Below are 54,123 nucleotides of genomic sequence, written 5' to 3' on the forward strand. Positions count from 1 at the left end.
GGTTCCGCCACCAATACCCAAGCCGACGCCGACGCCGGTCGTGCCACCGATATTGGCGCCGAGGCCGGCGGTGACGCCGCCAGTGCCACCGACATTAGCGCCCAGCCCGGCGGTGACGCCGCCCGTGCCGCCAACATTGGCGTTTGCGCCGGCATTGATGCCGCTACCGCCGCCGACGGAAGCACCAAGCCCGGCACTGACGCCGTTGGATCCGCCGACATTGGCACCGGCTCCGGCGTTGATGCCACCGCCGCCACCGACAGAAGCGCCGACGCCGGCATTGACGCCACCGCCGCCGCCCACCGAGGCGCCGACGCCGAGCCCAGCCGCGCTGGCCGGCATGGAAAGAACGAGGACCATTGCACTACCCGCCAACACATTGGCGACTGTTCTGATGGTGAAAGCCATAACACTCTCCTGTTGTCGTTGCGCTAAGGCAGTCGGCGTACAACCGATTGCAAGTTCAGCTACGCGGCAGGTGAGCTTCAGTTTCAGTCTCGCGCACAATTACGCAAATGATGGTATTTATTGCAAAAAAACGGATGATATAAGAGGAGTAAAACTGTATTACAAATGCAAAAAATATTCTTGGCTTGGAAAAGACTTCATCGACATAATTCATTGGGCGTGGCGAAAAACGATTCTATCGGAATCGTCATTGTTGCCGGTAGGAGCCTCACCAAACCTAGGGAGGAAACGCGTCAGCGCTTCTGTGAAATGGGTGAGCCGCCCCAGGAAGCGCCGTCACCCAGGTCAAACTGGATTGGCCGCCTCTTCAACCGACGACCTTGCCCTCAGAATAGGCGGTAGAACAGCCTGTAGCGCACACGTTCCATGTAGGCGCGATACTCCGGCTCAGCGGCCAGAAGGGCTTCCTCGCGCAGGATACGATAGAGCTGCATGTAGGTGATGACCGCATAGACCGCGAGATTGTGGAAGGAAAACGCCGACAGCAGATAGAGCACATGGCCGGCAAGGTAGCCGGCATAGATCGGGTGCCGAACAATCCGGTAGGCGCCACCAGTCATCACGCCGCGATTGGCAGGCAGGATGGCGAAGGAACGGCCAAGCGATATCTTGCCCCAGATGACAAACAACAGCGCAACGAACTGCAGCGGCGCGGCGAAATAGACGGGAACAAGCGCTATGCCCGGCTGGAGGCTGATCAACGCAACCCCGAAACTCGCGGTCACGGAGACGATGACCGTAAGCGGATTCCAGTCACGGGTGACCGGGCGTCGCGACAGAAGCAGCCAGGTGAAAGTGAGTATCTCGGAAATCGCCACCAGCGCGGCGTTGATCCGGGTCGGGTCCTCCATGACCTGGGACACGCCGCGATAGACGAACAGCCCCGCGCAGGCCAGGGCACAGAGGCGAAAGAAGCCTTCGCGCAGGTCGACCAGTATGTCACGCCTGCGCGCGGCGGAGAAAAATCCGCCCTCATTATTATGCGAAAACGCTTCACTTTTTGACGTGAGCAACGCAAGCACCCCGATGATCCCTCGAAGGGACCATTGCACGCAACCATTGCCGGGCGGTTAACCGGCAAGATCGGAACGATGCCAATGGAATTTGAGTAGAGCATGCATGTTTCGACACCGCTGCAAGCGGCGCTACAATTTATGCTTGCATTTTTGGAACAAATAAGGAACGATATACGGATTAACCGCTGAGGCGGACCAGGTTTTTTGGGGGGAGGTCCAGCATATGGCGAGCTGGAAACGTGCGGGATTGCCCGCCGCCGCGATTGGATTGCCGATGAAGCTTTCGCCCGGCCGGCTGTTGGCTGGGCTTGCGGTCATTCTTGCGCTGAACGTATCGGCGCTCGCGGCAGAGAAGGATCATGCCACCTGCATGGGCAAGGACATCGAGCCGGACAGGCGCATCGCCGCCTGCACGCCGATTGCCGAGGACACCACGGAGATGACGCTCGTCCGTGTCATGGCCCACTTCTATCGAGGCGTCGCCTGGGACGACAGGCGGGATCAAGATCGGGCGATCGCGGACTACAGTGAGGCGATTGCGCTCGATCCCAAACAGGCCTCGCCATACTTCAACCGCGGAGCCGATTGGTACGACAAGGGAGACGACGACCGGGCCATCGCGGATTTCAATGTCGCCATCAGGCTGGAACCATCGTCCAGCGATGCTTATTCCAGCCGAGGCGCCGCCTTCCTGCGCAAAGGCAAGACCGACGCGGCCATTCTCGATTTTCAGCAGGCGATCGAGGCCGATCCCCGCAACGGCAAGGCGCATGCCGGCCTCGGGATAGCCTGGGACAGGAAGAACGACCTGGTGCGCGCAATCGCCGAATACGACGAGGCGATCCGCATCGATCCGCAGGACGCGATCGTCTATCTCAACCGCGGCATTGCCCGCGCCGCCAAGGGCGAATTCGATCCCGCCATCGCCGATTATGACATGGCGCTGGGCCTCGATCCCAAAAACGCCGATGCCTATGCCAACCGCGGTGCCGCCTGGCTGGGCAAGAACGATTGGATTCGCGCGATTTCCGATGCCAGCAAGGCAATCGAACTCGATGCCGCAGGTATCGACGGTTACTATTACCGAGCCGTAGCGTGGGCAAGCAAGGGCAACGACGATCGCGCCATAGCCGATTTCGACAGAGCGATCGCGCTTGATGCAAACTATGCCGGGGCCTATTTCGGCCGCTCCCTGGTGCGCACCCGCAGCGGCGACACCACCGGCGCGGCCGCCGATTGCCGAAAGGCCGTCGAGCTCGATCCGAAAAAGGCAGGTGGCTGCGACGCAGGGCCGGTGGGCGCGAAGGCGCCGGCTGTGCCACAGACACCCAAGCCTGCCGCGTCCCCGGTGTACGAACCGCTGCAACTATACCCCAAGGAGGATCACTCCGAACTCGTTGCCTGGAATCTCAAACGGGGGCTGGAGCAGCAGATGCAAGGCGACGTCGGAGGCGCGATAGATTCATTCAGCTTCGCGATCCAGCTGGATCCTTACAACGCCGAGGCTTTTTACGATCGGGCGCTTGCCGAGGCATCCCAGGGAAATTACGCCACTGCCGCCACCGACTGCCGGCGCGCCATCGAACTCGACCGGAAGCGCGCAGGCTCTTGCAGCGAACACGCCCCGGGCGAAACAGCTCCGTCGGTAGCCACGGGGAAAGACCCGGCGGCCGCAAGAATCCTGCTCGAGCGCGCCGAGGCGCGGCTCGCAAAATATGGCGTCGAAGGCGCAATTCTCGATCTCGACAAGGTGATCAGCCTGGGTCCCGAGAGCGCCGAAGCCTATTTGAGGCGAGCCGTCGCCAGGACACTGAAAGGCGATACGGTCGGTGCGGCGGCGGATTGCCGTCGCGCCGCCGAACTCGATCCAAAATGGGCGGGAGGCTGCGGTGAACAGGTTGTGGGTAACCACAGCAAACCGCCACCATTGCCGGACACACGACAGCCGACGCCGTCAGCCGTCGTTCCCGATGTAACGGCCACGCAAGACACGCTGGCCGCGAAGGCCCTGGAGGCTACCGACCCGCAGGCCCTGGAAGCGATCCTGGGCGGCGATGCCTTCCTGGACATGGGCAAGTACGACCAGGCGATCGGCGCCTACAACCACGCGATCGCGCTCGACCCGAACAACCGGTTCGCCTATTTCGGCCGCGGCAAGGCCTGGGCCGCCAAACGCGCCTACCAGCAGGCGATCGCCGACTACGGCAAAGTCATCGAACGCGCTCCCAATTTTGCCCCGGCGCATTTTCGCCGGGGTCTCGCAAAGGTCACCCTTGGCGACATCGATGGCGCTCACGCCGATTGCGACCGAGCCGCGACGCTCGATCCAAAGGCGCGCGACGCATTTTACTGCAAAGGCATGGCTCAGCATGCCAAGGGCGACGCAGGAAGCGCCATCGCTGCTTATTCGGTGGCGATCAGGATCGATCCGAAGGATGACGCGAGCTATTACGGGCGCGGCATGGCGTGGGCCGACGGCAAGGACTATTCGAAGGCGATTGACGACTTCGATCAGGCCATAAAGCTCAGCCCCGGCAATCCAGACTATACGGTTGCGCGCAATGCGGCGGTGGCTGCGCTGGCAGAAGGTGGTGCCGCGCAGGACGCCGTCCGCTCGGACCCGAAGAACCTCAAGGCTTTCATCGACAGCGGCGACGCCTTCTACGACAAAGGCAAATTCGATCGCGCCATCACCGAATACAGCAAGGCGATTGCGCTCGATCCAAGAAAGGCCTCGGCCTATGTCGGCCGCGGTTTGTCGCTCGTCGAGAAGGGCATGTACGACGCAGCCGTCACCGACTTCGGCGAGGTGATTAGACTCTATCCCGGTTATTCAGATGCCTACATCGGCCGTGCTGTCGCGTGGACGAACAAGAACGAGCTGGATCGTGCCATCGCCGACTACAGCCGCGCGATCAAACTCAACCCGCAATATGCGCCGGCTTATTTTGCGCGTGGCACTGTCTGGTTCACCAAGGGCGACTACGACCCGGCGATTGCCGACTTCGACCAGGCGCTGAAGCTCAATCCAAAGATGGCCCTCGCCCGCAAGGGTCGCAAGTTGGCAATGGTTGCAAGAGATGAAGCGAACGCATCGAAGATACCTGGCCAGGCCGCTGGCCGGGCTGGCGAGCAAGCGACCAGGCCGAGTTGGACTTCGCTGGCCGCGCAGACCTTCAACAAGGGTCGAGCGCTGTATGGAAAGGACGACTATGACGGCGCCATAGCCCTGTATGGCAAGGCAATTTCATTCTTTCCTGCGTTCCACGACGCCTATCTCGCCCGAGCAGAGGCCTGGGAGGCCAAGCGCGACTACGCGCATGCGGTCGCCGATTACAGCCAGGCGATTGCGCTCAATCCCGGTCTTGCCGAAACCTACTACGACCGTGGTCAGAACCTCGGATTCCAGGGAGATTACGACGGGGCGCTCGCGGACTACGACAAGGCCATCAGTCTCCACACCTCGGACGCAAGGTTCTATGCCGATCGGGGCCTCATATGGATGGGCAGGCATGAGGACGTCGCAGCGTTGCGCGATTTCGAAAAGGCACTCAGCCTCGATCGCAGAAACCCCTTTGCCTATTTGGGCCGAGGCGTGATCAGGACCAGCAGGGTGGACTATGACGGCGCCATCGCCGATTTCAGCCAGGCAATAAGGCTCCAACCGGATTTCGCCGCCGCCTACGACGCGCGAAGCCAGGCGTGGGAAGCCAAGGGCAATCACAAGCGCGCCGAGGCCGACCGCAAGAAAGCGCTGAGCCTCGGGGCGAAGTAGAAACAAGGCTCGGGAGGCCGCCGGATGACGCTTTGGAAACCTTTAGGCGTGGCGGCAATAGCCGCCTTGTCCTTTGTCGCGGTCAAGGCAGTGCCCTGGGCGCTCGGCTTTGCTGGCGGTAAATATCTCTACCAGACAGTGGCGGGCTCGCCCGATCCGCAGACGCTGACCACGGCTCAGGTGAGCGAACAGATTGAGAGCCAGGGGAACCAGATCTTCAAGGCAATCAAGCAGGAGTTTCCTGACGACTATGATGCCGTCGTGGAAAAGATCACGGCCGTGGCGAGGATTGGAAATGTCGATCAGGTGCGAAACACGAGCAGGATGGCGGTCGCCGATCTCAGGCAACGATACGCATCCCTGCTGTCCTCGGCTCCGGACAGCAAGGCCGCCGAAGCCCTGCGCGCGCAATTGGACATGCTCAACCATGTCATGGCGCGGGAAACCGCTGCCGCCTGCAACAACTACCTGCGCCATGGGCCGGGCGCGCTCAGCACACCTGACCAACCAGGACTTCCTGGGCGACATGGACAAGATCGGCGCCACCCTGTTCCACGCCTTCGGCGCGGCGAAAAGAGGCGGCCTGCCGGCCGCTTCAGCCAGCGATGAGGACTGGTCGCGGCTGGCCGACGCTTTCATCAAGGCCGGCGGCGCTTCCGTCGAGATGAATGCCATTGCCAATGTCAGCCTGGAATTCGAAGGTCTCTGCCCGGCAGTCGCGAAACTTTATACATCCGCCCTGTCGTTGCAGGGTGAGCCAGGGCGGCACATCAAAACCACTTTGCTCTATGAGATCGCCCGGAATTAGCGGATCCGCGCGTTGATGAGGATCTGTCACACCTGGCGAGCCCCTTTGCTCGCCAGGCATTTCCTTTGGTTCGCCAGGCAGATTGACCACCTAGCCCAGCGTTGAATTGCTGAAATACCCCGCAAAATCAGGGCGCTGTGTCATAACCTTGCCATCGACGTCGCGCAAAATGCCCGCGCTGAAGAGATAGTTGCCAATCGCGTCCATCTTGGCCGGATCCATCATGCCGATGGCGCCGTTTTCCGCGCGCAGATAGTGCCCGTCGATGAGCGCCTTCAGCGACGCCTCGATCAATGCCGGATTGGTCAACGCATCCTTGTTGGCGGCGATCAGCAGCGCGGCGGCTTCCCCGGGATGATCGACGGTGAACTGATAGCCGCGCCGCGTTGCCTGGATAAAGGCCGACGCCAGCGTCGGGTTTGCCTTGAGATAGGCTTCGCTCGAGGAGATCAGCGTCGTATGCTCATCGGGCACGCCGTAGTCGGCATAGACGAAGCTGCGCTGCTTGATGCCTTTGAGTTCGGCCTCGACGCCCTCCCAGGTCGAGACCTCGAGCGTGAAATCGACCGAGCCGTTGGCCAGCGCTTCATAGGCGGAGGTGCCGAGCGTCACTGTTTCGAAATTGCCCTTGCCGCCATCATGGCGGATGATGGTCGAGATCAGCGCGTTTTCCCAGGCGCTGCCGAAACCGCCATAGGTCAGGCCGTCAAGATCCCTGGGACTTTTGATCTCGCTGCGCGCCGCATTGAAGACCACGCGGCCGGTTTCCGACTGCACCACGGCGTAGACGGCCTTCAAGTCGGCCCCGGCGGTCTTCTGGGTGAACAGGCTGATGGTGCCGTTGATGCCGAAATCGGCAACGCGGTTGGCGACCAGCGTGCCGGCGCCGGTATCGCTGTAGGGCAGAATGTCGACCTCGAGACCGGCCTCGCGGTAGAACCCCTTGTCGCGGGCGACGAACAGCCCGATGTGGTTGGTGTTGACCGTCCAGTCCAGCGCGACGGTGACTTTTGGCGTCGCCGCGTAGGAGCGGCTCGCTCCGGCGATCAGCGGAAGACCGCTGGCAAGGGTGAGCAGCAAGGCCTGCCGGCGTGTCACATCAGTCATGGTCATGTCCTTTGGATGGTTGAGGGTTGAGCAAGATGTCGAGGATCTCGGCCTCGACTGCGCCGGCCTGCTGCGCGGCGCTCGGATCGCGCGGACGCGGCAACGGCACCCTGATTTCACGCAGCACACGGGCCGGGCGCGCCGACAGCACATAGATGCGGTCGGACAGGAACACGGCCTCGCGCACATCGTGCGTGATCAGCAGCGCCGTCCAGCGATGGTGCCGCCACATCTGCTCGAGCCAACGCTGCATGGCCGCGCGAGTCAGTGCGTCGAGCGCGCCGAACGGCTCGTCGAGCAAAAGCATGTCGCGCTCCTGCACCACCGTGCGCAGCAATGCCGCCCGCTGGCGCATGCCGCCCGAAAGCTGTGCCGGAAAATGCCGCTCGAAGCCGGCAAGGCCGAACTCGGCAAACAGCGGCGCGACACGGGCCCGCGCCGCCTTGCGTTTGACGCCTTGTACTTCGAGCCCGAGCGTCGTGTTGTCGAGGATGCGCCGCCACGGCATCAGCGCGTCTCGCTGCGGCATGAAGGCGAAGTGCCGGCCATGGTCGTCAAGCGGCATGCCGTCGAACAACATCTCGCCTTCGCCATGCTCGGCACCCGTCAGAAGCTGGAACAGCGTCGACTTGCCGGCGCCCGAAGGCCCAAGGATCGAGACGAATTCGCCGGCACCGACGCTGAGCGAAATGTCGCCGAGCACGTCGAGCCCGCCAAAGGCCTTGCGCACATGCCGCAATTCGAGCCGGCTCATCGCCCCTGCCCTGCCGGCTGACGGCCGATCCGTTCCCAGGGCATGGCGAGGCGCTGCAAGAGCGCCGTCAGCCCGAACAGGATCAGCGTGAGCGCGGCACTGACGCCGACCGCGGCCAGCACCAGATCGGGGCGGAAATTGTTCTTGGCGTTGAGCATGTAGATGCCCAACCCCTTCGCCGCACCGGCATATTCGGCGAAGATGGCGCCGACCACGGCATAGGTGATGGAGATCCGCAGGCCGGCGAAGAAATAGAGCAGTGCCGAAGGCAGCCGCGCCAGCATGAAGATGCGCCAGCGCCCTGCCCCCATGGCGCGCAGCATCTGGCCGATCTCGACCTCGGTCGCCTCGTAGCCCTGCACCAGGGCCACCAGCATCGGGAAGAAGGTGACCAGCGCCACCAGCATGACCTTCGGCATCAAACCGAAGCCGAACCACAGCACCACCAGCGGCGCGATGGCCACCAGCGGCAAGGTCTGGCTGACGATGAAGACAGGAAACAGCGCGCGTCGCAGCGGCTGGAAGAAGTCGACCAGCATAGACAGCGCGAAAGCAGCACCAAGCGAGCAGGCAAAGCCGATCAGTGTGGCGCGGATGGTGGGAATGGCGTTGTCGATCAGCGCCTCGCGATTGAGCATCGCCTGTTCGAAGACGCGTGACGGCGCCGGCAGGATCGTCGGCTTGATGCCGGAATAATTTGCGTAGAGTTCCCAGGCCACGAGCAGCAACCCGACCGACATCACGGCCGGTGCCGCCTTGGCGAAGAGGCCCGCGAACTGCCGCGGGCGGCTGGGTGACGATGAGACCACGAGAGGACAACCTTGACGGCCGCGCGAAAGGAAACGCGTTCTGTTCAGACAGCTGTGGGGCTGTTGGCGGAAACCGTGACGTCAAGGGTTACGTGGCCGGCGCCCGGCCCGAAGCGGCAGAAGGCTTCGTTCAGCGCCGAAAAGATCGCGCCGGTATCGCCGCGAAGTTTGGTGCAGAAATTCTTGGAGCGATCGTAGACGCCGGACTGTTTCAGGAAATCGATGCAGCCATAGATTTCGTCCATGTGATCGCCGGTGCCCATCACATAGAGCGAGAATTGCGCCGCCGCCGGCTGGCCGGTGGCGGCAGCATTGCGCACCGCGGTGATGGCGGCGTCCTTGCGCGGGCCGAGCGGCCCGACAGGCCCGCCAAACGCGTCGGAGCGGCAGATCGGATCGTCCGGCTCGCCAGGACAGCCGCGCGAAATGGCGGCCGACAGCACGCAATGCTTACCGCACTGCGCCGCCGCCACGAACAGGTCGCGCAGCGCCGGGAACAACACTTCGGGCGGACCGACCAGCAAGGTCGAGATGTCGTCGGTCTCGATACGGAGCCGGTCCCGGTAGGGGTCGAGCGCGCCGAGCGCGCCCAGGATGACGCCGACGAAATCGTCGGCCATGGGATATAGGGAAATCTGTGCGCCTGAAAACATCGCCCGCCTCGCTCCGCTGGTATTACCCAGATCAGCTTCTAGGGTCTGTGGGCTTGCCGCCCCCGTCTCAGCCCCGACCGTACGGAGCACCCCTGTGGATGGGCGCGTTAAAGCACCATTCGAGCGGAAGGGAAAGCCGTTTTTTCAGCGTACTGGGCCAAAAGCATTGCACCAGATGCGGCCGTTGCGTGGGCGCCGGGCGGTGCCGTGCTGTCTGAATTTTGTGGGAACCTTCGCCAGGCCGAGAGGTTGTCCACCAGTCGCAAGGCGACGAGTTCACAGAAATGGAGACAGGACCATGTTCATGAAAATCCTCGCAGCTTCTGCATTCACCGTTGCTCTTGCCACATCCGCGATGGCGCAAAGCAATACCTCAAACGGCATGGGTGGGTCCGGCGGCAGCGGCCAGTCAGTGACCGTAGAACCGGGCACGCCGGCTTCGCCGAATACGGTCGATCCGGCGGCAACCAACAGCACGACCACCGCGCCGGGCGATATGAACTCCAATGCGGACAAGAATTGCCCGACCAACCCGCAGGGCGCACAGACCGATGCCAACGGCAACGCGACGGCACCCACCGTGAACGATAAAAACTGCGGCCAGTAGTTTTTCGGTCGCAGCCAGGAAAGTCGCGGAGCGCAAGGTCCGCGGCCTTCCGCGTTTCGAGTGTCGAGGTGGTGGACTGTCAAGGAACTATCGTGTCGGCCCGTTCTGCGGCTCGTAGAACAGCTTTATCTCATGGCGCGACTTTCCGACTTGCGACGGCGTCAACATGGCGTACCATTTCGAGAGCCGCTTGAGCAGACGGCCATAGGTGAGATGCTGGACCCTGCCATCGGCAAGATCGAACTCCACGATCCCCCATCGCGTGAATGGCGCCTGGCCTGTCGGCGGGCCTAGCCGCCTGATCTGCAATCCCAGCCTGACCTTGCGGCCGGCCACATCCAGATAAATGCCCGGGAGAGTGCCCAGCACATGCCATAGGCGGGCAACATGCTCGATCGACATGGCCGGGGAAATCATCGTGTGAGCCGCATCGAGCCGCGCCCAGACGAAATCACCGACTGGCTGCCGCATTCCCGAAAGGCTGCCTTTGCAGTAGGCGGGCGCCACCTCGCTCACCAGCATGCGCATCGCGGTCGCGACGCTGTCGATCAGCGTCCGCAGCGACACCCAGTCTGCTTCGGAAAACGACACCTGCCCGAGAATGTCGCCATCATCGAAACTGTCGGACATCCTGTGCAGCGTCACACCGCCGTGAACGGCATGCTGGCCGTCCACGGCCAGGCGATGGAGAGGGTGTGGGCCACGGTAGTTGGGCAATAGCGCCGGGTGAAGATTGAGACCGCCCTTGGGAAAGCTGCCGAGCACGTCGTGTGGTATCAGCGCCGGAAACGCAAAGCAGATCAACACATCGGCTTTGAACTCCGACAACTGGCCGCCGAGTGTGCCCCAATCATAGGGCCGGCCAAATTCGACTAGCCTTACCGCCGTGTTGCCTATATAGCGTTTGAGCAGAAATCCGCGTTTCAGTCTTCGGCGTAGATTGCCGGTGCTGAAGTGTTTTGGGGGTTGGCGGTACCCCGGCACAACGATCGCATCAATGCGATGGCCTGCCTCGAGCCACCCTGCCAGAAGCGGCCCGGTGTAATGTGTGATGTCGAGCACGAATACGGCAGAAAGCCGGCCTGACCCGGCCTGCGGGCTCAAAGGCGCCAGCCGTTCGAGGCGCGTCTCAAGCCGATCCCCATCCGGGCAGGTTCAAGAGGCCACCAAGACTCACCGGATTTGCAAAGTCGCCCCGTCGTTCAGGGAGCCTTGACGAGTGAAGACGGCACCGTGGCGGTGACATCGGAAAGCCGTCCGCCTTTCACCAGAAGTGGCTTCTCATAGATTTTCTTCATGCGTGTCTCCTGAAGCAAATCAGCAGGCACAGTTGGCCAGCAACGCCACCAACTGTCAATCGCCGATGGCGGCTGACAGTTGGCATTCGCGCGGCCACGGGAACTATGCCGCCTTGCTCCCCGAAAACGAGCCGCAACCTTATGAAACGGCCTTCTCGCGCACCGGCAGCTTCCAGCCCGGCCTGACGAAATGGCAGGTATAGCCGTTTGGATATTTCTCCAGGTAATCCTGGTGCTCGGGCTCGGCTTCCCAGAAGGGACCCGCCGGCGCGACTTCCGTGACGACCTTGCCGGGCCACAGGCCGGAAGCATCGACATCGGCGATGGTGTCTTCGGCGACCCGCTTCTGCTCGTCGCTTGTGTAGTAGATCGCCGAACGGTAGCTCATGCCGACATCGTTGCCCTGGCGGTTGCGCGTCGTCGGATCGTGGATCTGGAAAAAGCGCTCCAGCAGCGTGCGATAGCTGATCACCGCCGGATCGAAATTGATCTCGATGGCTTCGGCATGGGTGCCGTGGTTGCGATAGGTGGCGTTGGCTACATCGCCGCCACTATAGCCGACACGCGTGGAGATGACGCCGGGATAGCGCCGTATCAGATCCTGCATGCCCCAGAAACAGCCACCGGCAAGCACTGCGCGTTCGATCGAAGTCGCCATGTCACGTCTCCTCAAAAGGCAATTCCAGCTGATGCAGCGGTTCCCCGCCCGGAATTGCGCAGACAAAATTGGATTTCCCAATAGATGGGCATTGTCGTCCGCTTCGTCCAGTCGCGTGGAAACAGCGCGGCTACGGGCGAACCGTATCACAACGCGCTCGGGGATCGCACCCTTTCAGTTGCCCGGATGCAGGGTCTGGCTGTCGGCGGCAAGCGGCGGATACAGCGTGCCGGGCGGAATGGCGGCAAAGCTGATTGCCACCGGCGGCGCCGTGCGCGACCAATTGAAAAGAACGGTCTTGACCGGCAGGTTGCCCAGCCATGTCCGCAACTGCGGCGGCACGTCATGCCCTGGCCAAACCATCAGCATGCCGTGGTCGCGCAAGCGTTGCCTAGTGATCCATGGCGCGAACCGGGTATCGAGGTCGGTGAAGATCGACGGCTTGTCATAGGCATTGAGGCCCGCCAGCATGGCCAATTGGGTATCGCCGCCGACAATGTCGAGCCGGCCGGGCGCCGCCGCGTGCCAGACCGCCTCGGCCTCGTCCGCGATCGGCAGCGCCGGCCAGCAGACGGCGTCCAGGCGCCCCCGGACATTGCAGCCCGTCCAGCGGAGCGCCGCGTAGGCGCCTGACATGGTGAGGATGCAGAGGAACGCGCAGATCGCCAGCCTTCGCATCTCGATGGCGCCGAGCCGGTGGCCGAGGACGGCGAGCGCCGTGACGCCGACAAGATTGTACATCGGCGCCCCCCAGGACTCGCCGGTGCCGGTGAACAACGAGGCCACCATGATCAGCGTCGCCGGGCCGAGCCCCATCCACACGAGATAGACCAGAATTCCGCGCTCGACGGGCACTTCGGGGGCGGGCGAGCGCCGCAACAGCCCGGATATCATCAGCACCAGAAGAAAGCCGGAGAGCCCGGCCATCTGGACCCCGATATAGTAGAGGCGCGCCCGGTGTTCGGTCACCCATTGGTCGCGGGCGGCGAAATAGGTCAGCGGCAGGAAATCGATGCGGTAGAGCGCGACGGCGAGCGGCGCGGCAACGGCGAGAAAAACGGCAAGGCCGAGCCATGGCCAGGGCGTCGCCAGCCGGCTGCGCGCGCGGGCGTCGCACAACAGCCAGAGCGCGCCGAAGGCAAGCAGCAGGCCGGTGGAGAACTTGGCATAGAGCCCGACGCCCGACACCAGTCCGAGCGCCAGCCACCAGCCCGGCCCGCCGCCACGGCCAGCGCGCCAGAGCAGCCAGCAGATGGCGGCCCAGAACGGCATCTGCGCGTAGTCATGATTGAATTGCGGGGTCGGCCAGCCGAAGAAATAGACCGACGGCATCAAAAGCACGGCGGCCAGCGCACGGCTTTGCCCGAGCATGTCGCGGGCCAGCAGATAGACCAGGATGAAGGTCGATGAGATCGTCAGCTGGGCAAGCATATATTGCGGCCAGCGGAACGATCCGGTCAGAAGATGGCTGGTTTCGAGCAGCCAGCCTGGAAGCTGCGGGTGCTTGTAGGTCAACAGCACCCATTCGCGGCCCCACATGAAGCCTTCCACCACATCGCCGGGCGGGGCGGGATCGATCAATGCCGGCACCACCGTCCAGCACAGGATCTGCACCAGGCACAAAAACCCCAGCAAATACCAGGGATGGCGCAGCAGGCCGGGCCATACCGATGACGGTTCGAGGCCGGCGGCGGTCAGCCCCGCCGGCGCCCAACCATCCATGGAGTCATCTATTCCGACCATGCGGCGCTTAAACCACATCGTCCGGTTTGCCGAACAGCCCCAACGTCAAAGCTTACGAAAAAGTATACTTGCAGGCCATTGCAAGACCAAGATTGGGCAGGAATTTCGGCGCTCCGTTGCCCTTCCCCGGCAGAACAGCCGCCCATTTGATCCTGTCTGAACATCCCGGATATTCGATGCGTCACCAGCATGCCGTCATCCACCATCGCGCGCTCGACTTCTGGCTGGCACGTGCGGCTGTTCTCGTCATCATCTGTTTGCAGCTCCTGGTGATCAACGATCTTTCGTTCGGCCCGCGCTGGCTGGCGCCGGCGCTGGAGGCCGCGCTGCTCGTGCCCCTGTCTGTCGCCACCGCCTGGACACAGGTCGCCAGCCAGAAAGCGATCGAAGAGGAGCACTGGTATCTGGTCGGCAGGTTTCGCGTCGTCATCCGCAGGACGGCGCTGGTGATGACCGGCGTCGTCAGTGTCATGAATTGCGGTTCGCTGGTGTTCCTGGTGCGCGCCTTGCTGGCAGGCCATGCCGGCTCCAGCGGCCAGACGCTGCTGATCGACGCGCTCAACATCTGGGTCACCAACGTCATTGTCTTTGCCTTGTGGTTCTGGAGCACGGACCGCGGCGGGCCGCCGACCTGCGGCCTCGTCAACCGCGCCCATTCCGACTTCCTGTTCCCGCAAATGACGCTGAACGACCGCGAGATCCGCGACTGGCTGCCGGGGTTCGTCGACTATTTCTTCCTCGCCTTCACCAATGCGACGGCGTTTTCGCCGACCGACACCTTGCCGCTGTCACAGCGCGCCAAGCTTCTGATGATGGCCGAGTCGATGATATCGCTGCTGACGATCGCACTGGTCGCCGCCCGCGCCGTCAACATTCTCGCCTAGGTCCAGAAACGCAAAATAGCCCGCCCGGCGGACCGGTGCGGGCTATTGGATGGTCTGCGATGGTCTCGAAGCCGGAGCGGGCGGACGGTCCCCTCAATCCGCGCCGAGGTCGCGTTCGAAGACCACCTGGTCTCGCAGCGGAATGCCGTTCACAAGCAAACCTTCGGGATAACCGGTCGATGGCCCGAATGCATCCTGCACGATGCGATACATCCGAAAGCCCTGTCTCTGGTAAAATCGCAGATTGCCGATATCGGCCGCCGCGGTCGACACGATCAGGCGCCGGCCATAGCGCTCGCGGCAGCGGGTGATGGCCGCCGCGACAAGGGCACGCCCCAGCCCCTCGCTCTGTCTTGCCGGACGAACCGCCAGGCTCTTGAGCTCGAAGACACCGCCCTCGCCTGTCTCGATGATCTGCACGTGGCCGATGATCCTGTTGCCCTCCCGCGCGACCAGCACCTCGCCCGCATCGATATAGCTGGAAACCTGCGTGGGGGAATCGTCGGCAAGGGCAAACAGCGGCAGCAATATTTCGCGGTCCCCGTCATATCGCTCAATCTGCATCCGTAACCCCGGGCTGGATCAACGCCGCCGCGAGTTCGGCAAGCTTGTACCGCGATATAGCAGTGGCCGGTCAGGGGCCACAAACGCAAAAAGCCCGCCGCGGCGCGAGCCGAGGCGGGCAACGGCTCGATCGAGCCGTCAGGAGTGAACTCTTGGACGCAGGGCAAGACCGGAGCTATTCCTAAACTTCCACACGGTCACCTCGAACAAAAATATCCGAAATCCACATCGCAGACACGCCGATCAGGAAGGCGGCGGCGAGTGTCCGAGGGGGCAATTGAAGTGCCTTCACCTCGATCGAACGTCGGTTGCTCCTCGCCTGGATGCCATCGTGGTCAGGAATGCATGTGAAGAATACCGGCGGTCGGTCGCCCCCCTCCGCGTGCAATCTGTCATCCAAACCAGCCAAACGTGACGCTAACCAGCAAGACCGCGATCAGGATCGAGAGCGGCACCGCCATGAACAGCCCAGCTTCCAAAAATCGGGTTTCCTTGTCACTGAACATTAGGCCTGCCTCATTAAGCTTCACTCAGATAGAAGCTGCGAAACCTGTTTCAGTTCCGAATGCCGGCGACCGGAGATCCACGAGCGATTTGGCTTAACGTGGTTGCCTGGAGAGCGAAATCAGTTCGGTTTCCCCAATGATGCCGGCCATCCATTTTGCAATGAAACCGGAGGCCCGCGCATCATTCGATTGGTGCTCCATACCGCCCCAACCAAGGCGCGGGGCCAGCCGGAGCCAGCGCGCCTTGCCCTTCCTTCGTTCGCATGTTTCGCTGACATGAGCAGGGGTGCATACATTTTCGCCAGTCGGCGCTGCCATCCTCAAGGCCCTGCCGGTCAGGCCCAGTGGCCTTCCGCTGCCAGTCCCCACTAGCAACCAAGCCGCTGGGCCGCAGGTGGCGTGATTTGCGCCAAATATGTGGAAGGCGCTGAACAGAAGGTGTTGCTCGATGCTCCGGACAGACAATGGCGCGGCACTGAGGCTTTCAGATTTTGTCGATCCTAACGATGCAGTAATTGCCGCAATCGAGCTCTATGGGCCGGAAGCGCAGACCGCAGCGGCCTACTGTGCCATGGAAGCACACTTCGCCGGGCGACCGGCCGATTTCCGCCTCTGGTGCGAAGTCTTTCGCGTCTTCAAAACCAGATTCCATTGAGATGCACATATATCGGAACCTAAGGCCGCCACGGCCATCGACGCGTTCGCGTCACGTAGCCTGCCGGGAAGATCACGAAGCAACCATCAGCAACATAGAAGCCCGCTTGTGCGGCCTTTCAGTCTTCCGTCGCCGGCCTGAACTTCCGCACGATCACCTCGAACAGAATATCCGAAAAGGCGTCCAGATGGTTGATGGCGACATCGAAATCTTTGGGCAAGACGGACAGCACGATCTTCAGATACTGGTCGGGCTTGTCGGCCCGCACCTCGGCGATGACGCCGGCGCCGTGCGCGCGGAAATCGGCGCGCACGGCGGCCAAAAAATCGTCGCCCAGCGTCTTCTTCGTCCGCTTCGGCCGAGGCTTCGGCGCGACCGCCGCGCGGGCGGGCTTGCGCCTTGCCGGCCTCGCCTTGCCGCGCGTTGGCCTTGCGGCGGCTTCGTCAGCCATCGGCTCGATCCACGGCACCGCCGGCGGAAGCGGCCAGGCCAGCCTTCGGCGCCGATCTGGCCGGCTTCTTCGAGCGGGATTTCCTTTTCGCCACCTTGGCCCTCTTCGCGCGCTTCGGCCTGGCGGTCGCGGCAGGTTTTGCGGCACCGGCACGTCTTGCCACGCTGGCCTGCGCCCTGAGCCGCGCCAACACGAGACCCATGGCGTGGCCGCCGATGCCGGCTTGCGAAAAACCAAAGCCACCACCCGCATCCCGCACCATGCCGATCAGCGCGCCGGATGCAACCGGCTCGATACGGCCCAGACGCGGGCGTGGCGGCGCGCCTTCGAACACGCCGATGGCGCTGACGATTTCGCGGCCGTCATCGTCGGTGATGATCGTGGCGTAGCGTTGGGTCATTGGATTTCTCGATGAGGTCGCGCTCTACGGCGCGCCCCGCCTTCAAATCGGCAGCCGCAGCGCTGCCACTGAAAGGAGGCGCCCAAAACACAAAACCCGCCTCGGCGGCGGGTCGTTGGCGCAAATCAGCACCATGGACAAATATGTAGCATGGCTGCCCTCACATGGTCAAGGAAAAAATTCCTAGATCATAAAACCTCCCAAGCCTCCTCGATCAGGCTCTGTGCCGCCGTCGAAACCCGGATCGGCTAGCCGGCTTTTCATCAGCCGGCAGCTGTGGGACCATCAGAAGAAGCTCATGGAATGATTCGCGTCGTACGGCCTTGTAGGAGAGGACGATGGACAGGCCAGCCATGGCATCCGTCTTCAGGATGCGGCATGCTCCAGCCACGGTTTCCGGTGTGCGCAGCACCGGTCAGGGCCAGGCTGATCCGGTCATCCGCGTGAACTCGCTCGGCGACGCGATCAGCTTCGTCGCCAACGCATTTCCCAACTACGACATCAGCGCCGTCGCCATCACCTGCGGCGATCCGTCGATCCCGCGCCTCGGCAGCCTGGAGGTCAAGGCGGTGTGGCGCGAATATGGCGAGCGCCTGGTTCGGGAATAGGCCGGCAGCACGGGCCAGCCCCTGCCCGGCACCCCGGTTGAAACCGGCTCGACGCCTGGCTTCGGATCGGAAACGCCGCTGGCGCGTTTCCCCTTTGGTCAATGAGGGAGCAATCACCATGAACGTCGCCAATCTGCAACTCGAAGGCCTGCTGATGGCCGTCGCCTCGATCAACCACGTCCTGGTTCGCAAGGGGGTGCTGACAACGCAGGAGATCGACATCGCGCTGCGCAAGGCCGAGGCCAGCGAAACCGGCGAGGAGCGATCCAATGGCATGTCGGCGTCGAGCCGCGACGCCGTGAATTTCCCGATCCGGCTGCTGGAGCTCGCCAACCAGTGCCAGCCGGAGGCCGACATGCCATCCTTCTCGAAACTGGCCCGCATGGTCGGCCAGATGAAGGAACCTTACAACGATCAGCTGTGAGGCCCGGGCAGTTCACCGTTTCACGCAAACGGCGAACCTCCAATTTTTGTTGCTCGCCTCAAGCCTTGCCCGGCCAGCCCAGGTTCAGCGCCAGCGTCCGTCCCGGCCCGTGGACGGCGGCGAAGAGCAGACCGGCCATGAAGGAAAAATGGTCGATGAAGAAGCCAAACTCGGCCTGGTTGCCGGCCCAGTGGCTGGGACCGTGGAAGGCAAAGGCCAGAAACAGCACATAGGCCGCCGCGACCAAGGCCGCCTGGGTGAAGAAGGCGCCGCTCAGGAAACACAGTACCAGGGCCACCTCCAGGATTGCCGCGCACCAAGCCAGAAACAACGGAAAGGGAAAGCCGGCGGCGGCGATGAAGCCTGCGGTGGCGCCCATTCCCATGAACTTGAAGGTCACCGCCATCAGGAAGACGGCGGCGAAGACCAGGCGGGCGACGAGAAGGGCCGCGGTCTGCCACGGCGATTGAACGATGTCCGGCATATTGTCTCTCCAGGGTTGGAATGGATATCGACCCAAGGACGAGCGATGCGGCGCGGTTCCGACACCGGCCCGAAATTTTTTGTCCGCAAGCGGTGCCGCGACGGACGTCGGTGCCGGTCCGGCGCTCATGGGCGGGACGCCCCCGCCGGGCCGGAAACCTTGCCGCGGCCTGTCCCGAAAGCTACCCTCGGCAGGGGCGCTTGATCAGCTTGTGAGGAGAGCCATCTTATGGCGACGGTCCGGTATCTCGTCAGCGATGTCGAGTTGGCGATAGAATTCTACACCAGGCATCTGGGGTTCGCGCTGCGGCAGCAGTTCGGTCCGGCGATGGCCATCCTGAAGCGCGACGACCTGACGTTCTGGCTCGCCGGCCCGATGGCGTCGGCGGCGAGACCGATGCCGGATGGCCGCACGCCGCAGCCGGGCGGCTGGAACCGCATCGTCATCGAAGTGCAGGACCTGCCGGCGCTCGCCGCCCGCATGCGCGAGGCCGGCGTGCCGTTCCGCAACGAGATCGTCGACGGCCCCGGCGGCCGCCAGATCCTTTGCGAAGACCCGTCCGGCAATGTGGTCGAGCTTTTCGAACCGAGGGCATGATCCCTCCCGAAGCCCGTTCGGGATCATCATCTGGTTCTTCGTTGCCTGGCCTGGACCTCAGTTCGCCACCGGCGCCGGCGTGCTGAGTTCGAGGAACGGCACCGTCGAGCCGGGGATCATCGACTTCGGCAACTGCCCGTCCCACTTCTCGGCCTTGGTCAGTTCGACCAGCAGCGGATTGTTGGCGAGGGCGGCGGCGCGCGCCTTGATCGCTTCGGCCGTCGCCTCGCCTTCGATCCTGGTCTTGTAGGCGCTGGCCTCGGCTTCCGCCTTGACGCTGTCGGCACGGCCCTTGGCCTGGGTGACCGCGATATCGGCCTTGATCCTTTCCTGCTGCAGGTTCTGTTCCTGCTTCTGCACCTCCACCTGCGCCGTCATCCGCGCCTCGACCGCCTGCTCATAGGCGTCGGAAAAGTCGATGTTCTCGACCTGGACGCTGTCGATCATCACCGGGCCGTCGGTCACCGACGAGATGGCGTCGGCGACATCCTTGTTGAACTTGGCGCGGTTCTGGATCACCGACACGGCGTCGTACTGGCCGAACACCGTCTTGATCTCCTGCGGTGCCTTGCGGGCGATGACCCGGTCGGCCAGCGCTTCGATCGACCCGTAATTGGTGTAGACGTTGGAGACCTCCGCCTCCGGCACGTGGAAATTGACGGTGACGCGCATGTCGGCCGGCTGCTGGTCACGCGAATAGGCCTGCATGGCCGGCAGATTGCCGCAATCGCTCTGGTTCTCGCAGCCCCATTTCAACACCTGCTGGCGCAGGCTGATCTTCTCGACCCGCTGCAGCCAGGGCAGTTTGAAATGCAGGCCGGGATCGACGACCGAACTCAATGCGCCATTGGTCAACAGCACGCCGCGGTCGCCCTGGTCGATCGTGTACCAGGACCCCATGACGGCACCGACCAGCGCCAGCACCATGGCCAGCGCGACGATGCCGCTGCCGATCGAGCGCGAACCGACGGCACCGTGCTGTTGGGCACGGTTCGAATTCCCTTGCATATCAGTCATTGCCAACCCCCGTTGTCATTGCCCGATCCCAGGCGGAATCTTGGCGGCAAGATTGCTGAGATGTGGAGTGTCGCGGCCTTCCGCGCCAGTGAAATCGGATTATTTCGGTCTGCCGGCTGATGTTATGATGGACGTCAAAACGGGGGAATCGACCATGACCAAGGCCTTGACCATCGCCGCGCCGCAGCATCCGGCGATGAGTGCCGCCTATGAACGGGACTGCCGGGAGATGCTCGTCCCCCATCTCGACGCGCTGCTCCACAAGGTCGAGGCCGCCGGCTGGGATCGCGGCCAGGCCGCGTCGGCGCTCATGTATCTCGCCGCCAGGCAGCTGAAGGCGGACTGAGGCCCAAGGCGCCCGGCGCCGGCGTTCACCAACAATTAATGATCCTGAAACTTGTCCGTAACCCGCAACGTGGTATCGTTAGACGGGGCTAATGCACACCGGTGCATCTATTTGGGTGGGTTTGGTTTTGGGCGCGAGCGTGAGGTTTGGGACGAAGTCCTATCTGGTCCGGTCACCGGTCCTTGAGTGTAACGGCTGTGGCGGCACAGGGCAGGTTTTCGAATGCCCGCGCTGGACAAGCTCCAACGGGCTTTGTTGCCCCGCCGGCACCCACCGGCGCGGCTGTCCCGGTGCCAGCGCGCCTTGCGCCGAATGTGGCGAGGCCGATCCCCATGTCGTTGGCCCGCCCTCTGCATCGGCTTGACAGCCTGCGATCCGCGTCGGGCTTCCGTCGTCCGCCGGCCATGGAACCAGCAAGCGCCGGTCGCTGTTATGTCTGACCGCGACATCCTATATACCGATGTCCGCGTGATCATGCGGCTGACAGGAAGCGAGGCCCGACATGCCAGACGACAAATCGAAGATCAAACAGGACCGCAAGCTGGTTTCGAGCGAGGAGACCTATGAGGTCGCCGCCTTCGCGCGCAAATACGGCATCCCGCAGAGCGAAGCCCAGACCATCATCAAGCGCTATGGCCCGTCGCGCAAGAAGCTCGACAACCACATGGCCGCGCGCGGATAGACGGGGCTGCCGCAAGCCGCAACCATTTCGCCGGCATTGCGTTGAAGCATGTTGCGGGCCGCATCGGCCGGGTTGGTAGTACCCAGCCCGGTGGCGGTACGATGAACGGGATGTCTTGTCCCGGTTCCTGGCCAACAAAATGGCCGGCGATCATCTGTTCCGCCCGGCCCCCGGCGTGCCAGACTGACGAAAGCCAGACCGAGGGAGGGCCGCGATCATGTCCGACACCACACGCAGAACCGGCAGCTGCCTGTGCGGCGGCGTGCATTTCGTCGTCACCGGCCAGCCGATGCGTATCGGCCTTTGCCACTGCAAGGACTGCCGCAAGGCCAGCGGCTCGGCCTATTCGGCCTTTGCGATATGGCCACGCGACGCCTTCGAGACATCGGGCGAAGTCGCCTCTTACGGCACGCGCAGCTTCTGCCCGACCTGCGGCAGCCGCGTCGCCTGGGTTGGCGACGATGAAGTCGAGGTGATGCTCGGCAGCCTCGACGTCGCGCCGACCGACCTGGAGCCGCAGTACGAATTGTGGATCAGCCGCCGCGAGACCTGGCTGCATGCCTTGCCCGGCACCGAACAGTTCGAGCATGACCGGCCCCTTGAGCGGCCAATGCCGGAAGACGCAGCTCCGCCGCCGGCGCGACCTCTGTCGGACGCCGTCGTGCACGATTGAAAATTGATCTTTCGGGCCTGGAACCCTGCTTTGTCGGCGACGTTATCCGGCGCCTGTCGCGAGTGCGGTTGTTCACAACCGGTCAGTGCCGGGCGGCATGCCACGGAGACTTCAGTTGAACGACAAGATTTTTCCCCGACCGATCCGCCTGAAATTCGCCCCCGAACGCGAGCGCGTCGTGCGCAGCGCCTGGGAGGGCCTGGAATGCCTCGGCGACTGGCCGGCCGGCCGAGGCCGGCGATACCAGGCGGCACTGCGCTGCTGCCGCGATGCGCTGGACGGCTGGACGCCGCCGGAAAAGGCGATGCGGGCGATGATCGACGCCGCGCGCGAAGCCCGCATCCTCCAGTAACGGAAAACAGAGGCGGGAAAAACAATGGCCGATGTGATGCTATCGACACCGGTGCGGATCAAGCCGCATGGCTCGGACACGATCCGAGAGGTGGCGACCCTTAAGGACGCCAGTGAAATCCTGATCGACTGGCCGCATGCCAGCCGCGGTCCCTTCTACCAGGCCGCGCGCGAAAAGATCGAGGCGGCGCTGGAAGACAAGGACGGCACGGCACAGGCGCAGGAAGCCTTTACGGCGCTGTGCGATCACGCCGGCGTGCTGGTTCGCTAACCGAACAAAAAAAGCAGGCGATGTGCATCGCCTGCCTTTTGCGGATGCAGCCCCCTATTTTTGCGCTGGCAGATCGCCATCCACGATCGGATGAGAGGTCTCGAACCCAAAACTCTTCGGCGCCATCAGAATCAAGACGATAACGATGGCGATAGTGGCAATAAACGTGGCTGTGCTGGCAATATCTCTCAAGGCCCGTCCTTTCAAATTGTATTCCTGAAAGAAACGTTTCTCGGGATACGAGGTTCCGTCTTGCGGAAACAACGCCGACAATCCGGCCTCTACTTGGCGGGCGGCTGAGCCGGCACTTCGCCCGGCTTGATGACCGGTGTCTTGCCTTCGTCGGGCGCCGGCGTGGCCATGCCTTGGTCGCCAGTGGCTGGCGGCTTCAGCACCCCGCCGCAATCATTGAGCTTTTCGCTCAGATCGCCGCCACCTGGCTGCTGCTTGCCCTGATCGGGCTGGACGAGGCATTTGTCGCCCTGCGGATTCGGATTGTTGGTGCCCTGCTGCTGATCCGTCTGTGCGGCCGCGGGTGCGGCCAGGGCCAGCATCAGCGACGCGATGGCCAGAGGTTTCATCCGGGCCTCCTTTTGCTTTAACGGCCGCCCCCGGCAGCCTCTCATCGCAGGGACAACGCCCAACTGCCCGAAAGGTTGGCGAACAAAGCTGGGCGCCCTGGCGCGACCATCCGCAACCAAATCCAGCCTCCGGCCGTTGCCGGGGCAAGGAGGCACCAGCATGTTCCGCGACTTTCAGACGATGGAGATCGATACCGGCGGTGCCGGCATATTCATCCGCCGAGCGGGCGAAGGGCCAGCGCTGCTGCTCCTGCATGGTTTTCCGCAGAGCCATCTGATGTGGCGCGACGTGGCGCCTGAATTGGCCAAGCGGTTTACCGTCATATGCGCCGACCTGCGCGGCTATGGAACCAGTTCATGCCCGTCGTCGGACAGCGCTCACGCCCCTTATGCCAAACGGGCCATGGCCGCCGACATGACGGCCTTGATGGCCAAACTCGGCTTCGGCAGCTTCATGGTCGCCGGCCATGATCGCGGCGGGCGTGTCGCGTACCGCATGGCGCTTGATCATCCCGGCCGCGTTGAAAAGCTTGCGGTGCTGGACATCGTCGCAACGGCCGACGCGTGGGATCGGGCCGACGCCAGACTGGCACAGGGTTACTGGCCCTGGTCGCTGCTGGCGCAGCCCGAGCCCTTGCCGGAGTTGATGCTGCGGGGATCCGCCGAGGCGGTCGTCGACAACGCGCTCGGCGGCTGGGGATCGTCGCCGTCGGTGTTTCCTCCCGACGTGCGCCAGGCTTACATCGATGCCTTGCGCGATCCCGCCCATATCCATGCCATCTGCGAGGAATACCGCGCGGCGGCGACGCTGGACCGTGAGCACGACCGTGCCGACAGGGCCGCCGGCCGGCGCATCCGCTGCCCGGTGCTGGCGCTGTGGAGCGGGCAAGGCGCGCTTGCCGATTGGTACGCGGGCGAAGGCGGGCCGCTGGCTCTTTGGCGGGGCTGGGCCGATGATATCCGCGGCCGGGCCATGCCAGGCGGCCATTTCTTCCCCGAGGAGGCGCCGGCACAAACCGCGCGTGAATTGGCGGATTTCTTCGGCCAACCGGCCCGGGTCTAGTGGCCGACCCTGCCCGCGCCGCCGCTCGAGGGAGGAGACGCCGAATGGCGTTCGCCCTTTATTCCCTGCGGGCGGGGTCCGAGCCGATATACAAGCCCCGCGACGATCAGCACGATCAGCGTGGCAAGGCCGGCCACTTGCCAGAGGCCAAGGCCGCAAGCGACGCCGATCGCACCGGCGAGCCACATGCCGGCGCCTGTCGTCAGCCCGTGCACTTCTCCGCGCGAAAACAGGATCGACCCGGCGGCAAGGAATGCGACGCCTGCCGTCACCGCCTCGACCACGCGGATCGGATCGACCTTGACGGACTCCTGCGCGAACATCGGCGCATGGACAATCTCGATGGTCAGGATACCGAAGGTGGCGGCGGCCACGCAGACCAGTATATGCGTGCGCAGCCCGGCGGGACGGTTGCGCCATTCACGCTCAAAGCCGATCGCCGCGCCATACAGTGTCGCCAGCAGCAAACGCGCGGCGATGACCGGGAACGAGGTGTAGGTCGGATGGCCAAATTCCTCGACGAGTTGTTCCATGATTTCCCTCTGAAGACCCTGCCGGCCACAACGTGAGCGACGGAGGGCGGTTCCGTCCGCCTGGCGGTGGAGGTCGTTTCCCATGACCGCTGCGAAGCGGTCAGACGGTGGTGCAATCCCGTTCCCGCAAACGGGTCAGCGAGGTTTGTCTGTATCGTCCCTGGATGGAGCGGCAGGCGGATCGATCCTTTGCGGGCACTCCTCGAAGCGGTGGTCGCGGCCGCCGCAGAAGGAACAGCACATGGCTTCGCGGCCCTCGTTTCCGGGCCACCATTGCGGCGTTTCGTAAGGCTTCCTGCCATCCATGACCAGCAATGCGCGACGCCTGATTTGGTTGCGCGGGCGGCCTTGCGCCGTGTCTTTTCCCGCGCAATGCGCGGCCCGTCGCGGAACCGGCGGACACATCATTGGTTTTATGGGACAATGCACCCGAACCAAAGAGAAGCCTTCATGTCCGCTCGCCTTCCTGTCTTGCTGATCACCTTTGGCGCCGTGCTCGCGGCGACCGCTGCCGCCCAGGCCCGCCCCGACAGCCGCGGCATGAGTTGCGCCGAGATCCGGGCCATGATCCAGGGCCATCGTGCCGTGGTGTTGACCACGGGACCGAACACCTACGACCGCTATGTCAGGCAGTTCGGCAATGAATGCGACTGGCCGGAAGTGCCGATGTCGGCCTATATCCCGGCGCGCGACGGCCACTGCCCGGTCTATCGCTGCGAACAGCCGGTCGACAACTTCCCGAATTGACGCTTCGCCGTCCTGACGGCATAAGCATGCGAGCTTCTCCCGCTTCGTCTAATGGTAGGACAGCGCCCTTTGAAGGCGTGAATCGTGGTTCGAGCCCATGAGCGGGAACCAAGCACAATCGGATCGTTGGCTTCTGGGTCGACATCCACCGGATGCTTCGGTGACGCCTGCCCCAGCCCGCCTTCCGTGATCACACCATAGGCGAACGCGGCCACGTGGTTCACAGTATAACCACAAGCGGTCGATTCCTTTGGGATGTAGCCACTCCGAAAACCCGCTGCAGGTCGCTCCTGTGGCGGGTTTTTCGCATGGGGACCAAGGTCCCATGCCCCTCACGCAAAGGTCTGACGTAACCGCTTTGGTTCCGGTATCGTCCATTGGACGTTCCGTTACTTTATCCAATCGCGATATACACCTCCTTCATTCGAATGCTTCGGATATATTAGCCATATCGCATATATAGCCAGCCGGCAGCCGCCCCAAGCCGGTTAGGCCCGGCACGCTACTTGCCCCAACCAGGTGTGCCGGGCCGCCGCCTCTGCCGGCTCGAAAAAGCCCGCGCTCTCGGCCAGAGGCGCGCGGGCCGATCGGAGACCCGATCTTGAACAGGGGATGCCCCCTCCCCTGCCTACAAATACAAACAATTAGAAACGGCTAATGTTCCATCAGGCCGTGATTCAGCTTCGATCGAATGCCGGTTTGCCGTCGCGGCAAAATCGCCATTCAATTAGCGAGAACTTGATTAGCTATCTTGGATTTTAACGAATCGTTGACCGCGCTGTCCTATTTTGGAACAGCGCGGTCAAACCCCAACCGGACCGCGCAGGCGGCTCCGGCAACCCGGCCCCCGTTGCACTGTCGGAGCCGCTACCTTACCCATTCAAAATACCAGCAATGGTTGAATCAACCGTTACCACGCATGCTTTCCAGTGCGCTGCCGACGCCATTTTTCCAGCCAGTGCCGCGGATCGGGGAACGCGTTTCGCTTTCGATCGAGGAACCCCGCAGGTCTCGCGCGTCGTGCATATCCCGAGCGAACATTCGAAGGTGCACCCGCCCAGCGTCACGCGACAGTGATTGGCAGGGATGAAACCTTGCGCCGACATGCGCGTTTTTTGCGGTAATCTTGGCGAGGTTCCAATGGAAACTGCGTGGTTCTCCAAGCCCGTGGTGGTTTCGGTTGGTGTGGCCGGCGCCACCCGCCATCTGTCCAATACACAGCAGGCCATCGAATTGCTGACGACACACTGGCGCGACGCCGGCAGCCTGAAACATCAGTCCGCGCTGCGCGCCTGCCGCCAAGCGACAAGCGGCGACGTACCTGCCGACATCGCCAGGGAGGCTTTGGTCGAGGCCGCGCGCGAGGCGCATATACTGGTCGAGTAGGCCGCGCCGCATTCACGGATCGCAACCGTCATTCACAATTTCGTGATCGACGGAACCGTCTGAAACGGCAAGCGTTTTTCTACGGACGTCTTTTTGTCAGGCAACATCAGGAGGCGTTTATGCGCATCATGAACCTCGTCACGCTCGCCCTCATCATCCTTGGCGGTCTCAACTGGCTGTCCATGGGTGTGACCGGCTACGACGTAATCGGCACGGTCCTTGGAGGCGCCATGCTGGCCCGCCTGGCCTATCTGATCATAGGCCTTGCAGCCATATGGCAGCTCATGCCGGGCTTCCAGAGCTTCACGGTTGGGGAAGTCGATGCCGAAAGGCATCTCCCTCATCACCGGTGACCGGCAAGCCGGGGCGGCGGAAAAACCTGCCGCCCCGGTTGGGCGCGACGCCTTTTGTCGGGCTGTGTCCACGCGCATCGCCTGATTCTCGCTGGTCCTGAACCGCGATTGCGGTGGCGATCAAAATCCAACCGTTGCCAGACAGCCAGACGAAGCCGATCCCTTCTTGCGGGGGGACGTTCAGATGCCGAAGCCGAGCGCTGCGCCCTCGTCGGCATCGACGCCGGCTTGCGGCACGATGATCGATGCCAGCGGCGCACTGAGGCGCCAGCTGAGACGGCCGGGCGAGCGCTCCAGTTGAGCCGAACCGCCCAGCGACTGCGGCGCCACCCGCTGCAGGACAACGGTGCCGAACCCCTTGCGCGCACTCTCCTCGTGCTCCGCACGGGGCGTGGAAGTCTCGGTCCAGAGCAGCTGGAAGTCGCGTCCGGCCGCTGCACCGACGCTCTTGGCGGCCAAGTCCCTGGCGCTCGAGTCCTGGGTGCCGGAGCCCTGGGCACTTGAGCCGATTGTCCAGGTGATCTCGACCTGGCCGTCTTCGCTACCCAGCGCGCCATATTTGGAGGAATTCGTGCCGAGCTCGTGGAAAGCCATGCCGAGATTCTGCACCGCATTCGACTGCAGCGTCAGCACCGGGCCGGAGAGCAGTATCTGCTCGTCGCGGCCGAAAGGCTTCAGATGTTCCTGGATCAGGTCGAACAGGCTGGCGCCGGCCCACTCCGAGGTGACGAGCAGATCATGCGAACGCGACAGCGCCATGATGCGGGCGCGGATCAGTTCCTCGAACTCCTGCGGGTCGCTCGAGCGCTTGCTCGTCTCCCTGACCATCGACAGGATGACCGCGAACTGGTTCTTGACGCGATGGTTGACCTCCCGCATCAAGAGCCTGATCCGGCGCTCGCTCTCCTTTGCTGCGGAAATGTCGCGGGCGATCTTGGAGGCGCCCACGATCTCGCCAAGGGCGTTCTTGATCGGCGAAACCGTCAGCGAGACGGAGATAAGCGCGCCGTCCTTGCGCTTCCGCGTCGTCTCATAACTCGCCACGCGGTGGCCGCCGCGAACCCTGCTGATGATCTCGGTCTCCTCGCTCTTGAGGTGATCGGGAATGAGCATGAGGATCGACTGGCCGACGGCTTCCTCGGCGGTGTAGCCGAACATGCGCTCGGCCGCCTGGTTCCAGCTCGTGATGATGCTGGTCAGATCCTTGCTGATGATGGCATCGAAAGAAGAATCGACGATGGCCGCGAGGCGTGCGTCGGCGGTCGCGCTCTGTTTTTCGTTGTTTGTTTCGATGTCCACCGTCGCCGCCACGATTTCGCTCATTGGCATGAGGTAGCGCGCAAGTGGATCAAGGCAATCTCCCCCGGGCGCAATTCGCATAGGCGGCGCGCCACGGATGAAGCAGGTTTCACTCCGAAGGCCGATCGCTCGTCTTGCCGTCGCCGTCGGGCAGCACGCCGAACTCCTGCGACTTGACGCCCTGCTCGGCCGTCAGGAACCCGTCGGAGGAAAGACCGCGCCGCAGCAACTCCCGAACCGCTGCCGAGCGGCTCGGCATGCGCTTTTCGAAGCGCCAGTTTTCCAGCGCCGCCAGTTCGTCCGTGGTGAGCATGATCTGCAGGCGTTCAGGGCGTTCCAGTTCAGCCATGTGCGTGCACCTCGCTCAGGACTAAAAGTACAATGAGTTAGTATCTAGCTCATTCAGCTTATAATTATGGTAACCCCCAATGGACGTCAAGACAGGCCAGTGAGCCGTCCGCACATCAAACGCACGATGCTCATCGAACGCCTGATACGCGTTCCTGTAATTTCTCTAACTAATTGATTTTATTTGTGTATTATGCCGATTTCACTTGCCAGGCCGACGCCCCGGGGCGCATGCTTCAAGCTGGACAGAAAACCGGTCCCTTTGGGAGGTTTCGATGCGGTACGATTACTCCATGCGCCTGCGCGACGACGTCAATTCAGCGGTCGAGAAGGCGTTCAAGACAGCAGGTATCGTCAACATCACGGTGACGGCCGAGCAGGTCAGGATCATGAATCTGGCCGAAAATGTCGCCCTCGAGGATGTTGAATACCTGGTTTTGCAGGCTGCCCAAATGCTTGGCGCGGCAATCGAATTCGATACGTTGAGCAATGGGTTGGTTTTGCAGGGAAGCGGCGGCGCCGATCGTGACGAGCCCGCAATCGGCACACCCGGATTTTCGCAGCCGGCCTCGATCCAATAATGCCGAGCGTCGGATCGTTTCCCGGCATGGGCCGGCTCGGCGCGGCGTGCCCTGGATTACAGTCAATTGAGACAGCGCCGGACATCTATGGGAATTGAGTTCGTGCCCTATATGGTGCTGCACCCCCCAACCGGAGCAGCGCAGCCATGACCCTCGCGACACGAAAACTCGGCAGCCAGGGATTGAAAGTCTCGGCCATCGGCCTCGGCTGCATGGGCATGAGCCAGTCATACGGCCCGGCCGACGAGGCCGAATCCATCGCCACGCTGCACCGCGCCATCGAACTTGGCTGCACCTTCCTGGATACCGCCGAGGTCTATGGCCCGCACACCAACGAGGCATTGCTCGGCCGGGCGCTGAAGGGCAAACGCGACCAGGTGACGATCGCCACCAAATTCGGCTTCCGCATCGAAAACGGCAAGCATCTCAATGGGGTCGACAGCCGGCCCGAGCATATAAGGGAGGTTGTGGAAGCCTCGCTCGGACGGCTCGCCACCGGCCATATCGACCTGCTCTACCAGCACCGCGTCGACCCTGATGTGCCGATGGAGGATGTCGCCGGCGCGGTGGGCAAGCTTGTGGCCGAGGGCAAGGTGCGCTTCTTCGGCCTGTCGGAGGCCGGCGCCGCCAACATCCGCCGGGCGCATGCCGTCTTTCCCGTCTCGGCGCTGCAGAGCGAATATTCGCTGTGGGAGCGCAATCTGGAGCCGGAGATCATCCCGCTGCTCAAGGAACTCGGCATCGGCCTGGTGCCCTTCTCGCCGCTCGGCCGCGGATTTCTCACTGGCGACGTCAAGCGCGCCGAGGACTATCCGGAAGGCGACTACCGCCGCAACGACCCGCGCTACCAGGGGCAGAATTACGACGCCAATGTCGAGGCCGCCGGCACAGTGCGCGACATCGCGGCCGCCCGGGGCGCCAAGCCAGGGCAGGTTGCGCTGGCGTGGCTGCTCGGCAAGGGCATTGGCTTCGGCATGGATATCGTGCCGATCCCCGGCACCAAGCGCAGAAAATATCTGGAGGAGAACATCGCCGCCGCCTCGCTGAAACTCGACGCCGCCGAAATGGCCGCGCTGGACGAGGCGCTGGCGCCAGGAAAAATCTTCGGGCCCCGCTACAGCGAGCGCGGCATGGCGATGGTCGATCGGTAGCTCGTCCCGATCGCGCGGCGAAGGCCATCGGCAATCATCACCGGATCGGCTGATGCGGGCGATTGCCAGTCGTCCATGTCCGGTTGATCGCCAAGCAGCTCCGCGAAAAGGAGTTCGTCGAGAGCATCGCCGATGTGATTGTCCTCGCATGTTTCCCGAGATTTCTACCTGCCGATTTTGCCAATTCGCCTGGAACGAAGTTTTTTCGTCGAGGTTTACCCCGCGAAGGGACTGACGCTTTCGAGGAGACCTCCCATGAAGCAAATTCTGATCACCAGCATGCTTGCGCTCGGCATCGGATGCGGTGCCGCGATTGCTCAGACACAGCCGGCTGAAACCCAGTCGGACGGTGGCGCCAATTGCGCGACCGGCGCGGCCGACTGCCAAAAAGGCTCGAAGATGAAGACGGGCGAGCAGGCCCAGGGCAAGGCGAAGGCCCAGACGGACCAGCAGGCTCAAGGCAAGCCCAAGCTCAAGACCGACGAGCAGGCGCAGGGCACGGCCAAGGTCCAGACGGACCAGCAGGCCCAGGGCAAGGCAAATGCGACCACCGATCAGCAGGCCCAGGGCAAGGCCAAGGTCCAGACGGACCAGCAGGCTAAGGGCAAGGCAAATGCGACCACCGATCAGCAGGCCCAGGGCAAGGCCAAGGTCCAAACGGACCAGCAGGCTCAGGGCAAGGCAAATGCGACCACCGACCAGCAGGCCCAGGACAAGGCCAAGGTCCAGACCGACCAGCAGGCTCAGGGCAAGTCGTCGACACAGACTGATCAGGGGTCGACCGCTTCCATCAGCAATGTGACGGTCGAACAGAAAACCCAGATCACCCAGGTCATCAAGGAGACCCGGGTCGAGCCGGTGTCCAATGTCGATTTCGACATTACGGTCGGCGTCGAGGTCCCCCGGCACAAGATCCGGTTGCATCGTCTGCCCGCGCGTATCGTCAAAATCGTACCAGCCTACGAAAGCTACGAGTATTTCGTATTGGCCGACGGTCGGATCGTCATCGTCGATCCGGATACGTTGAAGATCGTCCTCATCCTGACCTGACTTGGTCGATCGCCCTGAACCGCCCGCCACATCCAGGTGGCGGGCGTTCTATGAAACCTGGCGATGAACCAAGCGCGGCCGAGCGATAGCAGGATGGCTTTTGAGCCTCATGGAGCGGAACTGGCAACACCTGCAGGATTGGCCGTCAGGACGTCAAAGCTGGATTTCAGCGCCTGCCTGTTCATCGAACAAGACTGAGCAGCCTCGTGCAAGCGCTACCGTGGAAAGGGCGTTTGCCACCACGTCGTCCGGCGACACGAAATCGCCGGTCAGCACCCGCAACTCTTCCACGCCTTCAGCCATCGAGACAAAATTTCCGACCACTCGATCGTGCTTGCAGGCCTCGACCACGCAAAGCAGATCGATCAGTTCGAAGCTGCGCATGTTCAGCCTCCATTGACAACGTCCCTTGCTGGATCATGGAACGCATTGGCGCAGCGTAATGTTCCGACAGACCCGAGCTACCTGTAGCTCTCCGCCGACAGCCGGAACTCAGATGTCAGGATCGTCGAGAATGCGAGACAGCGTGCTGCGCCCCAGCGCGCTCATGGCGGGGTTGGTGGCACGGTAATACCAGACCAGACCCATGGCCTGCTGGAATGCCCAGGCAGCACCGCGCTTCCATAAGAGGTCCTCGACCTGAAGGGCGCTCCGAATGATCGACCTTCGCTCGCGGTCGAGAAGATGCCACGCGACCACCAGATCCAGTGACGGATCGGCCGGCCCGAAACTGCCGCAATCAAGCACACCTGCAAGACGCTCGCCCTGCACGAGAAGGTTCGGCGGGATAAGGTCCCGGTGGCTCATCACGACAGGCCCGGCAGCGGGCAGCTCCCGGAACCGGGCCCACAGATCGCGCAGTCGAGCCACATCAAGAAGGCCCTTGCTGTTTTCAAGGCAGACAGCCATCCAATCGTCATGGTCGGGGAGATGTCCGCCGCGTCCTTGCCCGTCGAAGCGGCGGCCCCGTGTGTCCGCCTGGCGCAACGATGCCACGAGGCGTGCAAGGTCGAGGGCGAAAATCGTCGACCCACTGAGCCCGTGCGGCGTGGCAACCTCGCCTTCGATCCACGTCTGCACCGCCCATGGCATTGGATATCGAGGACCGGGCTCGCCGAGCCCGATCGGTTGCGGCGTCGGAAACAGGCAATGTTCGCCAATCTCGACCATGGCAGCGGCCTCCGACCGAAGCATATCGGCGCATCCGGTCGGATCCATCGCCCGCAGCGGGAACCGCGCGGCGCTCGTTGAGCCAATGCGGAAGATGGCGTTGACGGTTCCCGACGATCCGACCGGGGTGATGTCCTCGTGACGGTACTGGGGAAACTGATCGCGGATCATCTGGCTGGCGATCTCGATGTCGATATTCACCTGATCGTCATGCATCATGCGTTCTCGTCCTGCCGGGCTCGACATCAAGGGCAAAAGCGCCGAACTTCAATAGCGCACGTCGACCATGCCATGCGCGACGAAATCCGTGTCGAGGTCGTGGGCCATCTTGGTGGCCGCTTCCTCGTCCCAGCGCAGGCGACTTGCTGATCTCACTTCGTCTTTCGGCGCAAGACCAGCAATCCTGCTACCACGATCAAGACCATGCCCGAGACTGAAGCCGCGGTGGGCGCTATCCCAAAGAACATGATGTCCCAAATCGCGACAAATACCAGATAGCAGTACTCGAAGATTGAAACGATGGAGGGCGGCGCAGCCTGATAGGCACCTGCCAGCAACATGCCATTTACAATCGCAAACCCTGCAAGCAGCATGAGGACAAGCCAGTCGGTCAGACCAACATTTGACCAGGCGCCAAAGATATAAGGATAGGCATTCGCAACCGCTCCATGCGGTTGGAGCCAAAGCATCAACACGCTGACAACCGCCCCAGCCGACAGCATGACCAGATTTTGTGACAGCGATAGAACTGAAACGGGCACGTTCTGACACTTCGCCCGCGTCGTAACATGCGCCAGCGCGTAGGAAGCGGCCCCAACAAGTGGAAGCAGTGCCCATGGCGAGAATGCATCTGTTCCCGGTTGCAACAAAACCATCACGCCTGCAAAGCCCAGGCAAACCCCCAGCCACCCAAGCAAACCAACGGCCTCTCTGATCGCATACGCAGACAGCAAGGTCACAAAAATCGGAGCGATGTAGTTGGCAGCTCCAACCGTCGATAGGCTCAAGAATGGAATGGCCGCATAGAAGGCCAGGAGCGATGTCGCAATAAACACTGAACGCAGAAGCGGCCATTTTCCGAATGCAGCTCGTGCCACGCCCTGTTGTGCCCCACGAAACCAAAGGGCCACGAAGAGCATCGGGATAACCAGGACACCGCGCAGGGAAAAAATCTGCCAGAGGGTCATCTCACTGCTGAAGAACTTGAAAACAACGTCCTGGGTGGAGATTGAAAATGCCGCCAATATAATCAATGAAACACCACGCATGATGTTTTGCGGACGGAGTGCAACGCTGCCGCTCAAAATTCTCTCCTTGCCATAAGTCATCGCCCTCGAACGATTGCCGCCGGAATGTGAGTTTGAGTATGCCTTGAAAATTGAACGGATAATTTGATATTATCAAACAATGGAGCGCGTTCCTGCCCACGGCATTGAGGTCTTTCTGGCCATCGTTCGCGAGGGATCGATGCGCGCGGCGGCGGATGTCCTTGGCGTGGGCGCTCCGACTGTGACCCTACAACTGAAAGCACTGGAGGAATTGCTGGGTATCGGGCTGTTGTTCCGCACCACCCGCGGCATCCAACTGACTGACGCCGGAAGGGTATTGTTCGACGCCGCCGCCCCTGCTCATCGCGATCTCACATATGCAATCAAGAAAACACGAGAAATGGCCAAGTCTACCACAGGGACTTTGCGGCTGAGCTTGTCACGAGAGGCCTACATCGCAGCCCTGGCACCAGCATTGGGAAAATATCTCGCCAAGAACCCGGGCATCAAGCTGAACATTTCGTGGGATGAGGAACCGGTGGATCTTGTCCGTCACGGAATCCATGGCGGTATCCGCATGGGCGACGTGCTGACACCAGACATGATCGCCGTCCGCGTCACCCCGCCAATCAAGTCGGCTTTCTTTGCATCACCCTCATACCTCCAAACCCATGGTATCCCTAAACGCCCTCGTGACCTGCTGAACCATGAATGCATTCGGCAGAGGCTACCGACATCAGTAACCCCGCGAGAATGGTGGGTTTTGGAAGACGGTCAGGACAAGCGACTGGATCCACCTGCGCGGCTGATTTTCGATTCCGCTGAAGGGGTCATCCAAGCGGCACGCGATGGACATGGAGTTGGTTGGTCCACGCGGCTGACGCTGGAGGAGCATTTCAGCAGGGGTGATTTGGAGCCGCTCCTTGAGCCATACGTCAAGGACCTGCCGCCGTTCTACATTTACTATCCTGAGCAAAACAAGCGGGTTGAATGCCTCAAGCTGCTGGTGGAATTTCTAAGATCGAAGTTGAGGAAAACGCCCGGAAACTGACTTCCCCTAGCCCGCCGCCGCGGCCGGCACCTTCCTTGGCGCAGCGCGCGGCCGGCGCATGCGCCGTTTGGCGACGAGTTTCAGCGCCACCGGCGGCTCGTTCGACAGCGCGCCGGTCGCTGCGTCCACCATGTTGTGGGCGACGAAGTCCGCGTTGATGTCCTGGGCGAGCTTGGCCGCCGCTTCCTTGTCTCCGTTGCCGGTCTCGGACCAGAACACGATGCCCACTCGTAGTGCCGCCTTCGCGCGCTTCAGCCGCCGAACCAGGAAGCGGGCATGCTTGACGGAATCGCGGTTCAGGAAGCCGACCACCACTGTGTCGACGGCCTCGAGCTCAAGGCGGCGGATGCTCGCCGGCTCCATGTCGGCAAAGCCAGCCTTCGACGCGGTCGCCCCCTGGACTTCCAGCACCTGCGCCAGCATCGCCGCGGCGGCATCGTCGAGTTCCCCTCGCCCGCCGGCGCACAGCACCGACATGCCGGTGCCGTCGGGCAGCTCGGCCTCGTCCTCGGCGAGAGCATCGCCGGGCTCGCCTGCTTCCTCGGCCACGTGCGGGCTTTCGTCCTCAGCCGCTTCCTCCTTGGCATCGTCTTCGAGATTGGCCACCAGCGCGAGCGCGCTGGCCGCCACCTGCCGTCTCTGCAGGTCGCCCATGACGCCGCGCACACGGTCGCGCTCGCCCAGAAGAAGGGCCGGAATGGCCACCTTGTCGTAGAATTCGACCAGATATTTTTCCTCGAGCATCTCCTCGGCATGATCGGTGGCTTCGTCCGGATCGCCGGCCAGAAGCCGCTGGTAGAGCCGCGCGTGCGGTTCAAGCACCGGCTCGTTGCCGAACAGCACGTCGAGAAATTCAAACTGCGGCACGTGCCTGCCCAGCACCACGAGGCAGACGGTGAGCGGCGTCGACAGGACGAGCCCGAGCGGCCCCCACAGCCACGTCCAGAAGATGGCGGCAACGATGATCGCCAGCGGCGACAGTCCGGTACGCGAGCCATAGAGCCAGGGCTCGACGACATTGCCGGTGACCAGTTCCATCACCACGAACAGGGCCGCCGTCCACAACACGAGCGACCAGCCGGGCGCCACGGCCAGCGCCAGGAACAGCGGCAAGAGCATGCCGATGGCCGGCCCGATATAGGGGACGAACCGCAGCGCCAGTGCCAGCAGCCCCCACAGCAAGGCATTGGGAATGCCGAGGATCCACAGCCCGATCGCGATCGGTATGGCGTAGACGATGTTGACCACCAACTGCATCAGCAGGTAGCGGCCCACCCGCTTGCCGGCATCGCGAAGCGCCTCCGTGGTGCGGTGGAGGTCGCCATAGCCGACAAGCCTGATGAAGCGGTCGCGCAAATCCTCCCGCTCGAGCAGCATGAAGATGACGACGACGATGATCAGTCCCGCCGATCCGAGCGGGCTGATCAGCGGCCCGACGATGTTCTGCAGGACTTCGAGCGGCTTCTCGCGCGCAACGATCTCGACCGGCACCGGCTCGCGCGGCTGCTTGTCCGCGGTGGTGGCCGGCAGTGTGGCGTCCGGCCTGTCGATCTCCTGGCCGACACGCTCGACCACATTGCTCAACCTGGCGATGATGCCGCCCCCGACACCGGTTTCCTTGAGCGAGCGGATCTTGGCGAGGATGTTGGTCTGGTAGACCGGAATGTTCTGCGCCAGCTCGCTGACCTGCGTGGCGACAACGAAGCTGAACAGGGCAAGGGCCGCGAAGGCGCCGAGCACACTGGCGATGACGGCGGCGATCCGGGGAACGCCGATCCGCTTGAGCGCCGAGACAAGCGGCGCCAGCGCAAAGGTCAAAAGCAGCGCGATGGCGATCGGCAGGAACACCTCTCGGCCGAAATACAGCGCCGCCACCGTCGTGACGGTGGTCGCCACATTGGGCAGCGAGGTTCGCGGATGGGGCGCGGCGGCCGCAAGAATATCGTCCAGCCCATGCGCCTCGGACGCCGTCCCGTTTCGACGATTGGCCGCCACTTGATGTCTCTCCCCCTGCCGGCGGCCATGGTCTGATATATTGAGCCGGCGTGCAACATTTGCCGGCAGACCGCTGGCTATCCTTCAATTCCGGGCGGGTCAGTATGTTCCCTGCGGCCCGAGGCAATGGAGAGAAATGATTTTATCCGCCGTCGGGATTCAACCTTTCAAGGCCGGCGGCAACCCTGGCGTTACGCTGCACGGAGACGATCAGCGCGCCGCATGCCTTGCCAGCGCGTGCTCGATCAGCACGTCGATCACCTTGCTGTAGCCGATGCCGCTGGCCGCCAGCGCCTTGGCGTACATGGAAATGTCGGTGAAGCCGGGCAGCGTGTTGACCTCGTTGACCAGCAGCGAACCGTCGGCGCGCAGGAAGAAGTCGACGCGCGCCATGGCCTCGCAGCCGAGCGCCCGGAAAGCCCGCGCGGCCATCTCCTTCGCCGTGTCGGCGACATTGGCCGGGACATCGGCGGGCACCTTGACCAGCGCGCCGTCGGCATCGAGATACTTGGCCTCATAGGTGTAGAAACCATGCTTGCCGGCGGGAATGATCTCGCCCGGCAGCGAAACCGTCAGCGAACCGTCGGCCCGCTCCAGCACCGAGCATTCGATCTCGCGGCCGTCGACGAACTCTTCGATCAGCGCCTTGCTGTCATAGCGCAAAGCCGTTTCGAGCGCCTGCTCGAAGCCATCCCTGTCATGCACCTTGCTCACCCCGAATGACGAGCCCTGGCGCGCCGGCTTGGCGAAGAAAGGCAGCCCAAGCGCCCCGGCAATCTCCTGGAACGAACCGACATCGCCTCTCAGCACGGTGACCGAGCGGGCAACCGCAAGCCCCGCCTCGCGAAGCAGCCGCTTGGCGACATCCTTGTCCATGGCGGCGGCGGAAGCCAGTATGCCGCAGCCGACATAGGCGACGTCGGCGACCTCGGCATAGCCTTGCACCGAACCGTCCTCGCCGAACGGCCCGTGCAGCACGGGAAAGACGACATCGACGGGATCAGGCTGCTCGCCATTCTTGGTGAGAGCCACCAGCCGGCCCTTGCCGCCGGGCAGCAGGGCCACCTCCACGCCATCTTCCGACACCGGAGCCCCTGCCCCGTCGGCGCCAGCCTCGGACGAAGGCTGCAGCAGCCATCTGCCGTCCCTGGAAATGGCGATCGGCACCACCTCGTAGCGCGTCCGGTCGATCGCCTTCAGCACATTGGCGGCCGACAGCCGCGACACGTCATGCTCGGCCGAGCGCCCGCCATAGAGGATGGCGACCCTGATCTTTTCAGTCATTGAAATCCCTCGAAATCAAATGGTGACGGCAATGCCGCGATTGGCAAAGAAACGGTCGAAATCGGCTGGCGCCAACACTGCATTGGCCTGTGTGGCGCTGGTATGGCCGGACGGGTTGTGGAAGCGAAAAACGTCATCCGACGCCGCCGTCACCAGGACCAGATGGCCGCCCTTCGACGGCGGCTCGCGCTCGGGCCAGCGGATCGCCCTGCTGACCGAGGCGATGAAGAAGCGCGACTGCCTGAGGATCGCCGGAATGTCCGATGTCGCGACATTGGTCATCACTTGCGCCTCCAGGCCGAACTCCGCCTTCACGAAAGTGACGAAGGGCGCGTAGATCAGGCCCTTGATCGAGCCCTCATTGACGACATAGCCGCCATGTACGGTGCAGCGTCTGGCCAGTTCGATCGTCGGAACGATCTCGCCCCGCGTCGCCAGGATCATTTTCAGGCACGCCATGCCGCAGATGTTGGCGGCCCAGACCGCATATTCATCTGGTGTTTGCGCGCCCGATCCCCGCCACAGCGGATCGCGCCGCAGCGCCACATCAGCGCCATCGGCGAGCACGGCCAGCGTCATGTCTGGCGTTTCCCACTGGCTGAAAAACGGCACGGCTTCAGGCAATGTATCCATGGAACTCCTCGGCCGAGTTTCCATCTCGTATCGAGGATGTCGGACAAAAGGAAGGCCACCTGATCAGCGCTTCGAAATGGTGCTGATGCGCCAGTGCGTCGAAGGTTCGAAGCAGTCTTCGGTTGGTCTGTAAGAAATTTCGTTTAGGTACGACTACCTTGACATGACCATGCTTTGCCAAAACGAGAGGGGCGGTGCCGAAGCGGCCGCGCCACCGGATGTCGACCGGCTCTATATCCAGGCGGTGGATCAGCTAGGTCCCGCGTTGGCACGTCTGGCAGTTGGATATGAAGCAAACCCTATCGAGCGGCAGGACCTGCTGCAGGATATCCATCTGCAGGTCTGGCGTAGCCTGACGTCTTTCGATGGGCGCTGCTCGCTGCGCACCTGGGTTTACCGTGTGGCACACAATGTCGCTGCCGACCATATCGGGCGAGCCCGACGCCTGAAAGGAATGATTGGCCTCGACAACCCGGCAGCGGAGATCGCCGCTGACCCGTATCCCTCCCCGGAGACGGAGGTCTCCGACCGGCTTGCGCTGGCCCGGATCCACGCAATGCTCCACCGCTTACAGCCGATCGATCGGCAGGTGATGATCCTCTACCTGGAGGAGGAGGAGGCCGCGACCATTGCGGAGGTTTCCGGTCTCTCAGCCGGCGCGGTGGCGACGCGTATCAGCCGCATCAAGCGCCTTCTGGCCGGCCAGCTCAGTCTGGAGACAGCGCGATGATTAACCGGTCCCAATCTTCCTGGAAGGAACAGCCTGTTATGACCTCGACCATAAATCTCGAAGACATCAAGGCGCGACATGCCGCTTTGAGCCGAACCACCAAGCGCCGCAACACTGCGGAATATGTCACCGGAGGCATGGCCGCCGCCTTCCTGCTCGTCATCAGTGTAGTGACATTCCTCGCGGCCGATACGTCGGCGGAATGGATCATGGCGGTAGGATTTGCAGCGCTGGTGCTCGGCCTTCTGTTGGTGGGATTGAATATTTTCCGCAAAAGCACACGTGCCGGATTCGATCTTGCGACAAGTGGAATGGGCCATCTGCAACAGCGCCTGGCTCATGAGCGCGATCTGCTGCGATCCGCCTGGCTTTGGTATATCGGGCCAATGGTGCCGGGGTTCGTCATGATCTATCTCGGATCATGGGCGACAAATCCCGCGCGTCCGACCTTCGCGCTGGTGGGCGGCGGGTCAACCCTTGCCGTCATTGCTTTGGTCATCATCTTGAACCGCCGTGCGGCTCGACGGATTGAAACGGAAATACGTGCCCTGCAGGAATGAGGATGCTTCACGAGGCGCGCACGTTCGTGCACCGTCTCTAGAAGGTGATCTTCACCGAAGCGGCGCTGCGCGTGTGCGCGCCGTGATGGACGGCCTCGATGTTGTTGCCGTCGGGGTCGAGCAGGAAGGCGGCGTAGTAGCCGGGATGATAGGGCCGCTCGCCCGGCGCGCCGTTGTCCGTGCCGCCAGCCGCCAGCCCGGCCTTGTAGAAGGCATCGACCATCGCGTGGTCCCTGGCCTGGAAAGCCAGATGGTGACGGCCGGTGAGCTTCCCCAGTGCTGCCCGGCTGTCGGCGCTGGAGATGAACAGCTCATCGGACCAGAAATAATCCCCGCCGGTCCCGCCGATCGGCACGTCGAGCGCCTGCAAGACAGCCTCGTAGAAACGCCGGCTGGCGGCGAGATCCCTCACCACCAGCTGGATGTGGTCGATGAGCCGGCCGCGATGCAGTTCCTGGGTTTCCACGAAAATTCCTCCTCGCAACGGTCCGACTTTAGATTCGCTTGGGGCGACGTCAATGCAGGGGTGCGCAGGCTACTGACAGGCGTTGCCTTGGGCGTCGTTGCCGAAAAACCCGTCCTTCGGTTCCTTGCAAAAGAAAAGCCCGCCGGAGAGGGGGAAACCGGCGGGCTTTGGAGAGCCTGAATCGAAAGGCTCTCAGATGTCTGCGGGGATCAGACGCTCTAGGAACACCTGTCCGCCGAAGAGGTTCCATGCAGATCTCCTTTCAGGAGAAATTCTCCTGACGGGAACTTTCCGATCAAACCGGAGTTTCGTGGCGCGGCGGGAGGAATCACGATTGGATTGTTTTGAGAAACTGGAAGCGCTTATCGACAGCGCTGGTGTCGACGACGTCGAGGAGGCAACCGCCTTGCTGGGACGCTTCAAGGGCAAATCGCAGGCGGTCGACACGGCAATCGACGAGTTCATGCTCGACCTCATGACATTGGTTTTCGTCATCGAGACCGGCGAGGAACGCTTTGAAAAACCGCTCCGCAGACTGGCGCGCACCAGGCTTGCGATACTCAAGCATCTGGTCACGGTAACGGCATAGAAATACCGCCGACCATGACCGCCTACCCCTTCAGCAGCGCCGCCAGCCTTGGAATGCCCTCGGTCACGGCGCGCCGATCCGCCAGGGTGAAGGACAGCCGCAACGTGTTGCGGCCGGTGCCGTCGGCGTAAAAAGCGTTGCCGGGCACGAAGGCGACGCGTGCCTCCTTCACCGACCGCGCCAGAAGTTCGGTGGCATCGGTTCCTTCCGGCAGCGTCGCCCAGACGAACATGCCGCCTTCCGGCCGGCTCCAGGTCACTCCATCAGGCATGTTCGCTTCGAGCGCGCCGAGCAGACCGTCGCGGCGCTCGCGATAGGCGCCGATGAGTTTGTCAACCTGGCCGTCGAACACGGATTCGGCGACGCGGTGCATGACCAGCTGGTTGATCGAGGGGCTGTGCAGGTCGGAAGCCTGCTTCATCAGCACCAGCTTTTCCACCACATGGCGCGGCGCGCAGACCCAGCCGACGCGCATGCCAGGCGACAGGATTTTCGAGAACGATCCGCAATAGAGCGTGCGTGCCTTGTCGATAGAGCCGCAGCGCGCGCAATCGAGTGCCAGGATCGGCGGCACGCCCTCGCCATCATAGCGCAGCGCCCGGTAGGCGGCGTCCTCGATGACGGCGATGTCGAGTTCGCCGGCAAGGTCGAGCACCGCCTCGCGCTGCTTCCTGTCCAGCGTGTTGCCGGTCGGGTTGGCGAAGTCGGGCACCAGATAGGCGAACTTGACCTTGCCACCATTCGCCGCGGCCGCCGCGCGATAGGCGTCCGGCGTCATGTTGCCGCCTTCCGGCCGCAGCCGGTCATAGCGCGGCTCATAGGCGTTGAACGCCTGCAGCGCGCCGAGATAGGTCGGCCATGTCACCAGCGCGGTGTCGCCTGGCGACAGGAACAGTTTTCCCAGATAATCCAGCGCCTGCTGCGAGCCGGAGGTGATGAAGATGTTGCCCTCGTCGCAGGCGACGCCGAGCTTGCCCATCTGCCCGGCGATCCAGCGCCGCAGCGGCAGGTAGCCTTCCGACACCTGGTATTGCAGCGCCGCTCCAGCCTCGGCGCCGCCCAGCACCTCGGCATAGGCATCACGGATGGCCTCGGCCGGAAACAGCGCCGGATCGGGAATACCGCCTGCGAAGGAGATGATGTCGGGCTGGTCGAGCAGCTTCAACAGCTCACGGATTTCGGAGGCTTTCATGCGCGACGAGCGCGAAGCCAACAGGTTCAAAAGGGTCAAGTACGCCTCCCCAGACGATTTTCATATAGGTCAACCTGGCTGACCTATATCCGCTTTGTCAGGCAATTTGAATAGTGCCTGAGAGCCTTCCGCTATACGCCAGTCGCCGCCGGGGCGGAACGGAGTTGCAGCTAAAGGCTCTTCTTGTAGCCAATATGGCTGCCGGTGAAGCCGAGGTTTTCATAGAAGCGGTGTGCGTCCGCTCGCCCCTTGTCGGTGGTCAGTTGCACAACGCCGCAGCCGCGCGCCCGGCACTGATCGATCGCCCATTCGAGCATCAGCCGGCCGATGCCGCCCGAGCGTCGATGGCCGGCGACCCGCACCGCCTCGATCTGCCCGCGCCAGGCGCCCTTGCGCGACAGCCCGGCAAGGAAGGTGATCTGCAACGTGCCGATCACCTCGCCGCCATCCACGGCCACCGCCAGCAGCTGGTTGGGGTCGGCATCGATGGCGTCGAAGGCATCGACATAGCCCTGTGCCAACGGCAAGGAAGCATCCTCGCGGGCGGCACCCAGCGGATCGTCGGCCAGCATGGCGACGATTGCCGGCAGGTCGGAAACTTGCGCCTTGCGGAAAGTGATCATGGCGCCGGGATAACGCGAGGCGGGGATGGCGGGCAAGGGGTGCGCTCTTCCCCCCTTGTGGGGAAAGGTGGATCGGGGCGTCAGCGCCGAGACGGATGAGGGGTGTTCCAGCGGAGTGAGACGTTGGCGTTCCCTGGAACACCCCTCATCCGACCTCGCTTCGCGAGGCCACCTTCTCCCGCAAGGGGAGAAGGAAGAAGCGCCAGCTACCCCTCGCCCTCATACACCGCCTGCGCCTGCATCAACGCCGCGTCCAGCCTTTCCCCTTCTGCATACCCAGCCAAATTCCCCGGCCGCTCTATACCAGGCAGCAGCCTCGGGCACGGCTCGGCCGCGCCGATTACCATGCGCACCGGGATGACGCCGGCCCACACCGGGTGACCATAATCCTCCTCGTCGTCGGCGACGCCCTTGGCGCGCACCTTGGCTGACGCCTCCTCGATGCGCATGCCGATCACCGTCGTCGCCTTGGCTTCCTGCGCCGAGATCGGCCGCAAGGTCTCGCTGCGGCCGGGATAGAAGCGGTCGACGACGCCGGCCAGCGCCTTCATCTTTTCCTCCGGCTCGTCGACGATCCGCGCGGTGCCGAAGCACATGGCCGAGCGGTAATTGGCCGAATGGTTGAAGCCGGTGCGCGCCAGCACCAGCCCGTCGAGATGCGACACGGTGAGACAGGCCGGCGTGCCGCCGCGCAGCTGGCGCAGCATGCGGCTGGCCGACGAGCCGTGCCAGTAAATCCTGTCGCCCTCGCGCCAGTGCATGGTCGGCGTGCAATAGGGCTGGCCGTCGAACGTGTAGGCGACGTGGCAGAGCAGCCCGGCATCCAGCACCGCGAAGACGGCCGCATGGTCGTAGCTGCCGCGCTCATGCAGACGCTTCACCCGATTGCGGCTGGTGGTCGGAAAGCTTGCGGCAACGTCGTTCACGGCTTGCATCCTTGTCTGGTGTCTGCCAACCATGCGTCATGACATTGGTCGAGAAAAGAACCAATCATGGCAACAAAAGTCAGACCAATCCGCCGGATTGGTCGGCGCTGATCCCGGTTCTGCCGGGCGATGGCCCGCGCAGCCGCGAGCTTTACGCCGCGCTGAGGCGGCTGATCGAGACCGGCGCGCTGGCCGCCGGCGCCAAGCTGCCGACAACCCGTGACCTTGCGCAACGTTTCGGCCTATCGCGCTCGGCGGCGGTCGCCTGTTTCGAAATGCTGATCTCGGAAGGTTTTGCCGTGGCCAAGGTCGGCGCCGGCACCTTCGTCGCCCTCGACGTGCCATATCTGCCGACAACGCTCGTCAAGCCGCGTCCGCCGGAGATCGATGCCGCCACCTCACTGCCTTGCGGCCTTGGCGTGGCGGTGTCCGACCCGCGCACGCTTGATGTGTTCCGCATCCTGCTGTCGCGCCACCTCGCCCGCCCCGGTCCCGAGCATTTCCGCTACGGCGACCCGCGCGGCGGCATCGCACTGCGCACCGCGATATCAACTTATCTGCGAACCGCGCGCGGCGTGCGCTGCGACGCCGGCCAGATCCTGCTGACCTCGGGCACGCAGCAGGGGCTCGATCTGTTGGCGCGCGCGGCACTTCGCCCCGGCGACCCGGTATGGATCGAAAATCCCTGCTATCCCATGGCGCACGCCGTGCTGGCCGGCAGCGGCGCCAGGATCGTCGCCGTGCCGGTCGATGCCGAGGGGCTCGATCCCGAGATCGGCGAACGTCTCTGCCCAAAGGCGCGCGCGGCCTATGTAACGCCCTCGCATCAATATCCGCTCGGCGTGACCATGACGATGCGACGGCGGCTTGCCTTGCTCGACTGGGCGCGCCGCAACGATGCCTGGATCATCGAGGACGACTACGACAGCGAGTTCCGCTATGCCGGCCCGCCGCTCACGTCGCTGCAAGGCATGGATGGCGCGGGCCGCGTCGCCTATCTCGGCACCTTCTCCAAGGTCCTCTTTCCCGGCCTGCGCATCGGCTATGTCGTGGTGCCGGAACCGTTGCTCGATGCCGTCATGGCGATCAGGGCGCGCTCAGACCGCTACCCCTCGACGCTGGCCGAAGGCGCGCTGACCGACCTGTTGAACGAAGGCCATTTCGCAGCCCATCTCAGGCGCGTGCGCCGCCGCGTGCAAGCAGCGCGCGACGTGCTGGTGGCGGGCCTGCGGGCGCATTGCGGCGACAGGCTCGATGTGACGGTGCCCGAACAGGGGCTGCATCTCATGGCGATGCTCAGGGGCAACGGGCCGGACACGGCGATTGTCGAGGCGGCAAAAGCGGTGGGCGTCGGCGCGCGGGCACTGTCGGCGATGTTCATCGACGGAGCGCCGAGGCACGGGCTGGTGCTCGGCTTTTCCGGGTTTTCGGATGAGGAATTGAGGGGAGCGACGGTAAGGTTGGGTGGGGTGATGCGATAACCGCTCAATCCGCATCACCGGCGGGCTTGGCCTTGCCGCACTGCGCCAGCACCTTGCCGATGGCCCCGCGAGAGCCCTTCAGCGAAAAACTGTTCGCGCCATATTGGGCCGAACTGACCATCACATCCCCCTTCGAACGCAACAGATCGAGCAGCGGATCGGCTTTCTCCATGTCCACCACGAAGTAATTGTACATGGCCTCCAGTTGCAGCGTTTTGGTCACCGTCTTGCCGTCGGCCTTGAAGTCGAACGCGCCGCTGAGGCCGGGCTCCAGTTGCTGGCCGCTGGCGCCGAGATCATAACTCAGCACCGGCTTGTCGAAACAGGCCAGCATCAGATACGCGTCGCTTTTTGGTCCGCCGCAGACCGAGGCGGTCAGCACGCTGCCGCCCTCGTCCTCCTCCATCTTCGCGCTCCAGCCGCCGCACGACGCGGCAAAGGCCGGCTGCGCGGCCTGCAGCACAGCCACGGCACCGGCGACGACGAGATAGCGAACTCTCATGACTTCCCCCTGACAATTGCAGCACCCGCCGGCAGCATATAGGAAAAGCGAGCCGGTGGCATTGCCCAGTCCAGCACGGCCGTTCGGTCCCGCTTTGGAGAGCGTTGTGTTGAGAATTCGCCTGTATCTGCTGCTCGCAGCCCTGGTGGCCTTGCCTGTCACCGCCCATGCGCAGTGGAAACCGGTCGAGAAGGTCGAAACCTACGCCATTTCAGGTCAGTCGGGACCGGAACTCTATCGCTCGATCGGCGAGAACGGGCCGAATGTCGGCGTCGCCCGCGCCATCGCCCACACCAATTTCAAGCTGACCTGGACCAGGGACTATCAGGCGCGGGCCGGAGCCTGCGTGCTGGTGTCGGCGAAGCCGAAGCTGATCATCACCTACACCTTGCCCAGCCCCTCCGCGCCGCTGCCGCCATCCATCCAGAAGAACTGGGAGGTTTTCCTCGCCGGCGTGAGTGCCCATGAAAAGGTGCATGGCGCCACCATTGTCGACATGGTGCGCAAGATCGAGGCGGCGACCGTCGGCCTGACGGTTGCCGACGATCCCAAATGCAGCAAGATCCGCACCGAGATGACCACGCGCCTGTCCGCGCTTTCGCAGGCGCAGCGCCAGGCAAGCCGCGATTTCGACCGTGTCGAACTCGGCCCGGGCGGCAATCTGCAAAAACTCATCCTTGCCCTGGTGAATGGCGGCTGAGCGCCTTCAAGCCTCGCAAACCAGACCCTCGAGCAGCGCCAAACCTTCCGGCCAGTTGCCCAGGCCGCTTTCGGCATTGATGTGGCCGAACGGCCCGATCACGGCAAGGCGGCTGCCCCATTGCGTCGCCCGCGCCTGCGCATACTCCGCCGAGCCATAGGGATCGTCGGTGCTGGTCACCACCAGCGAGGCAAAGCGCAACCGGCCCTCCGGAATCCTGGCAAAGGCCATGCCGTATTCCGGAAAGACCGCCGACGCCGGATCGGGAACGGCGACCAGCAAGGCCGCCTTGACCGGCCTCTGCGAAATCTTCTGCCAATGCGCGATCAGCAGGCAGGACAGGCTGTGCGCGACCAGCACCGGCGGCTCGAGCGCCGCGATCACCGCGGCCTCCAGCGCCGCCAGCCAGTCGGTGAAATCGGGCAGGTCCCAGCTCGAGGGCCGGAAGCGCCGCATCGCCGGATCGGCGCTTTCCCAGCGCGATTGCCAATGCGCCGGGCCGGAACCGCCGCTTCCCGGCAGGACGATGAAATGGGTCATGTCGCCTTGCTCCTATCGATCGATGGCGCATTTTGGCGTCTTGCGCTGGCACCGGGAATGGGAAACCATCGGAAAATTCATTTCCTTGCCGATGGATTCAAGGTGACAATCATGAAGAACAAGACGAGCGCGCGCCGCTCGACCCGACCGACATCGCTATCGTCGAGGCCCTGCAGGAGAACGGCCGCATCGGCATATCGGAGCTCGGCCGGCGGGTCGGCCTGTCGCAGCCGGCGACCTCCGAGCGGGTCAAGCGGCTGGAGGAGCGCGGTGTCATTGCCGGCTACACCGCGGTGATCGACCCGGCCGCCCTTGGCCTCGGCATGATGGCGATCATCCGCGTGCGCACCACGCACGAGCACATCCGCCCCTGCCTGAAGCAGTTCGCCGAAATGCCGGAGATTACGGAGGTGCACCGGCTGACCGGCGAGGACTGTTTCGTACTGAAAGTGCTCGTGCCCTCGCCCGCCCACCTTGAAACCATCGTCGACGCGGTGGCCCGCCATGGCGCGGTCACCACGGCGCTGGTGCTGCGCAGCGAGACGCCGAAGCCGATCGGCCGCGAATTGATCCGCGGATCAGGCGGTTGACAGGTCAGCCTACCGGCTGAGATCGAGCGCGGCTGACAGATCCCCCATCGGCGGTTCGCCATTGGCGGCCAGCGCCTTGTCGCGGGCGACGATGCCCGGGAGCACCGGCAGGTCGTAGCGCGCGGTGATGAAGCGCAGGATCGACGTCGTGTCATATTGCGTGTGGTCGACCGTGCCCATCTTCGCATAGGGCGAGATGATGAAGGCCGGGACGCGGTTGCCCGGTCCCCAGCGGTCGGCCTTGGGCGGCGCGACATGATCCCAGAAGCCGCCATTCTCGTCATAAGTCACGACCACCAGCATGTGACCCCATTGCGGGCTCTTCTCCAGATGCGCGACAAGGTCGGCCAGATGCTGGTCGCCCGATGTGATGTCGGCATAGCCGCTGTGCTCGTTGAGATTGCCTTGCGGCTTGTAGAAAGTGACGGACGGCAGCTTGCCGTCGTCGATGGCCTTGATGAATTCGGCGCCGTCGAGACCGCCATCCCTGAGATGCGCGGTCCGTGCGGCGGTGCCCGGCGCGTAGGCGGCGAAATAGTTGAACGGCTGGTGGTGGAACTGGAAGTTCGGCACCGGCGTCGCGTTCTTGCCGTCGAGCGTGGCCTGCCAGGCACCGGCATACCAGGCCCAGTCGATCCCCTTCAGCGACAAGAGGTCGCCGATGGTGATGTCGTGCTGCGGCGGCAACGTCGTCGGCTGCGTCGGGTCGGCGAGCGCCTTGTCGCCGCCCTCGACCGGCTTGTTGGCGCTCGGCTGATAGGGCGGCTGCATGGTGTTGACGGCGTAGAAATCGGGCGTGATGGCGCCGTCATTGACGAATTTCGGCGCACCGCCGAGTGCCGAGGCCGGCGAGTTGTCGGCCACCTTCAGCGTCTTGCCATCCGCCTCGACGACGGCGATCTGCCCCTTCACCGGACTGGTGTCGGCATGCGGATAGACCGGCGCGCAGGCGCAGGCGAGCATGATATGGTTTAGGAAGGAGCCGCCGAAGGCGCCCTGGAAGAAATTGTCGGCCAGCACGTATTTCTTCGCCACCGCCCACATCGGCAGGCCGGAACCGTCATAATGGCCCATGACAAGACCGCCGGAATCGGCCCAGGCGGCGAACTTGTCATTCTTGCCGCCATCGATCTGCATCTGCTCCTGGTAGAAGCGGTGCCAGAGATCGCGCGTGACGACGGAGGTCTTCTCGTTGAAGCCGCTGGCGTCGTCGATGGCGAAGCTGGCATTGGCGAGATGCGCCGACTGCGCCTCGGTCACCACAGGCGTCACCCCCTTGCCGGTCAGCCCGCCCCAGGCCGGTGGCAGTTCTGAAAGCGGCTTGCCGTCGCGGTCGAGCTGGCGTGCCTGGTCGGCCGAGACATTGGCCAGCCCGTTGGCGCCGGGGAAGCCGCCATAGAGATTATCGAAGCTGCGGTTCTCGGCATAGATGACGACGACGGTGTCGATTTTGTCGTAGCCGGGAGGGGCTGCATTGGCCGGGATTGAAGTCAGCGCCGTGCCGGCCAGGCAAAGCGAGGAAACAAGCATGAGCCGCATCATGAAAATCCTCATGGCTAGGGGAATGGCTAGAGGCATCGTGCATGGCCGGGGCCGCGCACGCAAAGAGCTACGTCGATGGCTTGTCACCTTTGTGACACTTGTCTCGCCTGCAAACACGGTTTCGTGAAGAGCTGGAGCAGTCATCAATCCGTTGCAGTGCGATCCTAACTGCGCAGCGAAATGGACTTGGAACTCATGACGACAGGGACAGGCAAACGCCTGATGGTCGCGGCCGCTGCAGCATCGCTGTTCGGTTTTGCCTTCACGTTGCCGGCACCTCTTGTCCGCGCCGGAACCGGCACCGTCCATCCCGGCCCCCTGTCGCGCGCCGACGCTTTTGCCCGGGCACAGGCGCTGACCGCCCTTGGCCGGAAAATGTTCTTCGATCCCGCTCTCTCGGCTTCGGGCAAGCAGGCCTGCTCGTCCTGCCATGACCCGCGCCATGCCTTCGGTCCGGCGTCGGCGGGACCCGTCGAGATGGGCGGTCCAAATCTCGACCGGCCGGGCGTGCGCGCCGTGCCGTCGCTGCGTTACCTCCAGGCGGCGCCCGCCTTCACCGAGCATTTCTACGATTCCGAGGACGAGGGCGACGAGAGCGTCGACAATGGTCCGACCGGCGGCCTGACCTGGGACGGCCGTGCCGACCATGGCAAGGACCAGGCGAAGATCCCCCTGCTCTCGCCCTTCGAGATGGCCAACAAGGATGAAGCCGCCGTCACATCAGCCTTGCGCATGGCCGCCTATGCCGGCGAGTTCAAGGCGGCCTTCGGCGACGACGTCTTCGACCACGCAAGCGATGCCTTCGACGCCGCCGCCGAGGCGCTCGGCACCTTCGAGCAGAGCGCTGCCGACTTCTATCCCTATTCCAGCCGCTACGACGCCTTCCTTGCCGGCAAGGCTGAGCTGACGGTGCAGGAACTACGCGGCCGCGCGCTGTTCGAGGACGAGACCAAGGGCAATTGCGCCAGCTGCCATCTCAGCGAACCGGCCAATGACGGCGAGCCGCCGCAATTCACCGATTTCGGCCTGATCGCCATCGCCGTGCCGCGCAACGCGGCCATCCCGGCCAATGCCGACCCCGCCTATGTCGATCTCGGCCTGTGCGGCCCGCTGCGCACCGACTTCAAGGGCCGAACCGGGTATTGCGGTCTGTTCAAGACGCCGACCCTGCGCAACGTCGCGCTGCGCAAGAGCTTCTTCCACAATGGCGCCTTCCACACTTTGCGCGACGCGGTCGCCTTCTACGCCAGCCGCGACACCGATCCGGACCGATGGTATCCCAGGAATGCCGACGGCACGGTCAGGCAATATGACGATCTGCCAAAGGCTTACTGGGGAAACTTGAATCAGGATCCGCCCTTCAACGGCAAGAAGCCCGGCGACAGACCGGCGCTCAACGACGCCGAGATCGACGACATCGTCGCCTTCCTGGGTACGCTTACGGATGCCGACCAGCCGGCGGCGCCAGCGAACTGAACCGCCTTGCCCGGCTTGGCCTGTCCGCCGGCGAAAAAGGTGCCTCGATCTTGCTGGATTAGATGCGCGCCAACGCCTGGGACCGGTAAAGAAAGACATACTCCATTAGCGCTTCCTAAACCGCCTTGCGGTATTCCTCGTCAATCGATGGTGGGACGCAGATGAACGCATTCAGGCGAGCGGCCGGATTTGTTGTGATCCTGTTGACCGGCGCGGCGACGCTGGCGGCGTTGCATATCGATGCCCAGCGAAACTTCGCGCTGGCCAAGGAGCGCTATGTCGAGAACTCCCAGGCGGCTTCCAGAGCGACGGCCAAGACCGTCGAAGACGCCTTGCGGGCCGTCTACGAGAATGTGCGCACCCTGAGCTATCTGCCGAGCGTACGCAACCTCGACCGGCATGGCACGAACCTTGGCGACGAGGGCCGCGCGACGATCCAGCAGATCTACAACAACCTCGCCAACAATGTCTCGATTTCCGAGGTCTACTTCCTGCCGCTGGATTTCAGCCCGGACCGCTTCGATGCGGTGACCGGCAAGCTCGAGGAGCCGATCCTCCAATTCGACCAGCTGATCGTGAACGCCGAGGCGAGATCCCAGGCCGCCGCGGACGCAAAGCCCGGAAAGCTGGACCAGAATGCCCTGGTCCGTCCCCCCGAGGAGATCGAGACCTATGAATACCACGAGCTGGCCAAACAGCTCGCCTGGCTGAAGACGAACTATCCGAATTCGAGCGCCATCGACGGGCTCAACGTGCCGATCATCGGCACGAAGGAGCTCATCACCTGCGACAACACCGATTTCATCCATACCGGCAATGACGCCGACCGCTCAGGCTTCATCCTTTCGGTCCCGGTCTTCGGCCAGGACGGCAGCCTGCGCGGTTCCGTCTCGGCGATCATGCTGACCTCGGCGCTGCGGAAACTGTTGCCGGGCAGCGACTATGTCATCGTCAATTCAGGCTACGGCTTTGAATCCGACCAGCACAAGATGTCGACGGCCCTGGCGGCGGATTCCCATGCCTTCACGGCGGCCGATCCCAATCTGATCTATTCCGAAGTCATCCCGCTCTCGCTCAACGATCCCAGAAGCGCATGGCGTCTGTGGGCCGGTTTCCCCAACAGCCGGTTCGACAACAACCTGGACGTCCAGTCCGTGCGTGAATTCGAACTGGCCGGTTATGCGGCGGTCGCGGTGGTCACGCTGCTGGCGCTGGCCTGCTGGTACGCGATCGGGCGCACGATGACGATGCAGGTCGAGGCTGCCGAGACCCTTGAGCGTCGGGTCGAGCAACGCACCGCCCAGATTCAGCATCTGGCCACGCATGACATTCTCACCGGCCTGCCGAACCGAGGCCTCCTTGCCGACACCATGGACGAGGCATTGCGAAGCCTCAGGGACGACGAGAAGCTGGCCGTCCATTGCGTCGATCTCGACCGTTTCAAGCCGGTCAACGACACGCTCGGCCATCCGGTCGGCGATGAGCTTCTCGGCGCGGTGGCGAAGCGGTTGAAACATCATGCCGGCGAAACCGCCATGGTCGCGAGAATTGGCGGGGACGAGTTCGTCATCCTTCAGCTCCTGCTCGACGGCAACGACGAGGCCGGCATGCTGGCAAGCCGTGTCATTCATGCCCTGTCCGACGAATTCTCCATCCAGGGCCATAAGATCAACATCGGCGGCAGCATCGGCATCGCCGTCTTCCCCGACGACGGGCATAATTCGGATACCCTTATCCGCAATGCCGACCTTGCCTTGTACAAGGCCAAGATGGAAGGCCGCGGCACCTGCAGGTCGTTCGAACCAGGAATGGACGCAAGACTGCAGGAGCGGCGCCAACTCGAATCCGAACTCGCGCTCGGTGTGAAAAAAGAACAGTTCGTCCTGCACTATCAACCGCTGCACGACGCAAAGACCTCGCAACTCACCGGCTTCGAAGCGCTGGTGCGATGGAACCATCCGCGCCTCGGCCTGCTGCCGCCGTCGGAGTTCATCCAATTGGCCGAGGAGACGGGCGCCATCGACGCGCTTGGCGAGTGGATCATGCGGCGTGCCTGCGCGGACGCCGCGAAATGGCCCCAGCCCGTCAAGGTTGCGGTCAATCTCTCGCCGGCCCAATTCAAACAGCAGGGGCTATCGCTTCAGGTTGCCGCGGCACTCGCGGCTTCAGGCCTGCTGCCGTCACGGCTCGAGCTGGAGATCACCGAGTCGGTCCTGCTGGCGAACAACGAAAACACGCTGAACACGCTGTACAGTCTGCGCGATCTCGGCATCTCCATAGCCATGGACGATTTCGGCACCGGCTACTCCTCGCTGAGCTATCTCAGGTCGTTCCCGTTCAACCGCATCAAGATCGACCGCAGCTTCGTCAGCCTGATGTGCGAGAGCAGCGAAAGCCGGGCGATCGTCAAGGCCGTCGCCGAACTGGGCACCACGCTCGGCATGACGACGACCGCCGAGGGCGTCGAGACCGAGGACCAGTACAAGTTGGTCAGGGAGAATGGCTGCACGGATGTCCAGGGCTGGTATTTCGGCCGCCCGATGCCGGCCTCCGAGCTGCATGCGCTTTTCGAACAGCCGGAAGCCCTGACCGCCTAGTCAGCCAGCACGATGGCGAAAATCGGCGGCAGCTAGCGCCGCCAGGCGGCCAGATCGGCCAGGATCCGCGCCTTGAGCACAGGGTCGGCGTAGCTCGCCTGCACGGATGTCGCGGCGAGTTGGCGGATGGTTTCGTCGTCCCAGGCGAAAGCCTCGGCGCAGGCGGCATAGGAGGCTTCGAGCGTTGTGTCGAGCAGCGACGGGTCGTCGGTGTTGATCGAAACCGGGACACCGGCCTTGCGCAAGGCATCGATCGGATGGTCGGCAAGCGAGGGATAGACGCCGAGCGCCAGATTGGAGACCGGACAGATGCCCAGGGGAATCTGTTTGCGCGCCAGCAAGTCGACGAGCTCCAGATCCTCGATCGCCCGCACACCATGGTCGATCCGGTCGGCGCCCAGCAGTTCGATGGCGTCGCGAACACCTTCCGGGCCGCTCGACTCGCCGGCATGGACGGTGCGCCGCAAACCCGCCGCGCCGGCCCGGCGAAACGCCTCGGCGAAGCGC

63 protein-coding genes, 1 tRNA gene and 1 riboswitch (2 of these 65 running past the window's edge) are annotated in these 54,123 nt (G+C 63.2%); of the genes, 30 read left to right on the forward strand and 34 right to left on the reverse strand.

Annotated elements, in window-relative coordinates; translation table 11 throughout:
- Positions 1-408, reverse strand: the 5' portion of a protein-coding gene (locus tag QQK95_RS11540; RefSeq protein WP_284272348.1) for a hypothetical protein. Its footprint begins 189 nt before the window's first position; the window shows 408 of its 597 coding nt (coding positions 1-408); the start codon lies at positions 406-408; the stop codon falls past the left edge of the window.
- A gap of 386 nt (positions 409-794) precedes the next feature.
- Positions 795-1,490, reverse strand: coding sequence for a methyltransferase family protein (locus QQK95_RS11545; RefSeq protein WP_284272349.1), 696 nt, complete (start codon positions 1,488-1,490; stop codon positions 795-797).
- Positions 1,491-1,758: 268 nt separating this feature from the next.
- Between QQK95_RS11545 and QQK95_RS11550 the strand changes: the two genes are divergently transcribed.
- Complete coding sequence (locus QQK95_RS11550; protein ID WP_284272564.1) at positions 1,759-5,259, forward strand: tetratricopeptide repeat protein; 3,501 nt, start codon at positions 1,759-1,761, stop codon at positions 5,257-5,259.
- Positions 5,260-5,301: 42 nt separating this feature from the next.
- Here the strand turns inward: QQK95_RS11550 and QQK95_RS11555 are convergent, their stop codons facing one another.
- Entirely contained in the window at positions 5,302-5,736 is a 435-nt protein-coding gene (locus QQK95_RS11555) for a hypothetical protein (protein WP_284272350.1), read from the reverse strand.
- A 49-nt stretch (positions 5,737-5,785) separates the two neighbouring features.
- Between QQK95_RS11555 and QQK95_RS11560 the strand changes: the two genes are divergently transcribed.
- The gene (locus tag QQK95_RS11560; RefSeq protein ID WP_284272351.1) at positions 5,786-6,067 is read left to right on the forward strand and encodes a hypothetical protein; all 282 of its coding nucleotides are present in this window, start codon (positions 5,786-5,788) and stop codon (positions 6,065-6,067) included.
- A gap of 90 nt (positions 6,068-6,157) precedes the next feature.
- Here QQK95_RS11560 and QQK95_RS11565 read toward each other — a convergent pair whose 3' ends face one another.
- The 4 genes from QQK95_RS11565 to QQK95_RS11580 form a co-directional block, all read right to left on the reverse strand.
- Positions 6,158-7,174 (reverse strand): ABC transporter substrate-binding protein, encoded by a 1,017-nt coding sequence (locus QQK95_RS11565; RefSeq protein WP_284272352.1) that lies wholly within the window; start codon positions 7,172-7,174, stop codon positions 6,158-6,160.
- Positions 7,167-7,928: an ABC transporter ATP-binding protein gene (locus QQK95_RS11570; protein ID WP_284272353.1), complete on the reverse strand. Its 762-nt coding sequence runs from the start codon at positions 7,926-7,928 to the stop codon at positions 7,167-7,169. Before QQK95_RS11570 ends, QQK95_RS11565 begins: the two co-directional genes overlap by 8 nt.
- Positions 7,925-8,737, reverse strand: a complete 813-nt coding sequence (locus QQK95_RS11575; RefSeq protein WP_284272354.1) for an ABC transporter permease — start codon at positions 8,735-8,737, stop codon at positions 7,925-7,927. The genes QQK95_RS11570 and QQK95_RS11575 overlap by 4 nt, the downstream gene beginning before the upstream one ends.
- Positions 8,738-8,781: 44 nt before the next feature.
- Positions 8,782-9,390: a YkoF family thiamine/hydroxymethylpyrimidine-binding protein gene (locus QQK95_RS11580; RefSeq protein ID WP_284272355.1), complete on the reverse strand. Its 609-nt coding sequence runs from the start codon at positions 9,388-9,390 to the stop codon at positions 8,782-8,784.
- A riboswitch (TPP riboswitch) is annotated at positions 9,381-9,494 on the reverse strand. (Overlaps the previous gene by 10 nt.)
- A gap of 194 nt (positions 9,495-9,688) precedes the next feature.
- Between QQK95_RS11580 and QQK95_RS11585 the strand changes: the two genes are divergently transcribed.
- Entirely contained in the window at positions 9,689-9,997 is a 309-nt protein-coding gene (locus QQK95_RS11585; RefSeq protein WP_284272356.1) for a hypothetical protein, read from the forward strand.
- Between the two features lie 87 nt (positions 9,998-10,084).
- Here the strand turns inward: QQK95_RS11585 and QQK95_RS11590 are convergent, their stop codons facing one another.
- From QQK95_RS11590 to QQK95_RS11600, 3 genes are all read right to left on the reverse strand, one after another.
- Entirely contained in the window at positions 10,085-11,101 is a 1,017-nt protein-coding gene (locus QQK95_RS11590; protein WP_284272357.1) for a formyltransferase family protein, read from the reverse strand.
- Between the two features lie 333 nt (positions 11,102-11,434).
- Positions 11,435-11,953, reverse strand: a complete 519-nt coding sequence (msrA, locus tag QQK95_RS11595) for a peptide-methionine (S)-S-oxide reductase MsrA (RefSeq protein WP_284272358.1) — start codon at positions 11,951-11,953, stop codon at positions 11,435-11,437.
- A 174-nt stretch (positions 11,954-12,127) separates the two neighbouring features.
- Positions 12,128-13,675, reverse strand: a complete 1,548-nt coding sequence (locus tag QQK95_RS11600) for a glycosyltransferase family 39 protein (RefSeq protein ID WP_284272359.1) — start codon at positions 13,673-13,675, stop codon at positions 12,128-12,130.
- 197 nt (positions 13,676-13,872) lie between these two features.
- Here QQK95_RS11600 and QQK95_RS11605 point away from each other — a divergent pair, with 197 nt between their 5' ends.
- On the forward strand, positions 13,873-14,580 hold the full coding sequence (locus tag QQK95_RS11605; RefSeq protein WP_284272360.1) for a hypothetical protein: 708 nt from the start codon (positions 13,873-13,875) through the stop codon (positions 14,578-14,580).
- 93 nt (positions 14,581-14,673) lie between these two features.
- Here QQK95_RS11605 and QQK95_RS11610 read toward each other — a convergent pair whose 3' ends face one another.
- Positions 14,674-15,144, reverse strand: a complete 471-nt coding sequence (locus QQK95_RS11610) for a GNAT family N-acetyltransferase (protein ID WP_284272361.1) — start codon at positions 15,142-15,144, stop codon at positions 14,674-14,676.
- A 954-nt stretch (positions 15,145-16,098) separates the two neighbouring features.
- On the opposite strand from QQK95_RS11610, the gene QQK95_RS11615 reads away from it, so the two are divergent.
- Positions 16,099-16,305: a hypothetical protein gene (locus tag QQK95_RS11615; RefSeq protein ID WP_284272362.1), complete on the forward strand. Its 207-nt coding sequence runs from the start codon at positions 16,099-16,101 to the stop codon at positions 16,303-16,305.
- 118 nt (positions 16,306-16,423) lie between these two features.
- Here QQK95_RS11615 and QQK95_RS11620 read toward each other — a convergent pair whose 3' ends face one another.
- Positions 16,424-16,756, reverse strand: a complete 333-nt coding sequence (locus QQK95_RS11620) for a hypothetical protein (protein ID WP_284272363.1) — start codon at positions 16,754-16,756, stop codon at positions 16,424-16,426.
- Positions 16,749-17,156 carry a hypothetical protein gene (locus tag QQK95_RS11625; protein WP_284272364.1) on the reverse strand — a complete coding sequence of 136 codons (408 nt, stop codon included), beginning with the start codon at positions 17,154-17,156 and terminating at the stop codon, positions 16,749-16,751. The genes QQK95_RS11620 and QQK95_RS11625 overlap by 8 nt, the downstream gene beginning before the upstream one ends.
- A gap of 338 nt (positions 17,157-17,494) precedes the next feature.
- On the opposite strand from QQK95_RS11625, the gene QQK95_RS11630 reads away from it, so the two are divergent.
- Positions 17,495-17,764: a hypothetical protein gene (locus QQK95_RS11630; RefSeq protein WP_284272365.1), complete on the forward strand. Its 270-nt coding sequence runs from the start codon at positions 17,495-17,497 to the stop codon at positions 17,762-17,764.
- A gap of 118 nt (positions 17,765-17,882) precedes the next feature.
- Positions 17,883-18,188 carry a hypothetical protein gene (locus QQK95_RS11635; protein WP_284272366.1) on the forward strand — a complete coding sequence of 102 codons (306 nt, stop codon included), beginning with the start codon at positions 17,883-17,885 and terminating at the stop codon, positions 18,186-18,188.
- A 58-nt stretch (positions 18,189-18,246) separates the two neighbouring features.
- On the opposite strand, the gene QQK95_RS11640 is transcribed toward QQK95_RS11635, so the two are convergent.
- Complete coding sequence (locus tag QQK95_RS11640; protein ID WP_284272367.1) at positions 18,247-18,672, reverse strand: DoxX family protein; 426 nt, start codon at positions 18,670-18,672, stop codon at positions 18,247-18,249.
- A gap of 228 nt (positions 18,673-18,900) precedes the next feature.
- Between QQK95_RS11640 and QQK95_RS11645 the strand changes: the two genes are divergently transcribed.
- Positions 18,901-19,269 (forward strand): VOC family protein, encoded by a 369-nt coding sequence (locus tag QQK95_RS11645; protein WP_284272368.1) that lies wholly within the window; start codon positions 18,901-18,903, stop codon positions 19,267-19,269.
- A gap of 57 nt (positions 19,270-19,326) precedes the next feature.
- On the opposite strand, the gene QQK95_RS11650 is transcribed toward QQK95_RS11645, so the two are convergent.
- Positions 19,327-20,286: a prohibitin family protein gene (locus tag QQK95_RS11650; protein WP_284272369.1), complete on the reverse strand. Its 960-nt coding sequence runs from the start codon at positions 20,284-20,286 to the stop codon at positions 19,327-19,329.
- Between the two features lie 154 nt (positions 20,287-20,440).
- Here QQK95_RS11650 and QQK95_RS11655 point away from each other — a divergent pair, with 154 nt between their 5' ends.
- The 5 genes from QQK95_RS11655 (at position 20,441) to QQK95_RS11675 (ending at position 22,609) form a co-directional block, all read left to right on the forward strand.
- Positions 20,441-20,632: a hypothetical protein gene (locus tag QQK95_RS11655; protein ID WP_284272371.1), complete on the forward strand. Its 192-nt coding sequence runs from the start codon at positions 20,441-20,443 to the stop codon at positions 20,630-20,632.
- Between the two features lie 502 nt (positions 20,633-21,134).
- A complete protein-coding gene (locus tag QQK95_RS11660) occupies positions 21,135-21,314 on the forward strand; it encodes a DUF3606 domain-containing protein (RefSeq protein WP_027052489.1) in 180 nt (59 codons plus the stop codon).
- A 217-nt stretch (positions 21,315-21,531) separates the two neighbouring features.
- On the forward strand, positions 21,532-21,987 hold the full coding sequence (locus QQK95_RS11665) for a GFA family protein (RefSeq protein ID WP_284272377.1): 456 nt from the start codon (positions 21,532-21,534) through the stop codon (positions 21,985-21,987).
- Positions 21,988-22,102: 115 nt separating this feature from the next.
- On the forward strand, positions 22,103-22,339 hold the full coding sequence (locus tag QQK95_RS11670; protein ID WP_142886695.1) for a DUF982 domain-containing protein: 237 nt from the start codon (positions 22,103-22,105) through the stop codon (positions 22,337-22,339).
- Positions 22,340-22,363: 24 nt separating this feature from the next.
- Positions 22,364-22,609: a DUF982 domain-containing protein gene (locus QQK95_RS11675; RefSeq protein WP_284272382.1), complete on the forward strand. Its 246-nt coding sequence runs from the start codon at positions 22,364-22,366 to the stop codon at positions 22,607-22,609.
- Between the two features lie 54 nt (positions 22,610-22,663).
- On the opposite strand, the gene QQK95_RS11680 is transcribed toward QQK95_RS11675, so the two are convergent.
- Together QQK95_RS11680 and QQK95_RS11685 are read right to left on the reverse strand one after the other, a co-directional pair.
- On the reverse strand, positions 22,664-22,882 hold the full coding sequence (locus tag QQK95_RS11680) for a hypothetical protein (RefSeq protein WP_284272384.1): 219 nt from the start codon (positions 22,880-22,882) through the stop codon (positions 22,664-22,666).
- Between the two features lie 8 nt (positions 22,883-22,890).
- Positions 22,891-23,190, reverse strand: a complete 300-nt coding sequence (locus tag QQK95_RS11685) for a hypothetical protein (protein ID WP_284272386.1) — start codon at positions 23,188-23,190, stop codon at positions 22,891-22,893.
- 160 nt (positions 23,191-23,350) lie between these two features.
- Here QQK95_RS11685 and QQK95_RS11690 point away from each other — a divergent pair, with 160 nt between their 5' ends.
- Positions 23,351-24,253, forward strand: a complete 903-nt coding sequence (locus QQK95_RS11690; protein WP_284272388.1) for an alpha/beta fold hydrolase — start codon at positions 23,351-23,353, stop codon at positions 24,251-24,253.
- On the opposite strand, the gene QQK95_RS11695 is transcribed toward QQK95_RS11690, so the two are convergent.
- Complete coding sequence (locus QQK95_RS11695) at positions 24,250-24,786, reverse strand: MgtC/SapB family protein (RefSeq protein WP_284272390.1); 537 nt, start codon at positions 24,784-24,786, stop codon at positions 24,250-24,252. The genes QQK95_RS11690 and QQK95_RS11695 overlap by 4 nt on opposite strands.
- 450 nt (positions 24,787-25,236) lie before the next feature.
- Here QQK95_RS11695 and QQK95_RS11700 point away from each other — a divergent pair, with 450 nt between their 5' ends.
- From QQK95_RS11700 to QQK95_RS11715, 4 genes are all read left to right on the forward strand, one after another.
- A complete protein-coding gene (locus QQK95_RS11700) occupies positions 25,237-25,533 on the forward strand; it encodes a hypothetical protein (RefSeq protein ID WP_284272392.1) in 297 nt (98 codons plus the stop codon).
- A 37-nt stretch (positions 25,534-25,570) separates the two neighbouring features.
- Positions 25,571-25,644 (forward strand) — tRNA-Gln (locus QQK95_RS11705).
- Positions 25,645-26,673: 1,029 nt separating this feature from the next.
- On the forward strand, positions 26,674-26,919 hold the full coding sequence (locus QQK95_RS11710) for a DUF982 domain-containing protein (protein ID WP_284272394.1): 246 nt from the start codon (positions 26,674-26,676) through the stop codon (positions 26,917-26,919).
- A gap of 119 nt (positions 26,920-27,038) precedes the next feature.
- Positions 27,039-27,272, forward strand: coding sequence for a DUF378 domain-containing protein (locus QQK95_RS11715; RefSeq protein ID WP_019859308.1), 234 nt, complete (start codon positions 27,039-27,041; stop codon positions 27,270-27,272).
- A 180-nt stretch (positions 27,273-27,452) separates the two neighbouring features.
- On the opposite strand, the gene QQK95_RS11720 is transcribed toward QQK95_RS11715, so the two are convergent.
- Both QQK95_RS11720 and QQK95_RS11725 read right to left on the reverse strand, forming a co-directional pair.
- Positions 27,453-28,601: a sensor histidine kinase gene (locus QQK95_RS11720; protein WP_284272400.1), complete on the reverse strand. Its 1,149-nt coding sequence runs from the start codon at positions 28,599-28,601 to the stop codon at positions 27,453-27,455.
- 79 nt (positions 28,602-28,680) lie between these two features.
- Positions 28,681-28,920, reverse strand: coding sequence for a hypothetical protein (locus tag QQK95_RS11725; protein ID WP_284272401.1), 240 nt, complete (start codon positions 28,918-28,920; stop codon positions 28,681-28,683).
- Positions 28,921-29,194: 274 nt separating this feature from the next.
- Here QQK95_RS11725 and QQK95_RS11730 point away from each other — a divergent pair, with 274 nt between their 5' ends.
- From QQK95_RS11730 to QQK95_RS11740, 3 genes are all read left to right on the forward strand, one after another.
- A complete protein-coding gene (locus QQK95_RS11730; RefSeq protein ID WP_284272403.1) occupies positions 29,195-29,500 on the forward strand; it encodes a hypothetical protein in 306 nt (101 codons plus the stop codon).
- 146 nt (positions 29,501-29,646) lie between these two features.
- Positions 29,647-30,651: an aldo/keto reductase gene (locus tag QQK95_RS11735; protein ID WP_284272404.1), complete on the forward strand. Its 1,005-nt coding sequence runs from the start codon at positions 29,647-29,649 to the stop codon at positions 30,649-30,651.
- Positions 30,652-30,906: 255 nt separating this feature from the next.
- On the forward strand, positions 30,907-31,701 hold the full coding sequence (locus QQK95_RS11740) for a DUF1236 domain-containing protein (RefSeq protein ID WP_284272566.1): 795 nt from the start codon (positions 30,907-30,909) through the stop codon (positions 31,699-31,701).
- Between the two features lie 153 nt (positions 31,702-31,854).
- Here QQK95_RS11740 and QQK95_RS11745 read toward each other — a convergent pair whose 3' ends face one another.
- The 3 genes from QQK95_RS11745 to QQK95_RS11755 all read right to left on the reverse strand — a co-directional run bounded on the left by QQK95_RS11745 (position 31,855) and on the right by QQK95_RS11755 (position 34,175).
- On the reverse strand, positions 31,855-32,085 hold the full coding sequence (locus QQK95_RS11745) for a hypothetical protein (RefSeq protein WP_284272406.1): 231 nt from the start codon (positions 32,083-32,085) through the stop codon (positions 31,855-31,857).
- Positions 32,086-32,193: 108 nt separating this feature from the next.
- Positions 32,194-33,090: an aminoglycoside phosphotransferase family protein gene (locus QQK95_RS11750; RefSeq protein WP_284272408.1), complete on the reverse strand. Its 897-nt coding sequence runs from the start codon at positions 33,088-33,090 to the stop codon at positions 32,194-32,196.
- A gap of 152 nt (positions 33,091-33,242) precedes the next feature.
- Positions 33,243-34,175 carry a DMT family transporter gene (locus tag QQK95_RS11755; RefSeq protein WP_284272410.1) on the reverse strand — a complete coding sequence of 311 codons (933 nt, stop codon included), beginning with the start codon at positions 34,173-34,175 and terminating at the stop codon, positions 33,243-33,245.
- 103 nt (positions 34,176-34,278) lie between these two features.
- Between QQK95_RS11755 and QQK95_RS11760 the strand changes: the two genes are divergently transcribed.
- Complete coding sequence (locus tag QQK95_RS11760) at positions 34,279-35,190, forward strand: LysR family transcriptional regulator (protein WP_284272411.1); 912 nt, start codon at positions 34,279-34,281, stop codon at positions 35,188-35,190.
- A 6-nt stretch (positions 35,191-35,196) separates the two neighbouring features.
- Here the strand turns inward: QQK95_RS11760 and QQK95_RS11765 are convergent, their stop codons facing one another.
- The 3 genes from QQK95_RS11765 to QQK95_RS11775 all read right to left on the reverse strand — a co-directional run bounded on the left by QQK95_RS11765 (position 35,197) and on the right by QQK95_RS11775 (position 39,102).
- Complete coding sequence (locus QQK95_RS11765; RefSeq protein ID WP_284272412.1) at positions 35,197-37,185, reverse strand: AI-2E family transporter; 1,989 nt, start codon at positions 37,183-37,185, stop codon at positions 35,197-35,199.
- Between the two features lie 210 nt (positions 37,186-37,395).
- Positions 37,396-38,469: a D-alanine--D-alanine ligase family protein gene (locus tag QQK95_RS11770; RefSeq protein WP_284272414.1), complete on the reverse strand. Its 1,074-nt coding sequence runs from the start codon at positions 38,467-38,469 to the stop codon at positions 37,396-37,398.
- Positions 38,470-38,484: 15 nt separating this feature from the next.
- On the reverse strand, positions 38,485-39,102 hold the full coding sequence (locus QQK95_RS11775) for a C39 family peptidase (RefSeq protein WP_284272417.1): 618 nt from the start codon (positions 39,100-39,102) through the stop codon (positions 38,485-38,487).
- A gap of 163 nt (positions 39,103-39,265) precedes the next feature.
- Here QQK95_RS11775 and QQK95_RS11780 point away from each other — a divergent pair, with 163 nt between their 5' ends.
- A complete protein-coding gene (locus QQK95_RS11780) occupies positions 39,266-39,832 on the forward strand; it encodes an RNA polymerase sigma factor (protein WP_284272419.1) in 567 nt (188 codons plus the stop codon).
- 38 nt (positions 39,833-39,870) lie between these two features.
- Positions 39,871-40,392 (forward strand): hypothetical protein, encoded by a 522-nt coding sequence (locus tag QQK95_RS11785; RefSeq protein WP_284272421.1) that lies wholly within the window; start codon positions 39,871-39,873, stop codon positions 40,390-40,392.
- A 37-nt stretch (positions 40,393-40,429) separates the two neighbouring features.
- Here QQK95_RS11785 and QQK95_RS11790 read toward each other — a convergent pair whose 3' ends face one another.
- Positions 40,430-40,858: a VOC family protein gene (locus QQK95_RS11790; RefSeq protein WP_284272423.1), complete on the reverse strand. Its 429-nt coding sequence runs from the start codon at positions 40,856-40,858 to the stop codon at positions 40,430-40,432.
- 334 nt (positions 40,859-41,192) lie between these two features.
- Between QQK95_RS11790 and QQK95_RS11795 the strand changes: the two genes are divergently transcribed.
- Positions 41,193-41,447, forward strand: coding sequence for a hypothetical protein (locus QQK95_RS11795; RefSeq protein ID WP_284272425.1), 255 nt, complete (start codon positions 41,193-41,195; stop codon positions 41,445-41,447).
- Between the two features lie 22 nt (positions 41,448-41,469).
- Here QQK95_RS11795 and QQK95_RS11800 read toward each other — a convergent pair whose 3' ends face one another.
- From QQK95_RS11800 to QQK95_RS11810, 3 genes are all read right to left on the reverse strand, one after another.
- The gene (locus QQK95_RS11800; protein WP_284272569.1) at positions 41,470-42,639 is read right to left on the reverse strand and encodes an aminotransferase-like domain-containing protein; all 1,170 of its coding nucleotides are present in this window, start codon (positions 42,637-42,639) and stop codon (positions 41,470-41,472) included.
- A gap of 170 nt (positions 42,640-42,809) precedes the next feature.
- Positions 42,810-43,262: a GNAT family N-acetyltransferase gene (locus QQK95_RS11805; RefSeq protein WP_284272570.1), complete on the reverse strand. Its 453-nt coding sequence runs from the start codon at positions 43,260-43,262 to the stop codon at positions 42,810-42,812.
- 206 nt (positions 43,263-43,468) lie between these two features.
- Positions 43,469-44,221, reverse strand: coding sequence for a pyridoxamine 5'-phosphate oxidase family protein (locus QQK95_RS11810; protein ID WP_284272426.1), 753 nt, complete (start codon positions 44,219-44,221; stop codon positions 43,469-43,471).
- A 5-nt stretch (positions 44,222-44,226) separates the two neighbouring features.
- Between QQK95_RS11810 and pdxR the strand changes: the two genes are divergently transcribed.
- Entirely contained in the window at positions 44,227-45,669 is a 1,443-nt protein-coding gene (pdxR, locus tag QQK95_RS11815; RefSeq protein WP_284272428.1) for a MocR-like pyridoxine biosynthesis transcription factor PdxR, read from the forward strand.
- A 4-nt stretch (positions 45,670-45,673) separates the two neighbouring features.
- On the opposite strand, the gene QQK95_RS11820 is transcribed toward pdxR, so the two are convergent.
- Positions 45,674-46,138, reverse strand: a complete 465-nt coding sequence (locus QQK95_RS11820; protein WP_284272430.1) for a hypothetical protein — start codon at positions 46,136-46,138, stop codon at positions 45,674-45,676.
- 139 nt (positions 46,139-46,277) lie between these two features.
- On the opposite strand from QQK95_RS11820, the gene QQK95_RS11825 reads away from it, so the two are divergent.
- Positions 46,278-46,871, forward strand: a complete 594-nt coding sequence (locus tag QQK95_RS11825; protein WP_409371680.1) for a DUF922 domain-containing Zn-dependent protease — start codon at positions 46,278-46,280, stop codon at positions 46,869-46,871.
- Positions 46,872-46,877: 6 nt separating this feature from the next.
- Here QQK95_RS11825 and QQK95_RS11830 read toward each other — a convergent pair whose 3' ends face one another.
- Positions 46,878-47,411, reverse strand: a complete 534-nt coding sequence (locus QQK95_RS11830) for an RBBP9/YdeN family alpha/beta hydrolase (RefSeq protein WP_284272434.1) — start codon at positions 47,409-47,411, stop codon at positions 46,878-46,880.
- A gap of 95 nt (positions 47,412-47,506) precedes the next feature.
- Between QQK95_RS11830 and QQK95_RS11835 the strand changes: the two genes are divergently transcribed.
- Complete coding sequence (locus QQK95_RS11835; protein ID WP_284272572.1) at positions 47,507-48,001, forward strand: Lrp/AsnC family transcriptional regulator; 495 nt, start codon at positions 47,507-47,509, stop codon at positions 47,999-48,001.
- A 9-nt stretch (positions 48,002-48,010) separates the two neighbouring features.
- Here QQK95_RS11835 and QQK95_RS11840 read toward each other — a convergent pair whose 3' ends face one another.
- Positions 48,011-49,543: an acid phosphatase gene (locus tag QQK95_RS11840; protein ID WP_284272436.1), complete on the reverse strand. Its 1,533-nt coding sequence runs from the start codon at positions 49,541-49,543 to the stop codon at positions 48,011-48,013.
- A gap of 195 nt (positions 49,544-49,738) precedes the next feature.
- Between QQK95_RS11840 and QQK95_RS11845 the strand changes: the two genes are divergently transcribed.
- Together QQK95_RS11845 and QQK95_RS11850 are read left to right on the forward strand one after the other, a co-directional pair.
- On the forward strand, positions 49,739-51,019 hold the full coding sequence (locus QQK95_RS11845; protein ID WP_284272438.1) for a cytochrome-c peroxidase: 1,281 nt from the start codon (positions 49,739-49,741) through the stop codon (positions 51,017-51,019).
- A 161-nt stretch (positions 51,020-51,180) separates the two neighbouring features.
- Positions 51,181-53,616 carry a putative bifunctional diguanylate cyclase/phosphodiesterase gene (locus QQK95_RS11850; protein ID WP_284272440.1) on the forward strand — a complete coding sequence of 812 codons (2,436 nt, stop codon included), beginning with the start codon at positions 51,181-51,183 and terminating at the stop codon, positions 53,614-53,616.
- 32 nt (positions 53,617-53,648) lie between these two features.
- On the opposite strand, the gene add is transcribed toward QQK95_RS11850, so the two are convergent.
- On the reverse strand, positions 53,649-54,123 hold the 3' end of the coding sequence (add, locus tag QQK95_RS11855; RefSeq protein WP_284272442.1) for an adenosine deaminase. 518 nt of this gene lie beyond the right edge of the window; 475 of the gene's 993 nt are visible here — the last part of the coding sequence; its start codon lies off the right edge, out of view; the stop codon is at positions 53,649-53,651.

The sequence above is a fragment of the Mesorhizobium huakuii genome, assembly GCF_030160235.1.
Classification (GTDB): domain Bacteria; phylum Pseudomonadota; class Alphaproteobacteria; order Rhizobiales; family Rhizobiaceae; genus Mesorhizobium; species Mesorhizobium huakuii.

Bases quoted from the DNA above. Each gene is read 5' to 3' on its own strand.
- QQK95_RS11750 (WP_284272408.1), bottom strand. From the start codon at position 33,090: ATGATGCATGACGATCAGGTGAATATCGACATCGAGATCGCCAGCCAG.
- QQK95_RS11850 (WP_284272440.1), top strand. From the start codon at position 51,181: ATGAACGCATTCAGGCGAGCGGCCGGATTTGTTGTGATCCTGTTGACC.
- QQK95_RS11560 (WP_284272351.1), top strand. From the start codon at position 5,786: ATGGACAAGATCGGCGCCACCCTGTTCCACGCCTTCGGCGCGGCGAAA.
- msrA (WP_284272358.1), bottom strand. From the start codon at position 11,953: ATGGCGACTTCGATCGAACGCGCAGTGCTTGCCGGTGGCTGTTTCTGG.
- QQK95_RS11650 (WP_284272369.1), bottom strand. From the start codon at position 20,286: ATGACTGATATGCAAGGGAATTCGAACCGTGCCCAACAGCACGGTGCC.
- QQK95_RS11555 (WP_284272350.1), bottom strand. From the start codon at position 5,736: ATGGCGCAGGTAGTTGTTGCAGGCGGCAGCGGTTTCCCGCGCCATGAC.
- QQK95_RS11635 (WP_284272366.1), top strand. From the start codon at position 17,883: ATGAACGTCGCCAATCTGCAACTCGAAGGCCTGCTGATGGCCGTCGCC.
- QQK95_RS11625 (WP_284272364.1), bottom strand. From the start codon at position 17,156: ATGACCCAACGCTACGCCACGATCATCACCGACGATGACGGCCGCGAA.
- QQK95_RS11600 (WP_284272359.1), bottom strand. From the start codon at position 13,675: ATGGATGGTTGGGCGCCGGCGGGGCTGACCGCCGCCGGCCTCGAACCG.
- QQK95_RS11745 (WP_284272406.1), bottom strand. From the start codon at position 32,085: ATGCGCAGCTTCGAACTGATCGATCTGCTTTGCGTGGTCGAGGCCTGC.
- QQK95_RS11605 (WP_284272360.1), top strand. From the start codon at position 13,873: ATGCGTCACCAGCATGCCGTCATCCACCATCGCGCGCTCGACTTCTGG.
- QQK95_RS11640 (WP_284272367.1), bottom strand. From the start codon at position 18,672: ATGCCGGACATCGTTCAATCGCCGTGGCAGACCGCGGCCCTTCTCGTC.
- QQK95_RS11725 (WP_284272401.1), bottom strand. From the start codon at position 28,920: ATGGCTGAACTGGAACGCCCTGAACGCCTGCAGATCATGCTCACCACG.
- QQK95_RS11655 (WP_284272371.1), top strand. From the start codon at position 20,441: ATGACCAAGGCCTTGACCATCGCCGCGCCGCAGCATCCGGCGATGAGT.
- QQK95_RS11675 (WP_284272382.1), top strand. From the start codon at position 22,364: ATGGCCGATGTGATGCTATCGACACCGGTGCGGATCAAGCCGCATGGC.
- QQK95_RS11800 (WP_284272569.1), bottom strand. From the start codon at position 42,639: ATGAAAGCCTCCGAAATCCGTGAGCTGTTGAAGCTGCTCGACCAGCCC.
- QQK95_RS11770 (WP_284272414.1), bottom strand. From the start codon at position 38,469: ATGACTGAAAAGATCAGGGTCGCCATCCTCTATGGCGGGCGCTCGGCC.
- QQK95_RS11630 (WP_284272365.1), top strand. From the start codon at position 17,495: ATGGACAGGCCAGCCATGGCATCCGTCTTCAGGATGCGGCATGCTCCA.
- QQK95_RS11840 (WP_284272436.1), bottom strand. From the start codon at position 49,543: ATGATGCGGCTCATGCTTGTTTCCTCGCTTTGCCTGGCCGGCACGGCG.
- pdxR (WP_284272428.1), top strand. From the start codon at position 44,227: ATGACATTGGTCGAGAAAAGAACCAATCATGGCAACAAAAGTCAGACC.
- QQK95_RS11585 (WP_284272356.1), top strand. From the start codon at position 9,689: ATGTTCATGAAAATCCTCGCAGCTTCTGCATTCACCGTTGCTCTTGCC.
- QQK95_RS11720 (WP_284272400.1), bottom strand. From the start codon at position 28,601: ATGCCAATGAGCGAAATCGTGGCGGCGACGGTGGACATCGAAACAAAC.
- QQK95_RS11710 (WP_284272394.1), top strand. From the start codon at position 26,674: ATGGAAACTGCGTGGTTCTCCAAGCCCGTGGTGGTTTCGGTTGGTGTG.
- QQK95_RS11665 (WP_284272377.1), top strand. From the start codon at position 21,532: ATGTCCGACACCACACGCAGAACCGGCAGCTGCCTGTGCGGCGGCGTG.
- QQK95_RS11690 (WP_284272388.1), top strand. From the start codon at position 23,351: ATGTTCCGCGACTTTCAGACGATGGAGATCGATACCGGCGGTGCCGGC.
- QQK95_RS11775 (WP_284272417.1), bottom strand. From the start codon at position 39,102: ATGGATACATTGCCTGAAGCCGTGCCGTTTTTCAGCCAGTGGGAAACG.
- QQK95_RS11550 (WP_284272564.1), top strand. From the start codon at position 1,759: ATGAAGCTTTCGCCCGGCCGGCTGTTGGCTGGGCTTGCGGTCATTCTT.
- QQK95_RS11760 (WP_284272411.1), top strand. From the start codon at position 34,279: ATGGAGCGCGTTCCTGCCCACGGCATTGAGGTCTTTCTGGCCATCGTT.
- QQK95_RS11810 (WP_284272426.1), bottom strand. From the start codon at position 44,221: ATGGTTGGCAGACACCAGACAAGGATGCAAGCCGTGAACGACGTTGCC.
- QQK95_RS11660 (WP_027052489.1), top strand. From the start codon at position 21,135: ATGCCAGACGACAAATCGAAGATCAAACAGGACCGCAAGCTGGTTTCG.
- QQK95_RS11740 (WP_284272566.1), top strand. From the start codon at position 30,907: ATGAAGCAAATTCTGATCACCAGCATGCTTGCGCTCGGCATCGGATGC.
- QQK95_RS11735 (WP_284272404.1), top strand. From the start codon at position 29,647: ATGACCCTCGCGACACGAAAACTCGGCAGCCAGGGATTGAAAGTCTCG.
- QQK95_RS11565 (WP_284272352.1), bottom strand. From the start codon at position 7,174: ATGACTGATGTGACACGCCGGCAGGCCTTGCTGCTCACCCTTGCCAGC.
- QQK95_RS11685 (WP_284272386.1), bottom strand. From the start codon at position 23,190: ATGAAACCTCTGGCCATCGCGTCGCTGATGCTGGCCCTGGCCGCACCC.
- QQK95_RS11615 (WP_284272362.1), top strand. From the start codon at position 16,099: ATGCTCCGGACAGACAATGGCGCGGCACTGAGGCTTTCAGATTTTGTC.
- QQK95_RS11570 (WP_284272353.1), bottom strand. From the start codon at position 7,928: ATGAGCCGGCTCGAATTGCGGCATGTGCGCAAGGCCTTTGGCGGGCTC.
- QQK95_RS11700 (WP_284272392.1), top strand. From the start codon at position 25,237: ATGTCCGCTCGCCTTCCTGTCTTGCTGATCACCTTTGGCGCCGTGCTC.
- QQK95_RS11580 (WP_284272355.1), bottom strand. From the start codon at position 9,390: ATGTTTTCAGGCGCACAGATTTCCCTATATCCCATGGCCGACGATTTC.
- QQK95_RS11830 (WP_284272434.1), bottom strand. From the start codon at position 47,411: ATGACCCATTTCATCGTCCTGCCGGGAAGCGGCGGTTCCGGCCCGGCG.
- QQK95_RS11645 (WP_284272368.1), top strand. From the start codon at position 18,901: ATGGCGACGGTCCGGTATCTCGTCAGCGATGTCGAGTTGGCGATAGAA.
- QQK95_RS11780 (WP_284272419.1), top strand. From the start codon at position 39,266: ATGACCATGCTTTGCCAAAACGAGAGGGGCGGTGCCGAAGCGGCCGCG.
- QQK95_RS11805 (WP_284272570.1), bottom strand. From the start codon at position 43,262: ATGATCACTTTCCGCAAGGCGCAAGTTTCCGACCTGCCGGCAATCGTC.
- QQK95_RS11610 (WP_284272361.1), bottom strand. From the start codon at position 15,144: ATGCAGATTGAGCGATATGACGGGGACCGCGAAATATTGCTGCCGCTG.
- QQK95_RS11730 (WP_284272403.1), top strand. From the start codon at position 29,195: ATGCGGTACGATTACTCCATGCGCCTGCGCGACGACGTCAATTCAGCG.
- QQK95_RS11785 (WP_284272421.1), top strand. From the start codon at position 39,871: ATGACCTCGACCATAAATCTCGAAGACATCAAGGCGCGACATGCCGCT.
- QQK95_RS11695 (WP_284272390.1), bottom strand. From the start codon at position 24,786: ATGGAACAACTCGTCGAGGAATTTGGCCATCCGACCTACACCTCGTTC.
- QQK95_RS11715 (WP_019859308.1), top strand. From the start codon at position 27,039: ATGCGCATCATGAACCTCGTCACGCTCGCCCTCATCATCCTTGGCGGT.
- QQK95_RS11620 (WP_284272363.1), bottom strand. From the start codon at position 16,756: ATGGCTGACGAAGCCGCCGCAAGGCCAACGCGCGGCAAGGCGAGGCCG.
- QQK95_RS11845 (WP_284272438.1), top strand. From the start codon at position 49,739: ATGACGACAGGGACAGGCAAACGCCTGATGGTCGCGGCCGCTGCAGCA.